General features: G+C 60.6%; 30 protein-coding genes and 4 pseudogenes (2 of these 34 running past the window's edge). 20 read left to right on the top strand and 14 right to left on the bottom strand.

Annotation, left to right across the window (positions count from 1 at the left end):
- A protein-coding gene (gene ppsA, locus ON753_RS00700) for a phosphoenolpyruvate synthase (RefSeq protein WP_265960625.1) crosses the window boundary here: on the bottom strand, window positions 1-1,066 show its 5' end (the start). It extends 1,313 nt beyond the left edge of the window; the window shows 1,066 of its 2,379 coding nt (coding positions 1-1,066); it begins with the start codon at window positions 1,064-1,066; the stop codon falls past the left edge of the window.
- A 333-nt stretch (window positions 1,067-1,399) separates the two neighbouring features.
- Here ppsA and ON753_RS00695 point away from each other — a divergent pair, with 333 nt between their 5' ends.
- The 4 genes from ON753_RS00695 (at window position 1,400) to ON753_RS00680 (ending at window position 6,581) form a co-directional block, all read left to right on the top strand.
- Window positions 1,400-1,759: an SHOCT domain-containing protein gene (locus ON753_RS00695; RefSeq protein ID WP_265960624.1), complete on the top strand. Its 360-nt coding sequence runs from the start codon at window positions 1,400-1,402 to the stop codon at window positions 1,757-1,759.
- Window positions 1,760-1,884: 125 nt separating this feature from the next.
- Window positions 1,885-2,586 (top strand): CBS domain-containing protein, encoded by a 702-nt coding sequence (locus tag ON753_RS00690; protein ID WP_265960622.1) that lies wholly within the window; start codon window positions 1,885-1,887, stop codon window positions 2,584-2,586.
- A gap of 207 nt (window positions 2,587-2,793) precedes the next feature.
- Window positions 2,794-4,110: an APC family permease gene (locus ON753_RS00685; RefSeq protein WP_265960621.1), complete on the top strand. Its 1,317-nt coding sequence runs from the start codon at window positions 2,794-2,796 to the stop codon at window positions 4,108-4,110.
- Between the two features lie 83 nt (window positions 4,111-4,193).
- Window positions 4,194-6,581, top strand: coding sequence for a copper-transporting P-type ATPase (locus ON753_RS00680; protein ID WP_265960620.1), 2,388 nt, complete (start codon window positions 4,194-4,196; stop codon window positions 6,579-6,581).
- Between the two features lie 58 nt (window positions 6,582-6,639).
- On the opposite strand, the gene ON753_RS00675 is transcribed toward ON753_RS00680, so the two are convergent.
- Both ON753_RS00675 and ON753_RS00670 read right to left on the bottom strand, forming a co-directional pair.
- The gene (locus ON753_RS00675) at window positions 6,640-7,320 is read right to left on the bottom strand and encodes an IS6 family transposase (RefSeq protein WP_265960619.1); all 681 of its coding nucleotides are present in this window, start codon (window positions 7,318-7,320) and stop codon (window positions 6,640-6,642) included.
- Between the two features lie 269 nt (window positions 7,321-7,589).
- Window positions 7,590-7,940, bottom strand: coding sequence for a DUF6880 family protein (locus tag ON753_RS00670; protein ID WP_323054661.1), 351 nt, complete (start codon window positions 7,938-7,940; stop codon window positions 7,590-7,592).
- A 391-nt stretch (window positions 7,941-8,331) separates the two neighbouring features.
- Between ON753_RS00670 and ON753_RS00665 the strand changes: the two genes are divergently transcribed.
- The 8 genes from ON753_RS00665 to ON753_RS00630 all read left to right on the top strand — a co-directional run bounded on the left by ON753_RS00665 (window position 8,332) and on the right by ON753_RS00630 (window position 41,093).
- Window positions 8,332-18,861 (top strand): LEPR-XLL domain-containing protein, encoded by a 10,530-nt coding sequence (locus ON753_RS00665; protein WP_265960617.1) that lies wholly within the window; start codon window positions 8,332-8,334, stop codon window positions 18,859-18,861.
- Window positions 18,858-32,984: a hypothetical protein gene (locus ON753_RS00660; RefSeq protein WP_265960616.1), complete on the top strand. Its 14,127-nt coding sequence runs from the start codon at window positions 18,858-18,860 to the stop codon at window positions 32,982-32,984. Before ON753_RS00665 ends, ON753_RS00660 begins: the two co-directional genes overlap by 4 nt.
- A gap of 45 nt (window positions 32,985-33,029) precedes the next feature.
- Complete coding sequence (locus tag ON753_RS00655; RefSeq protein ID WP_265960615.1) at window positions 33,030-34,619, top strand: GAF domain-containing protein; 1,590 nt, start codon at window positions 33,030-33,032, stop codon at window positions 34,617-34,619.
- Window positions 34,616-34,876, top strand: coding sequence for a hypothetical protein (locus ON753_RS00650; RefSeq protein WP_470424743.1), 261 nt, complete (start codon window positions 34,616-34,618; stop codon window positions 34,874-34,876). Before ON753_RS00655 ends, ON753_RS00650 begins: the two co-directional genes overlap by 4 nt.
- An 8-nt stretch (window positions 34,877-34,884) precedes the next feature.
- Window positions 34,885-37,035: a PqqD family peptide modification chaperone gene (locus tag ON753_RS00645; protein ID WP_265960614.1), complete on the top strand. Its 2,151-nt coding sequence runs from the start codon at window positions 34,885-34,887 to the stop codon at window positions 37,033-37,035.
- Window positions 37,028-39,028, top strand: coding sequence for a preprotein translocase subunit SecA (locus ON753_RS00640; RefSeq protein WP_265960613.1), 2,001 nt, complete (start codon window positions 37,028-37,030; stop codon window positions 39,026-39,028). The genes ON753_RS00645 and ON753_RS00640 overlap by 8 nt, the downstream gene beginning before the upstream one ends.
- 272 nt (window positions 39,029-39,300) lie before the next feature.
- The gene (locus ON753_RS00635) at window positions 39,301-40,134 is read left to right on the top strand and encodes a SapC family protein (RefSeq protein WP_265960612.1); all 834 of its coding nucleotides are present in this window, start codon (window positions 39,301-39,303) and stop codon (window positions 40,132-40,134) included.
- Window positions 40,131-41,093, top strand: coding sequence for an efflux RND transporter periplasmic adaptor subunit (locus tag ON753_RS00630; RefSeq protein WP_323054652.1), 963 nt, complete (start codon window positions 40,131-40,133; stop codon window positions 41,091-41,093). Before ON753_RS00635 ends, ON753_RS00630 begins: the two co-directional genes overlap by 4 nt.
- A 210-nt stretch (window positions 41,094-41,303) precedes the next feature.
- Here ON753_RS00630 and ON753_RS00625 read toward each other — a convergent pair whose 3' ends face one another.
- Window positions 41,304-41,711 (bottom strand): WGR domain-containing protein, encoded by a 408-nt coding sequence (locus ON753_RS00625; RefSeq protein ID WP_265960610.1) that lies wholly within the window; start codon window positions 41,709-41,711, stop codon window positions 41,304-41,306.
- 359 nt (window positions 41,712-42,070) lie between these two features.
- Here ON753_RS00625 and ON753_RS00620 point away from each other — a divergent pair, with 359 nt between their 5' ends.
- From ON753_RS00620 to ON753_RS00600, 5 genes are all read left to right on the top strand, one after another.
- Complete coding sequence (locus ON753_RS00620) at window positions 42,071-42,436, top strand: DUF2089 family protein (RefSeq protein WP_265960609.1); 366 nt, start codon at window positions 42,071-42,073, stop codon at window positions 42,434-42,436.
- A complete protein-coding gene (locus ON753_RS00615; protein ID WP_265960608.1) occupies window positions 42,426-43,346 on the top strand; it encodes a LemA family protein in 921 nt (306 codons plus the stop codon). Before ON753_RS00620 ends, ON753_RS00615 begins: the two co-directional genes overlap by 11 nt.
- On the top strand, window positions 43,321-44,358 hold the full coding sequence (locus ON753_RS00610) for a TPM domain-containing protein (protein WP_265960607.1): 1,038 nt from the start codon (window positions 43,321-43,323) through the stop codon (window positions 44,356-44,358). The genes ON753_RS00615 and ON753_RS00610 overlap by 26 nt, the downstream gene beginning before the upstream one ends.
- 173 nt (window positions 44,359-44,531) lie before the next feature.
- Entirely contained in the window at window positions 44,532-45,209 is a 678-nt protein-coding gene (locus ON753_RS00605; RefSeq protein ID WP_265960606.1) for a phytanoyl-CoA dioxygenase family protein, read from the top strand.
- Window positions 45,206-46,021 (top strand): class I SAM-dependent methyltransferase, encoded by an 816-nt coding sequence (locus ON753_RS00600; RefSeq protein ID WP_265960605.1) that lies wholly within the window; start codon window positions 45,206-45,208, stop codon window positions 46,019-46,021. Before ON753_RS00605 ends, ON753_RS00600 begins: the two co-directional genes overlap by 4 nt.
- Here the strand turns inward: ON753_RS00600 and ON753_RS00595 are convergent.
- A complete protein-coding gene (locus ON753_RS00595; protein ID WP_265960604.1) occupies window positions 46,002-47,045 on the bottom strand; it encodes a hypothetical protein in 1,044 nt (347 codons plus the stop codon). The genes ON753_RS00600 and ON753_RS00595 overlap by 20 nt on opposite strands.
- 30 nt (window positions 47,046-47,075) lie before the next feature.
- Window positions 47,076-48,362, bottom strand: coding sequence for a B12-binding domain-containing radical SAM protein (locus ON753_RS00590; protein WP_265960940.1), 1,287 nt, complete (start codon window positions 48,360-48,362; stop codon window positions 47,076-47,078).
- 340 nt (window positions 48,363-48,702) lie between these two features.
- On the opposite strand from ON753_RS00590, the pseudogene ON753_RS00585 reads away from it, so the two are divergent.
- A pseudogene (locus tag ON753_RS00585) lies at window positions 48,703-49,091 on the top strand (IS6 family transposase); the annotation flags it as partial.
- A 237-nt stretch (window positions 49,092-49,328) separates the two neighbouring features.
- Here ON753_RS00585 and ON753_RS00580 read toward each other — a convergent pair.
- Window positions 49,329-49,490: an SRPBCC family protein gene (locus ON753_RS00580; RefSeq protein ID WP_323054651.1), complete on the bottom strand. Its 162-nt coding sequence runs from the start codon at window positions 49,488-49,490 to the stop codon at window positions 49,329-49,331.
- Window positions 49,491-49,713: 223 nt separating this feature from the next.
- Here ON753_RS00580 and ON753_RS00575 point away from each other — a divergent pair.
- Window positions 49,714-49,797 (top strand): annotated as a pseudogene (locus ON753_RS00575) (dienelactone hydrolase family protein); the annotation flags it as partial.
- A 103-nt stretch (window positions 49,798-49,900) separates the two neighbouring features.
- On the opposite strand, the gene ON753_RS00570 reads toward ON753_RS00575, so the two are convergent.
- The 3 genes and pseudogenes from ON753_RS00570 to ON753_RS00560 all read right to left on the bottom strand — a co-directional run.
- Window positions 49,901-52,888 (bottom strand): hypothetical protein, encoded by a 2,988-nt coding sequence (locus tag ON753_RS00570; RefSeq protein ID WP_265960603.1) that lies wholly within the window; start codon window positions 52,886-52,888, stop codon window positions 49,901-49,903.
- A gap of 329 nt (window positions 52,889-53,217) precedes the next feature.
- Window positions 53,218-53,412: pseudogene (locus tag ON753_RS00565) on the bottom strand (oxidoreductase); the annotation flags it as partial.
- A 41-nt stretch (window positions 53,413-53,453) separates the two neighbouring features.
- Window positions 53,454-53,564: pseudogene (locus ON753_RS00560) on the bottom strand (DUF1857 domain-containing protein); the annotation flags it as partial.
- A 309-nt stretch (window positions 53,565-53,873) separates the two neighbouring features.
- On the opposite strand from ON753_RS00560, the gene ON753_RS00555 reads away from it, so the two are divergent.
- Window positions 53,874-54,752, top strand: coding sequence for a fumarylacetoacetate hydrolase family protein (locus ON753_RS00555; RefSeq protein ID WP_265960602.1), 879 nt, complete (start codon window positions 53,874-53,876; stop codon window positions 54,750-54,752).
- Window positions 54,753-55,036: 284 nt separating this feature from the next.
- Here the strand turns inward: ON753_RS00555 and ON753_RS00550 are convergent, their stop codons facing one another.
- The 4 genes from ON753_RS00550 to ON753_RS00535 all read right to left on the bottom strand — a co-directional run.
- The gene (locus ON753_RS00550; RefSeq protein WP_265960601.1) at window positions 55,037-55,714 is read right to left on the bottom strand and encodes a GntR family transcriptional regulator; all 678 of its coding nucleotides are present in this window, start codon (window positions 55,712-55,714) and stop codon (window positions 55,037-55,039) included.
- An 85-nt stretch (window positions 55,715-55,799) separates the two neighbouring features.
- Window positions 55,800-56,567 carry a glutathione S-transferase family protein gene (locus tag ON753_RS00545; protein ID WP_265960600.1) on the bottom strand — a complete coding sequence of 256 codons (768 nt, stop codon included), beginning with the start codon at window positions 56,565-56,567 and terminating at the stop codon, window positions 55,800-55,802.
- A 30-nt stretch (window positions 56,568-56,597) separates the two neighbouring features.
- On the bottom strand, window positions 56,598-57,353 hold the full coding sequence (locus ON753_RS00540; protein ID WP_265960599.1) for a sulfite exporter TauE/SafE family protein: 756 nt from the start codon (window positions 57,351-57,353) through the stop codon (window positions 56,598-56,600).
- Window positions 57,354-57,360: 7 nt separating this feature from the next.
- Window positions 57,361-57,671: the 3' portion of a cupin domain-containing protein gene (locus tag ON753_RS00535; RefSeq protein WP_265960598.1), read on the bottom strand. Its footprint extends 247 nt past the window's final position; 311 of the gene's 558 nt are visible here — the last part of the coding sequence; its start codon lies off the right edge, out of view; the stop codon is at window positions 57,361-57,363.

Raw genomic sequence — 57,671 nt, 5'->3', positions numbered from 1 at the left:
GGACAAGCGTCTTTCCCTTTTCGCCGATCGTGTACGACTTGAAGGTGGTGTCTTCCCGCTGCGACTGGACCGTCTCGGGCCGCGCCTGGACGATGAAGATCTCGCCGGTTTCACCATCCTTGGCCCACTCCATGTCCATGGGGCAGCCGTAGTGGACCTCGATGGCGGTTGCCCAACGGGCGAGCGTGAGGATTTCCGGTTCCGACAGCACAAACGCGGTGCGTTCGGCTTTCGAGGTCGGTACGTTTCGCGTGGGACTGTCTCCGGAGGCGTAGATCATCTTCTGCGCCTTCTCACCGAGTGTCTTGCCGATGACAGGCGTCAGGGAGCGGTCGGGAAGAAGTGGCTTGAAAACCTGATACTCGTCGGGGTCCACGGCACCCTGCACGACATTCTCGCCCAGCCCCCAGGCGGCGTCGATCACCACCATATCCTTGAAGCCGGTTTCCGTGTCGATGGAGAACATCACGCCCGCGCCGCCGAGATCGGAGCGCACCATCTGCTGCACGCCGATCGAGAGCGCAACGCTCATGTGGTCGAAGCCCTTGGCCATGCGATAGCTGATGGCACGGTCGGTGAACAGGGAAGCATAGCAGCGCCGGCAGGCTTCGAGCAGGGCCTTCCCGCCGCTGATGTTGAGATAGGTCTCCTGCTGGCCGGCGAAACTTGCGTCGGGAAGGTCCTCGGCAGTGGCGCTTGAGCGCACGGCCACGTCGACGTCTGCCTTTCCAGTGCGCTTGCACAGCACGCGGTAGGCGTCCGTAATCGCGCTGGCCGTCCTTTCCGGCCATTCGCCCTTCAGGATCAGTGTGCGGATCGCCTTTCCGGTTTCAGCGAGGGTTTCCTTGCCCGCCGCCATCCCCGCCAGCAATTCGTCGATGCGTCCGCTCAGGTCATTCGCCTCGATATAGTTCCAGTAGGCGTCAGCGGTAGTAGCGAAGCCGGGCGGGACCCGGACGCCCTCGGGCGCCAGCGTCTGCACCATTTCGCCGAGCGAGGCGTTCTTGCCACCGACCAGGCCGATGTCGCCGCGCTTCACTTCCTCGAACCAGATGATCGGCCGCAAGCAGAGGCTCTCACCATTGTCGCTCGCGGCCGCCTGCGGACGAGATCGTGCTGTTCATGACGTGCTCCCTCTGCCGTCCTCGACCTTGCAACGTAACAACGAATTGCCAGGGAATGATGCAACTATGTGGTTTCCCCCGCTTGCCCGCCTTGACCCACGTCAATGCCGGCCGGGACGATTGACTGATATGCTCACTGCATGTTGAAGGCGCTTCTGTCGTGCCGGATAACGGGTCCGTTCGGCCGCGTAGCTTGGCTTTTGGGCAGAAGTCCAAACCAGGCTGCTCGGCGCGTTTTCAGGCCTTTTGTTGCTTGGCCGGAAAGGAACAGAACAATGACCAGACTGCACAAATGGATCACATCCGCCGGTTTGCTCGCTGCGTGTCTGCCGGGGGCAGCATGGGCGCAGAACAATCCCGGCATTGACCGCTACCAATGGGGACCGCACATGATGGGATGGGGCGGAGGGTGGCTCGGCATGATCTTCGGACCGATATTCATGATCCTGATTCTCGCTTTGACCATCGCGGCGGCAGTGTTGCTGATCCGCTGGCTCAGCGGACCCTGGCATCCGACCGCGACGCACCAGCCGCCTTCGGGACGCCCGCCGCTCGACATTCTGAAGGAGCGCTTTGCCCGCGGCGAGATCGACCAGCAGGAATTCGAGGAGCGACGCCGCGTTCTTGGCGAATGAGTGCCTTTGCCGGGAATTCGATTTCGCCCTGGCGGAAGGTGACCCGACAGCTGACGAGGGAACGTGCCGATAGCCACTCCGTTACGTAGCAAGACAACGGTAACACCTGAGTGGAGGGAAATCCTATGCGCGCGAAAGACGTCATGACTGCATCCGTCGTCACGGTCGGCACCGATACGAGCGTGCGTGAAATTGCAGGAATACTGGCCGAACGGCGGATCAGCGCAGTTCCGGTGGTGTCCACGGATGGAAAAGTCGCCGGCATCGTCAGCGAAGGTGATCTGATCCGCCGTGCGGAGACGCAGACGGAACGCCGTCCCTCGTGGTGGCTCACTCTCCTGTCCGATCCGGCGGACAAGGCACTCGACTACATCAAGGCGCATGGCGGCACCGCAAAAGACGTGATGACCCGCAAAATCATCAGCGTTGGCGAGGACGCCACGCTCGAAGAGATCGCCGACACACTCGAGCGCAATCACATCAAGCGCGTTCTCGTCATGACCGACGGCAAGCTCGTCGGCATCGTGAGCCGCGCCGACCTTTTGCGCGGCCTGGCCTCGCGAAAGCCGGCAAGCGAGCAGGTCGCAAAGGATGACGAGGCACTCCGCAAGAACGTGGAAGAGGCTTTGAAACAGACCGGTGCAACCAGAACATTCGTTACCGTCATCGCGTCGGACGGCGTTGTTCATCTTTGGGGCGCTGTCGACACGCAGCAGGAAAAAGACGCCATTCGCGTGGCTGCGGAAAACACCGCTGGCGTCAAGAACGTCGACAATGGATTAAGTGTATTGCCACCGATGGTACGCGCCGCCATGTGGGCCGACTAGCCGCATTCCAGTGTCACACGCTTCAGCCAGCCTGCCAGCGGCCCGAAAAAGGCCCAAGGCAGAGACCGGGCAAACGGCCCTTGGTCGAGAGGCCGCTACCTGCGACACTTCAAACGAGGGGCGGAGCGTGTCGGCTTGACCGGTTCGCCCGAAACGTCCGCAATCGCGCGCGCAGCCTGAGCGGACACTCTCAAGGGTATTCCGACATTGGCTTCGCAATACACAAAGAACAGCATCACTCTTCCCGACGCAATCGCCATGGGTACCGGCGTCATGATCGGCGCCGGAATTCTGGCTCTTACCGGCCAGATCGCGGAGCTTGCCGGCCCTTTGTTTCCGTTCGTATTCATATCCGGTGCGTGCGTCACCGCCTTCAGCGCATACACTTACGTGAAGATGTCCAACGCATACCCGTCGGCGGGCGGCATCGGCATGATCCTGCAAAAGGCCTATGGTCCAACGACCGTTGCCGCAGGAGCTGCGCTGCTGATGGCCCTGTCGATGGTAATCAATGAAAGCCTGGTGGCACGCACTTTCGCGAACTATCTGCTGCGCGGATTCGGAACCGAGCCCCAAGGCTGGCCGGTCCCTGCCATCGGCGTCGGTGTGATCGTCTTCGCTTACCTTGTGAACGTCTCCGGCAACCGTTCGGTCGGGTTGGTCTCGATCGTCATGGCGATCCTCAAGGTCGGCGGCATCGCGTTGTTCGGGGCGGCCGCTCTGTGGGCAGGCGGCTTTTCCTTCCAGGTCGCCGGGGAAGGTGCCTCGACCGATGGCATCACCGGGTTCATTGCTGCCACGGCCCTGGCGATCCTTGCCTTCAAAGGGTTCACGACGATCACCAACAGCGGTGCTGAGATCACTAGCCCGCATCGCAATGTCGGTCGCGCGATCATCGCCGCAATCGGCATTTGCATTGTGGTCTATTTGCTGGTCGCGTTTGCAGTCAGTTCCAGCCTGCCGCTCGAACAGATCATTCGGGCGAAGGACTATGCACTCGCGGAAGCCGCAGAACCTGCACTCGGCAAGGTCGGGTTCTACCTCACCGTGGCGCTGGCGCTGGTGGCCACGGCCTCCGGTCTGATTGCCAGCATCTTCGCCGTTTCACGCATGCTGGCAATGCTCACGGAGATGAAACTCATCCCTCACAGCCATTTCGGCATGCCCGGTGTCATCCGCGACCATACGCTTGTCTATACCGTCGTCATTGCCGGATTTCTTACCGTCTTCTTCGACCTGAGCCAGATCGCATCGCTTGGCGCGTTTTTCTATCTGGTCATGGACATCATCATCCACTGGGGCGTCTTCCGGTATTTGCGGGTCAAGATCGGTGCAAGTGGATGGATCATGCTCACGGCGATCGGCCTGGATGTCATTGTCCTGGCGACCTTCGCCTGGCTGAAATGGCAGCACGACCCCGCAATAGTGCTCAGCGCCCTCTTCGGCATGGCGCTCGTCTTCCTGTGCGAGAAGGTTTTCCTGCACCTCAATCCACCGACCGAGCATCACCGTCACGCGCACTGAACTAGATACTTGAGATATCAGGCTGGAATGCGTTGCTCTCCAGCACACTGCGATCTGACCAGTTGAATCGAAGGATGTTGTGAATGTCAAACAATGGTCAACTCAACCCTCACGACCGGGCAGAACAGTCTGCGCACGACACCGTGAAAATCTACACCTGCCCGATGCACCGCGAGATACGGCAGGAAGACCCAGGTGATTGTCCCAAATGCGGAATGCACCTCGTGCCCGAGGGCGAGGCCGATGACAGTCACAAGCATCATGGCCACGACCACGAGGAAGGCGAGGGCAACGACGATGGCACGGCAGCGACAGCAGGCCGCTACGATACCGTGCCGGCAGGCTATGCCGGTCCGGTCTACACCTGCCCAATGCATCCGGAAGTGCGCCGGACGGAGCCGGGGTCCTGTCCGATCTGCGGTATGGGGCTGGAACCGGAAAGTACGGCGATGGCCGGCGACGAACCAAATCCCGAACTCGTGGACTTCACCCGCCGGTTCTGGGTCGGCGCCGTTCTCACCCTGCCTCTTCTCGTCTTGACGATGGGGCCTATGGTGGGCCTGTCCGGCGTTCGCGATGTCTTCGGCGAGCGCGCCACGCTCTGGATCGAGCTGGTACTTGGTACGCCCGTGGTGCTCTGGTGCGGATGGCCATTCCTGCTGCGTGGCTGGGATTCGTTCCGGACGTTCAACCTGAACATGTTCTCGCTGATCGCCATGGGCGTTATGGCGGCCTGGGTCTTCAGCATTGTCGCTGTTCTGGCTCCGGGTGTTTTCCCACAAGGGTTCCGCGACGCAGAGGGGCATGTCGGCGTCTATTTCGAGGCGGCCGCCGTGATCGTGGTGCTGGTGCTTCTCGGCCAGGTCATGGAACTGCGGGCCCGGGAGGGAACCGGCAAGGCGATCCGGGCGCTGCTGGACATGGCCGCGAAGACCGCACGGGTGATCCGCTCCGACGGCAATGAGGAAGAGATCCCGCTGGACGAGGTTCAGATCGGAGACCGGCTGCGCGTGCGTCCGGGCGACAAGATACCGGTCGACGGCGTTGTGACGGACGGCCGCTCGTCGGTGGATGAAAGCATGATCACGGGCGAGCCGGTGCCGGTCGAAAAGACCGAGGGAGATCCGGTGACCGGAGCGACGATCAACGGCACCGGCGGCCTGATCATGGAAGCGAGGCGGGTCGGGGCCGACACGGTGCTCAGCCAGATCGTCGAAATGGTCGCCAAAGCGCAGCGCAGCCGCGCTCCGATCCAGAAATACGCCGACAAGGTCGCCGGCTGGTTTGTGCCGGCGGTCATCGGCGTTGCGATCCTTGCCTTTGTCGGCTGGTCGATCTGGGGACCGGCGCCAGCGCTGGCCTATGCGCTCGTTGCTGCGGTGGCCGTACTCATCATCGCCTGCCCCTGCGCGCTCGGCCTTGCGACGCCGATGTCGATCATGACCGCCACGGGCCGCGGCGCGCAGACCGGCGTCCTGATCAAGAATGCGGAGGCGCTGGAGCGCTTCGAGAAGGTCGACACGCTCATCGTCGACAAGACCGGGACGCTGACCGTCGGAAAGCCGAGGCTGGTGGCGGTCCTGCCGGAGGACGGCCACGAGGAAACCGAAGTGCTGCGCCTTGCTGCGACGCTCGAGAGAGGTTCGGAGCACCCGCTGGCGGAAGCCATTGTCGCGGGCGCAGAGGAGCGCGGCATAAAGCTCGCGGAGGCGACGGATTTCGATGCGGTCACGGGCAAGGGCGTCAAGGGAACTGTTGACGGCAAGGCCGTGGCGCTTGGCAATCTCAAGCTGGTCGAAGACCTTGGGCTTCAGGCCTCTGCGCTGACCGACAAGGCCAATGCCCGCCGCGATGAGGGCGAAACCGTGATGTTCGTCATGCTCGAAGGCGCCGTTGCCGGACTTGTCAGTGTCGCCGATCCGGTGAAGGAGACGACCCCCGAGGCGCTGAAGGCGCTGCATGAGCTCGGTTTCCGGATCATCATGGCGACCGGCGACAACGAACGCACGGCGAAGGCGGTGGCTGCAAAGCTCGGCATCGATGAAATCCGCGCCGACGTCCTGCCCGAGGACAAGGCACGGATCATCAAGGAGCTGCAGGGCGAGGGCCGAAAGGTCGCCATGGCGGGCGACGGCGTGAACGATGCCCCTGCGCTGGCGCAGGCGGATGTCGGCATCGCCATGGGCACCGGGGCGGATGTTGCCATCGAGTCGGCCGGAATTACCCTGGTGAAAGGCAATCTCGACGGCATTGTTCGTGCGCGCCGGCTCGCCCATGCCACCATGCGCAACATCCGGCAGAACCTGTTCTTCGCGCTGATATACAATGCCTCCGGCGTACCGGTCGCCGCTGGGGTGCTGTATCCGGCGTTCGGAATCCTGATCAGTCCGATGTTCGCCGCCTTCGCCATGAGCGCCTCGTCGATCTCCGTGGTCCTCAACGCGCTGCGGCTGCGCCGGGCAAAGATCTGAGCTGCGGTTCTGTCGCAAAATATGCCTGCAGCGAGTAGCGAACATTGTATTTCCCAGATCAGGCGGCAAAGTTCACGAACTGCTGAAATGGACAGACTTCTTCCCTGAACTGTCCCTCGCGGATCATGCCGGCAACCTCAATGCCAGCCAGCGTTGAGACGGCTGCTACGAACGATTTGAAACCAAGCATGGGCCGGGTCCGGCGCTTGATGAAACGGTGATCTTGCTCAACGATGTTGTTGAGGTACTTGATGCGCACTATCTCGATCGGAATTGGGCAGCCGAAGCACCGCAACATTCGATTGATCTCGTCGATCCCGGCGGTATTGGCGCCGCTCTTGTCGATCACGATTTTTCGCGGCATTCCGTTCGCTTCAAGGGCACGAGCGAAGAACTTCGTGGCAGCCGCCTTGTTTCGACGTCTGGACAGCACGAAGTCCAGCGTTTTTCCGAACCTATCGACCGCTCGATAAGGATAGACCCATTTACCCTTCACGCGAATATTGATCTCGTCCATCCGCCAGGGTCGACCCACCGGGCGTTTGCGGCGACGGGCTTCGTCGGCCACCTGGCTGGCATATTTCGTGACCCGGTTGAGCGTCGCATGATCGACCGTCACGCCGCGTTCGGCGAGGATTTCCCCAAGGTCGCGATATGATACGCCGTAGCGGACGTAGAAGAAGACAGCGAAGAGGTTCACATCCTTGGGGAAATGAGCACCGTTAAAGGTAATTGCCATCGTCACGTCTAAACATCAACGGCAAATCCATACTCCACATCGGTTCACGAAAACTTTGCGACAGATCCGCTCGCCGGACCTTTGACGCCGCTAGGCGCGGGCGCGCGCCGCAAGCCGTTCCGTTGCCAGGTGAGAACCTTGTGTTCGGGCCGGGTCGGCAGGTTCGGTTCAGCTCCGTGAGGCACTTCTGCTTGAGGCAGCACAGGTCAGAGGCCGGCAGGTGCTGTGCTTCCTGCCGGTCGACGTGAGGGAAGGGGAGGGCGGGCTTTCTATTTACGCGTATAGCCGCGTTTCAGCTTCCGTTCGATCAAATGCTCTTTACGCTGGAAAACGGCGTGGGATCCCGACGCCAATCGGCGTTGTAAGCTTTTGAATTCACATCTGCGAGGGGGCACTCGGCAGCGCCGTATTACAGGTGACATGTCGCGTCGGCCTCGCTGGCCCGGTTTGCGCACCCAGTCAAGCGCCTCGGCCGCACGCCCGATCTCCAGCAACTGAGCAGCAATCCCCAGTGAATCCTGCATGTGCTGTCGCTTTTCCGCCTCCAGTGCGACGAGCAGGTCGAGATCGCCCCGCGCTGCAGCGATGCTCTGACGCATCCCGGCCCATTCTGAGGTCATGGAGTAGGACCAGCCATCCGATTTCCGCACCATTTCGTCGGCCTGTCGTTCAGCGATGGCGTGTTTAAAATCGCGTGGTCGACAATAGCTCGATGTTAGTGTTAACTTTACGTAACTTTTTCGGGGGACTTATGCTTATTAAGCGACACGGTCTTTTTAGCCGTGACTGCGGGAATTTGCGGTCCGTTAAAAATAACGAAAAAAAGAAGATTTCGCTGACATTCTTTCGGGTAAGGAGGATTTCCGGCAGTTCCTTGCTCCTGATTGGAAACTCCGGACTGCGGTGAGACCACCGGCGGCTAGCAAGTCCCCTAGAAATCCGTTCCTCAAATTTCTGCGGGGCGGACGGGATTTCGCCAAGCGCCGTGATCAGGCTGTTCCAGCGGCTAGGATGCCCCGTAAGGCGCTTGCCCTTGAGCCGCTTGAGCCCCGTATCCTCCTGAACGCCGACATACCCGGGCTAGATGTCGTGGTCGTCGATGACTTCGACGTGGATCAGCAGCTTCTCGTGCGGCTTGTCGAAGAAGCGGATCCCGACGGGACCGCGGGCCCGGAAGTTCACAAGCTTCAGGTCATCGATGAGGCTGATGGCGACAGGGTCCTGGTTTACAAGTCGCTGAACGAAATCAGGTCGCTCGAATTAAAACTGAACGGCGGCGACGATCGCGTCACGATCGATGCGGCGTCTTTCGACGGTTTTAGCATGCCAATCATCGTCGCGGACGGTGGTTCCGACAGCGACCAGTTCACGCTCTTGGCGAATGACGACTTCGACTGGGAGGTCGGGGCCGATGGCTCGACGTTCGTGACCAACGGATCGGCCCGCCTGGTTGCGACGGGCTTCTCGACGCTATCTGGCGGAGACCAGAACGATACCTTCAGAATCCTGAACGGTGGCCCGGTCACCACCATTGCCGGAAACGCCGGCAGCGACACGATTGCATATGAAGGTGACGAGGGGACTGTCTGGACCGTTGCCGGCGACGGCGAGGGCACTGCCGTCAACACGAGCATGACTGTTGCATTTTTCGGTTTCGAATACCTGCACGGAAGCGACGACGCGGACGACAGCTTCATTCTCCTGCAAACGGGCAACCTCGATGGCGGTATTGACGGCGGGGCGGGACATTTCGACGAACTGGATGTCCAGGGGACCTATTCGAATCCGACCGCATCCTTGAGCCTGGGCGGCGTGACCGTTCTCGACCTGGACGGAATGACCTTTGCCTATTCGGGGCTGGAACCGGTCCTGATCAACGGCACGAATACACAATTGATTATCGACGGCACCGACGGCGACGATCATGTCGTGCTCGAAAATGGGGCTGTGGACGGCCAGTTCCGGATCAGGAGCGAGAACAACACCTTCGATGCCCAGATCTTCACGAATTCGGTAAAGACGGTCGTACTGGGCCTTTCGACCGGCAACGACAGTTTCACGTCGACGCTCACCTCCGCGAATGCTTTTTCCGGAAACGTCATCATCGCGGAGACAGCTAACCTTACACTGAACGACGTCACAGGGCTCGAGGGTGGACTGTCAGTCACAACGTTCTCCACGATCAACGAAGCTCCTGTCGGCGAACTCGACTATGACGGCTCCTCGATCACCATTGTTGACAGTGCCAGCATAGAGATTGGCGGAAATCTGCTCTTAAGGGTTAATGCCCACGATGTGCTTGATGCTTCTAATATTCAGGAATGGATCAGTGCGCCGATCATCCGGGGTCTGATCTCCGTCGGCGACAACGCGGCGATTTCCGCCGGCGACGTCGCGATGGAAGTTATCGTGACGAACGAGCGAGAAGTCTATATCAGCGTCGACTCCCTCGCGCTGATGAACCTGGCGCTCGAAGATGCGGTCGTGGCGACGGCCTCGGATTGGGGCACGGCGACACTGACGGAATCGACGGATGCGCAAGGCAACCGCATCGGTATCCTGGAGCGCAAACCTCTGTCGCAAGGGGACCTCGGATTCACGGGCGAGGGCTTCGCGGCCGGTCAGGATCTCGGCATCGTCGGAACGGATGCGGACCTCAACGAAAGCTACCGCATCACCGATGTGACGGCGCGGAAGATCACCTTCGTGCTGGCTGACGGGCAGGATCTGCCGCCGGCCTCGATTTCCGAATTCAACACGCAGCTTCGCGGGTACGAGTTCACGCGTATCAGCGGCACAGATGCCATCGAATTCGCTATTACGGGCGAATATGACAGTGATGGCAATCTCATCCCGTCGACCGTGCGGTCCGTGATTGCGCGCACTGTGCCGACCGAAGGCGCGGATGCTTCCTTCGATATCGCCGTTTCCGGTGTCGATACCCTGACCTTCGGTACTAACCCGGACGGCGATGAAACCATCACCCGGAACAAGGGGAACTGGAAGGATGACGGCTTCGACGCCGGCCAGACGATCGTCCTGACCAATGCGGGTGCCAAGAACGGCCAGTATGTCGTCGCAAAGGTGGCCGGCGGCGTCATGACTCTCGCAGCCGGAGAGCAGCTTGCCGATCATGAGACGCTGGATGCAGGTTCCGGTGTGAAGATCTTCGGGCATGTGCTCGGCAGCTTCATCGATGACGGCTTCCTGGCCGGTGACCGCATCGTCGTCGAAAATTCCGCCGACAACGACGGCAACTATGTCATCGAGGAAGTGCGCGACAAGATTCTGATCCTCGGACCGAACGAAAAGATCTACGGTGAAACGGTCAACCGCGCGGCGCCCGACGCGCCGGATCTGGTAATCCAGAAAGTCAAGGAAGACACCGCCCTTGAAAATCTGCCTCTTGTGCTTCTGGACAGGAACGGCAATCCGATAGAAGCGGAAAACGGGCAGCCTCTAACGTTTACACAGGGCGAACTGGAAGCCGCCTATGCCAACCAGCAGTTCAGCGAGGGCGGCGGCTCCATCTCGGGCGAGGATATTGTCGCCTTTCTTGCCGACAATCCGATCCTCGATGTGCTGACCGGTTTCGGCTTGCGGATCATTGCAAGCGACGTATCGGGCAAGGTGGAGATCGGAACGGGGACGACGATCACCGCGACCGGTGATGTCACGCTCACTTCGCAGGTCTCCGCCAGCGTCGACGCGTCGACGCCGAGCGTGGTCGCCGGGGTCAGCATCGCGGTTTCCAAAGTCCTGTCCGAAGTCACCATTGCCAACGGTGTCGATATCGACGCAGGCGGCGAGGTGACCATCAGTGCAACTACGGAGCACAGCGCGACGGCAGGCGCAAGCGTCACGTCCGGCGCGATCGTCAATCCGGCGCAAAGGTTGTTGACGTCTGCCCTGGGCGACACCTACGACCGGCGAGTCGGGGGAGGCGACCCGACAAACGGAACCGCATTCGGCACCGTTCTCGGAAACCTTCCGCCGGTCACGGGATATATCCGAATTCCAGGTCCGGCATTTGCCGTAGCGGTCGGTGTCTTCGATACCGACGCGAAAGTCATGATCGGGAACGGATCGATCATCGGCGGCGGCATTTCGATCCTGGCTGAAAACAAGTCGAGTTACGACGTCAACGCCAGTGCGACCATCTTCCAGCCCGGGGGCAATCAGGGGTTCGGTATCGCAGTTGCGGTCAGTGTTTCCCAGTCAGACGCCTTCGCCGACATTGCTTCCGATCTCGTGACCCGCACCGGTAGCGGCGGCGACGTCTCGGTCGTGGCGAAGAGTATCACTAAGAAGAACTCGGTCAATTCCTCCGCCTGGGTCCGTGAAGTCATGCAACCGGGCGGCGAAGTCTTCAAATTCTTCTCCGCTTTCCCCGGCTTTTTCCGGGATACCGCGGGGTCTGTCCAGAACAACCTGCAACAGCAGACAGCCATCAACGATCTCACCAACTCCAACCCGGGCGAACTCGAGATTGCCGCGGGAATCTCCGTTCTTGTCAGCCGCAACGATGCGACCGTCATCATTCGCAGCGCGAAAGACGCGAATGGTGAGGGAGGGATCGATGCGGATGGAAGTGTGACAATCCACAGTGAGGCGGAAGAAAATCCGTTTGTCGGAGCCGCCGGTACTGCGGAGTCAGGTGGCGAAATAGCCATCGGTGGCGGCATTGCCTATGCCGAATACAACAATCACGCCAAGACCGAGGTTGTCGCGGGCGCTGACATTTCGGCCCCAGGCGCCGTCTCACTGACGTCAAAGGCGAACATTCCCGACCAGGTCACAATCGACGACACGTTCTACAACAACTTCATCGAAGCGAAGGACGACTATGACGACCGCATCGAGGAGATCGACGACGATCAGACCCTGACGGAGGAGGAGAAGGCAGAGCAGAGAGATCAGGCGCTTCTTGAGTACAATCAGACCATGGCGTCAGCTGTCGCGGATGCCGTGAAACTGCCCTTCAGCCTGGTTGCCAACCGGAGATGGACGGCCGGCGGCGTCGAAGGCCTCCTGTTGACGTCCTATGTCAATACGGGAGCGGGCGGAGCCTATTCAAGCAACAACCCCAACGACAGGGTTACCGTCCTCGACGACAACGGAAGGGCAACCTACAATTCCATCGGCCAGGTTCAGACACGGCCCGCCGATCAGGCGACACAGTCGGCCGAACTGGCGATTGCCGGCAATCTGAACATTCTGAACATCGATAATCATTCGAAAGTTCTGATCGGCAAGGACGTTACGGTGGACGCCGGAACGGATCTGACAGCCAAGAGCGAGGCGATCTTCAAGAGCGTCAACGTCACTGGACTCACAAGTCTCTGGGATATTTTCTGGTCTGCCGCTTCCCGCATCACCGACAGGTTCGATGACGGTGCTTCCGTTTCCGGGTCGGAAGGCGGGTTCGGTGGCAGCATCGGCATCAGGGTCTTCGACAGCCTCGCCCGCACGCGTGTCGACGCGGACGGTTCGCTGACGGCGACGACCGGATCCGTCAAACTCCTAGCCAACACGGAGGAGTTGCACGTCAACATCCAGGAAATCGGCTCCGATGGCGGTGACGTGGGTCTGTCGGGAAGTTTCTCGATCGATGTCGATACCGTCACGACCGAGGTACTGGTCGACGAGTCGGTCAGGATTACGGCGGGCGACGCCGTTGTCATAGATGCCACAAGCAAGCTGACCCAGGTCAACATCACCCTTGCTGGGAGCGAAACCTCGGGCGGCGTGGCCATCGGTGCGGCATTCGGCGCGACTGTCAATCTGTCGACTACAAAGGCAGAAATCTCCGATCTCGACGGATCGACCGGACTGGTCGATGGCGAAACCTATAATGCCGAAGCGGCGCTGGACGACACGAAGAGCAGGATCCAGGCGGGAGGCGCGGTCACCGTCGACGCGGACCGGGAAGAATACACCTACCAGTTCGCATTCGCGGGCTCCTCCAAGAAAGAGAGCGATTCCGACGAATCCTCACCGAACCCGATGGACAACACCCTGTCGAACAACTTTACAGGCAACTCCCCTGTGAACATGTTCAACGGGACCGGGAGCGGGGCAAACGCGCCGGCTACGCCGCCGAGCGGTGGATCGCCGAGTTCGGCTACCGACGCATCCCGCAGCGGAGATGGGTTTGCGGCGGCCGGTTCCGGACTGCTGGATTATTCCAAGGCAACGGTCAGCGCGCTGGTCGGCGTCGGAGCCTCCATCACAGCCGGCGGCGCTGTCAAGGAAAGAGCGGCATACAAGCGCAATCTTGCCATTGTGACAGGTGGCGGCGCGATCAATCTTTCCAGTGAGGAAGATTCCCTGACACTGGCGGGCGGGCTCTCCATCGGGATCGCCGAGCGGGACGTCGATGCGATCGTCAACGGAGCCGTGATCCACTCGGACGGCCTGGATATCAACGCGAAGCGCGAGGAAGTGGCGGTTGCCATTTCCGCCGGAGTTGGCGCGGCCGCGCGCTCGGACGTGGCGGTTGCCGGGTCCGTGGACGTCAATGTCTACACCGACAACATCCACGCCAAACTGTCCGACTCCTATGTCCGCTCGACAGGCGACGTGATCGTCGGTGCCAAATCGGACATGGTCCTCGTGAGCATTGCGGGGGCTGTCGGCGTATCGGCCGAAGGTACCGGCGCCGCCGCGTCCTTCGGGGTTTCGAGCACCGTTGATGAAATCCATGCCTACGTCGACAATTCCGACGTGCGGGCGGACGGGAATTTCCGTGTCGATGCGGTCGGAAACCACACCGTGGTTTCCGTGACGGCGAGTGTTGGCGTCGGGCTCCTTAAGAGCGCCGTCGCCGGTCAGTTTTCACTGCATCTGGTGAAGAAGGATGTCGACGCGCGCGTTGGCGACGGTTCACTTGTCGTTGCCGGCAATAACGCCGCCATCATCGCCGACGACCTGGTGACTCTCGTGACCGTGACCGGCGGTGCCGTCGTCGGCAACAACAACGCGGTCGGGGTCAGCGTATCGAGCACGAATATCTACGGGCGCACGGTCAAGGCGCACATCGACGACGGCGCCAGCGTGACGGCCCAGAGCCTCGGCGATGCGCTCGGCATCGATCTCGACGGTAACACCGACAACGGCGCCGAACTTTCCGTCAACGGTCTCGCGGTCCATGCCAAGGCGGATGATGACATCATCAACGTCGTCATGGGGGCGGCCGTCTCCGGAAAATTTGCCGGTCAGGGCTCGGTATTGATCGATACCAACAACACCACGGTCAAGGCGTCCGTAGGGTCTGCCTCCGGCACGTCCTCCAAGCTCGCTGTGGCGAATGCGCTGAACGGCGGCGACGTTTCCATCGGCGCAGATTACGATCTTGTCAATGTGGCGGTTGTCGGCGCGCTGTCCGCCTCGCTGTCATCCGCTGCCATCGGTGCATCCGTGCACGTTTCCGTCCACACCCGTGATGTGCGGGCGGAAATCGGCAATCATGCCGATGTTTTCGCCAGCGGCGATGTGATCGTATCAGCCACTTCGGATACGATCCTGAGGTCGATCGTCTTCGCGGGCGCGGGCACGGTCGGATCCACGGCCTTCGGCGGTGCAATCACGGTTCCGATCCAGACCGACAAGACGATCGCCGAAGTCATGGCCGACAGCTCGGTCAATGCCGGTGGCGACATCGTTGTCAGTGCCCGTCACAATCTTCGCACGACAATCCTGGATGCAGCCGTGGGCATCTCCGGTCAGGCTGCCGGCACAGCCTCCATCGCAATCATCGTCCAGACATCGGACGTCAAGGCGAAGATCGGCGAGAGGGCGCAACTGACCGCGACCGATACGGTGCTGATAGAGGCCGTCGGGACGGCACAGATGCAGTCGCTCGATGGCGGTGTGGCAGTCGGAAGCAGTGCGGGCGTCGGCGGCAGCGGATTCCTGCTCGTCAGGAACGATACGGTCAAGGCGCTGGTCGGCGCAGGCGCCGTGGTCACCGGCAAGGCCTCCGGCGGCGATGGCCGCAAGCGCACCAACCAGTGGGGAATGGAGGAAGAGGATCCCGTCAGCGGCGTCGCCATTCTGGCCGAATCCCGTGAAGCGCTGGTCGGCGTTGCGGTTCAGGGCAGCGTGAGCACCAGCAGTTTTGCCTTTGCCGGTTCGCTTCCGGTGACCGTGATCAACGAAACGACGGTCGCCAAGATCGACAAGGACGCGTCGATCAATACGGAAGGGGAAGAGGGAGATCCGCAGGACCTGCGCCTGCGCGCTGTCGATGACACTCTAATCGTCAATGTCGCCGGAAATCTGGCCGTCGGCAGCGGTGCCGCGGTTGGCATCGGGGCCGACATTGCTGCGATAACGAAAAAAACCAAGGCGATCATCAAAGACGCCTCCGTGGTCGCGCCGGACCCAGATACGGGCTTGAGGCCGGATGATGCACCCGGGATTTTCGCCAAGCGCAACATCATCATCGAGGCCGATGCCAACGACAAGCTCGTCTCGGTGGTCATCGGCGTTTCCGCGTCCGGCACGGCTGCGATCGGCATCAATGCGAATATTTATGTCCTGACGGCGACCACGAAGTCGGTAATCGGGGATAATGCCTACGTATTCGCCAACGGTTCCATCGTGGTGGATGCGGCCCATTATACCGATGCCGACCTGATCGTGCTTTCCGCCGCAGGCGGTGGCGCCGCTGCCGTAAATGGCGGCGTGGGCGTTGCGGTGTTCAACAAGACCGTGCGGGCGAAAATCGAGGAAGGCGCGATTGTGACCGCCCTCGGAGAGGGAGACGGGCTCAAGAACATTCGCAACGGTACCATCGAAAGCAGTCTCACGAGCGCCGACAGCATCTCTCAACCCGGACTTGGCAACGGCGGAATCAGTCCGGGATTCGGGCTGTCCGATGTGAGCGACGGCTCGATCGATTTCGGCCTGAAGGACATCAGCGACCTTGATACTGACGATCAGACCGAAGGCCGCAAGCTGTTCGAAGGCAAGGACTACGGGGCACGCCGTATCGGCGAGAACGAGGAATTCCACGGACTGTCGGTAACGGCGACGAACGTCGACGACATTACCGCGGTCGGCGGCGCCATCAGCGGCGGCGGCACAGCCGCGGTCGGGGGCAGCGTCGTTGTGACCGTCGTGACGTCCTCGGCGAAGGCACTCGTGAAAAGCGGCGCGCAGATCAACACGATCGACCGGGAAAACGCCGATGGCCGCCAGTCGGTACAAATCGCGGCGGGCAACGTCTTTGACAATCTCGGAATCGTTCTTGCCGGCGGCGGATCCGGTGGAGTCGCGATCATGCCGATCGCCCATTTTGCCTTCGCAAATCTGACGACAACGGCAAAAATCGACAGCGCACGCGTGAATGCGGAACGCAATATCGTCGTGCGGGCCGATGCCCGCGAGGACGTCCAGTCGCTCGAGCTGCTCATCGCGGGGTCTCCTTATGCTTCGGTTGCACCGGCCATCAGCGTCGTCGACGTTACCAGTGACACCCAGGCCAAGATCGTTGGAGCCTCTGTTGTAGACAGTGCCGGCAACGTCGAGGTGCGCGCGAACGACAGCACGGAAGTAGACACACTTGGCATTGCCCTTGCGGGCGGCGCCGGGGCCCTCGGTGCAGTCTTCACCGGCGCCAGCGTCGACAAGTCGACGGAGGCAATCATCGGGGATGGAGCGACCGTCTCCGCGCGTGCCAACGGCGAGGCGATGACGGTTCTTTCCGGGGAGGGCGTCGAGGCAAGCGACACGGAAGCCCAGAAGGGGCTGGCCGTGGAGGCCAGGAGTTCGGAAACGATGAACCTGGTTGCCTTCGGTGCCGCTGGCGGCGGACTGGCGATCGGCGGTTCGATGATGGTGCAATACATCGATTCCGACACGTTCGCGCGGATCGAGGATGGCGCGATCATCAATCCGAATGCCGCCCCCGGCCTCGAAGTCGGCGACGAGCAGAGCGTCAGCGTCAATGCGCGCAATGCCGTTGATCTGTTCGTGGTCGGCGGCGGTGTTGCCGTTGGCGGCGTCGCGGGCGCTGCCGGTGTGACGATCACCGACCTGCACAACGACACGACCGCAATGCTCGGCGGAAATGTTTCCGCGCGCGACAAGGTTTCGGTTGCAGCGCTGTCCGAGCAGGCCATCGAAGGTACGGTCTTCTCCGGTGCCGCCGGTGCGGGTGGGCTTGCGGCTGCCGTGGGTGTCTTCTCACTCGGAGGAGACCTTGAATTCTCCTATAGCTATACGCGTGAAGATCCGAACTCCTCATCCTCAGGGCGCCAGCAGCACACGTCCACGCCCTTTGCGCCGGGAACCGATCCCCAGAACGATACGCAGACCCTTGTCAACAACACGCTGGACGGCCTGTTGATCAATCTCGCAGGGTCCGGTGAGGGGACGCCTGGCGGAGAGGCCGTCGGAGACGCAAACGCCACCGTTTCGCAGAACAGCGGTGCCGGTGCACCTCCCCCGCCATCCGCAGAAACCGATACGGTCGCCGACGGGACAACGGCGCTGATAAGCGCAGGCTCCGTGGTAAAGGCCGGAGGGGCGATCGATATCGACGCCAGACAGGACGTCGATTTCAATGTGATCGCCGGCGGAACGGCAGTCGGTCTCATCGGCGCCAGCGGCGGCATTGCCGTCGTCAGCGTCGACAATGATGTCACCGCCCGCATCGGCGACGTTAGTATCCTGAGCGCTGGTGGCGATATCTCGCTGACAGCGGTAAGCGACCAGACGTTCGAATTGACGAGTTTCGCCGGGTCAGGCGCCTTGCTTGCAGCCCTGTCAGCAGGCGTCGCCCACGTAACCGATACGAGCTCGACCCGCGCACTCATCGACGACGGTGTTCATATCCTGACCGCCAACGAAATTTTCGTCACGGCGGACAGCAAGATCAGCCTTTACGGAGAATCCATCGGTATTTCTCTGGCCGCTGGTGTCGCCGGTTCGGCTGCGGTGACCCATCTGAAGTCGAGCGGAGAAACGGAGGCTTCGGCCGGAGAAAATGTCATCATCGGAACGAAGGCGGCCGAACTAGCGGAAGGTGAAGCGGCCTCCGTTGGAAGCCTTGTGCTGAAGGCAAAGTCGCAGCTCTTCATCAACGATCCGCTGAACGGCGGCACGGGCGCGGGCACCGGCGTCATGGCGATCGGCGGATCCGTCGGCATTCTGGCCGGGACGGCCGGCGTCGCGGAAGCGTACGACCTTCGCTCTACCGAGGCGTTCATCGGCGCAGGAAGCTACGTGACCGTTCGCGAGAAAGTCGAGGTCGTGGCGGACTCCAGTTCCGACATCTCCGTGCGGGCTCAGGGCGGTGCGGGTGGTCTTGTGGCCGTCGGCGTCATGATCGGCAAGGCGGTCGTGGAAAGCAGCACGTCTGCGGAAATACGCGGGTCCAAACTCAAACGCACCCGTATCGCGGCCCTGGGCACGGAGGACGTCGCCGGGACGGTCAAGGTTTCGTCCACCGCGAAAGCCAACGTCTTTGCCGAAACGATTACCGGAAGCGTCGGAATTCTGGGGGGCGCGGGTCGTCCTCGGAAGCCTATGTGACGGCAAAAAGTCACGCGGGGATCGACGAAAATACGGGTATCTATGCGGGCGGCGAGATTATCGTCAAAGGTGCGGGCACGTCGGAGGCCGACACCCTGGCCAAGGCAGGCGGTCTCGGGCTCGTCGATGTCGGCTATACATATGCGATCACCCGGATCAATCCGGATCCCGCGTTTTCTTTCGACTTTTCGGATTTCGATGTCGAGACCGATCAGATCACGTCGGAAGGGCACGAATTCCAGACCGGCACGGAAGTCGAATTCACGCCATTCGGGAAGCCGGAGAAAACCTACTTCATCATTCGCGTGGATGACGACACGTTCAAGCTCGCCGCAACGAAAGACGATGCCCTCAATGATGTCGCGATTGACTTCGTGCATCCGAGCACTGACTCCGTCCTGATTGCGGTTGCCGGAGACACGGACAATTCCTTCGGACTTGTCACGCTCTCGCCGGCGGAAACTCCGCTGGTCACCGCCACCGTCGGATCCGGGTCGGATCTTACGGCAGGCGAGAACATCGAGATCGGCACGGTTCTCAGCAACACAGCTCAACCCTACGATCCGTCAATCGCGGAAGTGAATACCAATACCGATACTATCCGTCTCAATCAGCAGACGGGCCTGAGCACGGGAGACGCGGTTTCCTTCAAGGAAGTCGAGGGACTGATTGGCGTCGACACTGCTCGCAATTACAACGTCATCTCGACCGGCAACGACACGCTGCAACTCGGTAAGTCTTTCAATACCGGCTTTGTCGACATCAGGGCGCAGGAACAGGCCATCATCGACGCCGAGCTGACCGGCGGAACCGCCGGATCGACGGCAGGGATCGACCCCGTGCTCGACCTGATCGATTTCGGTGGCGACCACGGCTTCCAGACCGGCGACAAGGTTCGCTTCATCGGCGAAACCGGCCAGACCAAGTCTTTCACTCTTCTTCGGCCGGAGATCGCCGAACTGGCATTCTCGGCATCGGACATCGATGTGGATGCCGAGACGATCACCATCACCGGGCACGGGCTTGAAACCGGAAAGCTGGTTCGCTTTACCCCAGACGGCAGCACGGAGAGCGACTTCTACACGATCTGGATCGACGCCAATACAATCGCACTTGCGGCATCACGGATCGATGCCTGGAATGGGACCAGGGTCGGTTTCGAAGTAGCTGTACTTGGCGAGGATGCGGTCAGGGTCGAGGGCACGAAAGGCGATGGGGCAACGGCTTTCCAGCTTGTGCATGTCGTTCAGTATATTGCGGATACTGTTTTCGAGATCGCCAACCACGGTCTGGAAACGGGCGACCAGATCAGCTGGCGTCTGGCGGAAGACGGTGCGCCCCGGCAATTGCTTTACGTCGGCAAGGTCGATGACAACCACATCAGCCTCTACAACACCAGGGAAGCAGCTGAAACCGGCGATTCCAGCGAGTTGGTGACGCTCGATATCGAGCGCACCTTCGAACTCTCGACGCCGGAACCGCAGAGGGTGACCGTTGCGGCGTCCGCGTTTGACATCAACAGCGAAACGATCACGATATTCGACCCTGGCCTGCAGACCGGTCAGAAGGTGCTGTTCGAAGCAGACGGCGGTCCGGTAACAACACTGTTCGTGATCCGGGTAGGTGACAACACCATCGCGCTTGCTTCCTCCGTCGAGAACGCGGAAAACGATGTCAGGATTGGTTTCCGTCACCCGCCTGTGCCGGGTGGGACCGACGACAATGTCGACAACTCCCTGATCAAGATTGACGGCAGCCCGATGGAGGGGGCGTCAACGTTCTTCATCACCCGCGTTGCGCCCGAAGTTCCCACAACGGTAACGGTGAACGCAGACGATTTCGAAAACGGCCACATCACGATCACAGACCACAATCTTTTCCAGGGCGATGCCCTGTTGTGGAGGCTCGAGGGCGAGACGTCTGCAAATCTCTATTTCGTCAACGTGATCGATGCCGATACCATTTCGTTGTCGCAAACCGCGGACGGCCGGACGCCGGCGTCGCTGTTCGCCGGAGAAAAGTTCGCCTACGAATACAATCTGTCGCCGAATTCAGCTCTGGATCCGAGCATCGTCTACACCGTTGAAGTCATTGATTCCCAACGCATCAAGCTTCGCACCGATGATATCGTCAAGCTGGAACAGTCCTTCCAGTCCGTGGACGCCGTTTCCGGCGGGGCGATCAACATAGACGGCCATGGTTTCGAGGATGGTGATGCCGTCACCTACATCGGGCCGGAGAGCTACCAGGTTTCGCGCGATGCCGTGGACCTCTGGTTTGAATTTGAAGACGGCGAGATTGTCCTGGCCGAAAATCCCATCGGCAATCTTATCGCCCTGGCCTCCGAGACGTCTCTGAATGGTACTCGACTGACCTACCTGGCAAGCAGCACGTCTACCGTCGAGTTCGACTCGAACCAGGTGCTGGCGGTGGAAGAAGACAACCCGTTCATTGTTACCGACTCCATCAACGAGGACATTATCCAGATTACCGGGCACGGCTTCATTACCGGGACGGCACTCACATATCATGCTGGCACCACGCCGATCGGCGGACTTGTAGATGGCGAAACCTATTACGTTGTGGTCGCCACGCAGGATAAATTCTGGCTGGCAGCTTCCCGCGAAGATGCGTTTGAGTATGTGAACACGGTAGCTTTATTTCGCGATGCCAGGCTGACTCTTGATCTGGCGGACCCGGGCGAGGGGACGCACAGCTTCACCTACGCAAACACCATATCCGGCCTTCTGGATGGCGCTACCTATACGGTTTCGAGTAGCCCGGTCGACATCGACACGGATGCCGGTACAAAGGAAATCGAACTCTATCAGCTTAAACTCAACGGCCAGACCGTGGAAATCAGCCGCGACGGGATGATCGACAGTGAGTTCCACAACTTCTACCGGGACGGTGACTTCCCGATCCGTGAACTCGAGAACGGCCGGACTTATTATGTCCAGAAGGTCGATGACGACAGCTTCCGGCTCCTGGAAGCACCGGACGCCACGGATTACATCCACCTGTCCGACCCCGAATACGACGGATCGCAAACCATTGCGCGTCTCGGCATCGACTTCCAGAGCACAGGCTCGAGCATCGGTAAACTCGTCATCGATCTGAGCGTCGATCCAAACAACACCGACCTGCCGACGCTGCATGGAACCTACCTGCCCCCGAATATCTATGTTCCCCTGGAAGACATCGCCAGCTTTGCCGGCGATGGCCAGAGTTCGGCGGAGACGCAGGGCTTCGGCCTCTCTGTGGCAGGCAGCAATGCCAACAGATCCGACCTTCTCTTTAACTCGACGGTCATCACATCCATCGCGGATGCGTCGCTGACCACAACCGGTCCGGGACATATCAAGCTTTACAGTGACGTGAGCACCGCCGGCTTCACCTACAGCTCAACCTTTGCGATCAACCTTCTGGGAGGCAGCAAGGAATCCAAGTCCTATGTCGATGTCAACGGCACAACGCGCGTGGAGGTCGGCGAGGGGGCGGTGATCACCGCCGGTGGCGACATCCTGCTTGAGACACACAGCAAGCATGACTGGCACGCGAACGGGCGTTCCGAGGGTGGCGGCTTCATCGACTTTGCCTTCACCTACAGCCAGTCCTTCGTGGACGAGGAGAACCTCATCGCGATCGGCGCGGACGCAAAACTCGTTGCTGACGGCACGATCGCGACGGATGCCGTCAGTACCGGTGTCGGCAAGGCGGAAGCCTTTGTCAGTAATGGCGGATTCGGCGCCGGAGCTTCGTCCCAGCGCGGTGGAGGCGAAGGGGAAGACGGCGCCCGCTATACGCTCGATACGCGCGTTACCATCGGTGAAAATGCAGTTCTGGACGCAAATGTACTTGATCTTCAGGCTGCCGTGGAAAACGTGGAACTGACCGCGGATTCCACTGTGATCACCGGCGGTGCTGCAACGGACGGCGACGTGAATGCCCATGCCATTCTCAAGGCTACAACGGTTATCGAAATCGCGGCCAACGCCGTGCTCACCGGCAATTATGGCGTGCTGATCCGTGCGGAAAACCGCGACAACAAGGCGACGGCCATTGCAAGGGGAACGAACCGGGCCCTCTTCGGTGATACGGATATTGCCGCGAATGCGACGCTCAACCTCCAGGCTAATGTGACCGGTGCAGAAGGCGCCATCATAATTGCAGGCCCCGGAACAGATACGTTCGGTCCGGCGGGAGAATATGCGCTCCTCGTGGAAGCCAACAGCTATGGCGGGGAGACGTCAGCCACCCCGCACGCGGCACGCGGTGCCATCGACTGGGGCGAAAACTACATCGCCAGTGTCCGCAATTACACAGACACCATCAGCTGGGATTCCGACGTCTTTGTTCACGCCGGAGCAACGCCGCTTCTGATCATCGACGAAAACGGCAATATCGAGCAAGCCGTGAATGTCACGGCCGATATCGACGACGACGAAATCATCGTGCACGATATCGCGCCCGACCAGTACGGCCGTGTGCGCTTCGATACCTTTGCGCAGACGGATGCGACGATCGATACACAGTCCATCGGCGGGAGCAACGGCACGTTCTACCTGCTCGACACCTTCTCCTCGGTCATCATCGAGAACCGGTCGGCAAAAGACATCGTCATCCGCAACATCGACGTCCAGGCCGATTTTGAGAAAAAGGAACCTGATGTCATCATTGACACCACTTTCGGCTCCAACACGCTCCAATTCGCGGTAGGGGAAGCCTCCCTGCCGACCTACGTGCAGATCAGCAACACGCAGGACACAGCGATCACGTTCGAAGGCACGATCAACAATGCCCGTGGTGAAACGCGTATCTTCAACGCACTCGGCGATATCCTTTCGGCGGGCAAGCGCGGATCGACGACAAGCACCTTCGATCCGATCGGCGAAAACGGCGCCCTTTTAGAGGTTGTCCGCACACCGCTGATCATCACGAACGAACTGGATATGGACGCACCGGCCGGGCGGATCGGGGCCGATGGGGCCGCGATCAATGTCGACCTTGTCAGTCTGGTCAACCTCGACCCGAATGACCCTGTGAACCCGGCATCGGCAGCCTACGATCCGGCGGAAATCACAGTTGATGGCGCGGAAGATGTCTTCCTGGACCTGAAGGCCCGAGACAGGATCTTTACGCCCGAAAGCCTCGCGACATCTCCCCTGACACAGGTGATCGATCATATCCACGCAGGTGGAGACGTCGATCTGGTCCTGCAAGTGGCAGAGCGGGAGCGGTTCAAGCCGGCAAGCGGATTTGTCCTTGTACGCGCGGAGGATGAAGGAACCAAGGACGCCGCGCTTAGTGGCTACGTGGAGGCCCATTACCGGGACGATCTGATGCTTACCAAGCCGGACGGCATCGTCTACGGCGACACGTTCGACAGCAAAAACAAGGTCACGACCACTTATCGTATCGAGGAGGATGCTGGTTCCGGACTGCCCGGCATCGTTTCTGGCGGAAACGTCAGAATTTTCGAAGATGAACCGCTCGGATCTGCGTCAGCTGCCCGAGTGAACGTCTACGGTGCTATCGATGCCGGTGCAGATGGCGTGCTGGATGCCCTGGCAAGCGGCTACGTCAGACTTGTCGAATTCCAGGAAGACATGAACATCGGCCGGGTCGAATCCCGATACAACAACGTCCTCCTTGGAGCAATCAACGGCGACATCCTGGATGCTTTCGAGGACGAGGAAGCAGACGTTCTCGGCGCCTTCGTCCAGCTCAATGCTCTCCAGGGACAGATCGGGAATGCGGGCGAGAGCGATGGAGCGTGGCGTTCGGTCGATGTGAATTCCACTCTCAATGGAACGGGAGGCCTGACGGCGGGCGCGCTCGGCGACATTTTCCTCATCGAAACCACGGGTGACATGAATGTCGTGGAAATCGTTTCGGACGCAGGCAATGTACGCCTCGAAGCTTATGACGGCGGCATTCTCGACACATTCGACGAAGACGAGTTCGAAACCGACGTTATCGGCAGAAGCATCGATCTGATCGCCGTCGAAGGCGCCATCGGCGTTTCCGGAAACGACCTCGAAATCGACTCCGCGAAGGAACCTGACGGCCGGCTATTCGCCAGCTCCGGCGGCGATATCTATCTGCTTGAGACGTCGGACAGCCTGCATTTGCTGCGTGCGGCGTCAAGCGGCGGCGATGTCCGGCTCAGGACCTTCGATACCGCCTTTGCTCCGGCGATGGAAGGTCAGTTCCCGTATCTCGAAAACATCGGCGAGAGCCTCATTTTCCTCGAAAACGGCACAACGCTGATCGGCGACGCCTACGACCGCGCGGTCGTATCGGCTGCGGGCGCCGTGACACTGGAAATCGGTGACGATGTCACGATGCGGTCGAACAGCCTTATCGAGGCGGGAAGCTCCGTTGTCATTCGCGGCGATTTCTTCCGGATCGGAGAAAATATCCGCGATGCCGATTCGGACTACGGCACGCGCATGTGGCTCACCGGCGAGATCAGGCCCATCGGCGACTATCAGGGATATTCGGCCAGAATTTACGGTGGCGGCGATGCCGACAGCTTTACGCTGACCGATCTTTTCCTGGGCGGCTCCACTCATGTCTACGGCGGCGGAAACGAGGACGCCTTCCTTGTGACCGGTCTCCACTCGATGAGTGATCCGCTCAAGAGCAATCCGGATGGCACGGAAACCGGCTATGCATTGACGATGGATGGTGAAGCCGGATCGGATGCCTATGTCATCCGCACGTCCGGATCGCAGGCAATGGATGGCAACGGCGGCTATCGCGACTACGTCATTAACGTTCTCGACACCGGGACAGAAGACAGCGGCAGCGACACGCTCGACATCTTCGGCAGCAACCCGTCGATCGATCATTCGGGCGACGACATCTTCCTGATGCGCAAGCTGAACCATATCCCGGGTGAGCCGGGAGCGGTCGATCCGGGAATGGTCGCGCTGCTCCACGGTACGCTCGAGCAAGCCCGCACGGCCAGCAGCGACCTGGCGGACCGTCCGCAGGAAGTCGAACGCATCAACTATGACAGCAACATAAACGGACGGCTGTCCGTTTTCGGTCTCGGTGGCAACGACTACTTCGCCAGCGACGACACCTCCGCCATCATGACGCTCGACGGCGGCGAAGGAAACGACGGATTCCAGATCGGGCAGCTCTTCGGCTCCAAACGCACGACCCTTGGGGCCAATCTCGGGCCGGCGGACATCTTCGCCACGCTGTCGACGACGGCCGGTGAACTCAGCCGCGGTATCAGCCTCCCGATGGTCGCCGTCGGCGGGTCCGGCAACGACAGCTTCACCGTCTACGGAAATCAGGCCGCGCTACGCCTCGAGGGCAGTTCGGGCAACGACATCTTCACGGTCCGCGGCTTCGCACTTGCCGGCGGCTCGGAAGAATTCAGCACGGCGGCGGCCTCCGAGTTGCTGGCCGGGGCAGGAGACGACCTGGTCAGCTACAATGTCAACGCACCGCTTTCGATCGACGGCGGTGAAGGATTCGACAAGGTCGTGGTTCTCGGCACCGAATTCGACGATGCCTTCACCATCACCAAAGAGGGCATTTTCGGCGTCGGACTCAACGTCGCCCTGAGCGGAAACGAAGAAGTACGGGAGATCGACGGTCTCGAGGGCGACGATACTTTCTTCGTGCTGTCGACACCCCATGGCATCAACACGAGGATTATCGGCGGTCTCGGCAACGACACCATCAATGTGGGATCCGACGTGACCGAATCGGTTGTCTCACGCGATCTGAACGGCGTCAGCGGTATCATCGCCCATGAAGTGGAAAATGCGGAAGGGACCAATTACGAGTCCGCGCTGCTTGCCGGCCTGTCTCCCGTTATCGCGGCTTCCGGCGGCGATCAGTCTCCGGTTCTCATCGAACAGAGTTCCGGCGAAACCATTGTCGGCGAAGATGGCACCCTCGACAGCTACACGGTCCGCTTGGCCAGGGCTCCGGAGCCCGGTGAGATCGTCTATGTCCGCATTTCGGCCGCCCGTGCCTATCAGGACGAGGAAGGCAGCGAAACGATCTGGCTCTCCGATGGCGGGGCAGGGTTCGAGCGTACGGTCGATGTCGATGGTATCAGCATGCTTCGGCCGAACCGCGATCTCGTTCTGGCATTCGACGCCACCAACTGGGACGAGGCACGCACCATTCGCGTGATGGGCGTCGACGACGACGCCGAGGAAGGCAACCGCGTCGTCATGATCAGCCATTCCGTCGTCGGCGTCGATGCGTATTTCAACGGAGCTGATGTCGACAATGTGGCTGTCACGATCGTTGACAATGACCGGGCCGATCTGGTCGTCACTGAACTGGGAGCGGATGGACAGGCGGACGGCGAGACCCGTGTCCTCGAAGGTTCCACTGATACCGCAGTGACGGACACCTATGCTCTGGCACTCAGCAAGGCTCCGGATGCAGGTGAGACCGTGAAGGTATACCTGAATCACGACGGTGAAATCTCGCTGGCTTCGGACAGGCTTCTTTCCGATGTGGACGGTACTTATGTGAGCTTTACTGCAGCCAACTGGCAGGAACAGGTCCTGATAACCGTGACGGCGACAGACGATTATGCCGTCGACGGCACGCTCCATTCGATCGTCTCCCATGATGTGGTCTCCGACGGAACGGCCTTCGCGGATGTGGAAGGGGCCGAGATCAATGTCACCGTCGTTGACAACGAGACGCCAGGTGTCTTCATCATGGAAACCGATGGTAACACGCGCGTCGTAAAGGACGGCCTCGATGCCTTGGGTAATCCGGACGGCACAGGCACTACAGATACCTACGATTTGCGGCTGACCGCCAGGCCCGACGGACCAGTGACGATCAATCTGCGCTCCGACGGACAGACAGATTTCGTCATTGGCGGCCGGGTCTTCCTGCATGAAACGGGCAGCCCTGAAAGTGGCGGCTATTATTCCGGTCTGGCGGACTTCGCCAATGGCGAGATCGCATCTGCGTCCGCAGACTGGGCTGCGCTCGGCTTTGCAGCCGGCCAGCTTATCCGGGTCGAGGGCGGGTCGAATGCCGGTGACTACAAGATCCAGTCCGTCGACGGATCCACCCTGGTCCTGACAGGTGCCGCCAGCCTTGGCGTGTCCTCCGGGGAAGCCGTGACGATCACGCGCCTTTCGGCGGCCATTACCTTCACCCCGGACAATTACGCCGATCCGGTGTCGGTTACCGTCGCGGCGGATCCCTACTTTGTACGGCCCGAAGAAGCCCGCAATTTCAAAATCTTCGGACCGGGGCCACACGATCTTGGTGTCATGCAGGGTCCCATCGAGGTGATCGGCGGCGCGTCCGAAGAACGCGGTCTGGTTACGGCGGTCATTCTCCCGGGCGAGTTGAACCCGGACCTGCCCGCCATCCCGGGCCAAGGGGATGGCTCGGATCTTTCCAGCATCGATACGCTCAACATCTACGACGACGGCGTGCTGGCGAACCGCGATGGCGTGCTGACATCGACGAACCTGTCGGGCTTTGGGATGTCGGCCGGCATTACCTACGATGAAACGGCCTTTGGCGAGCCCTCGCAAGTCGCGGGCGGCATCACCTATGGCAATACGGCAACCGGTACGTCCACGATGGAGGTCTTCAACCTCTTCATGGGAGAGGGCAACGACGACCTGCTGATCGAATCCACGCTTCTGACTGAAGCGGAGCATGGCGGTATCACCGTCATTCACGGCGGCGGCAACCGCGAGCTGGCGGTGACCGGTGAATTTGTCCTTGCCGACAACGGCCAGACGGCATCGCTAGAGCGGACCGATGGCGGCGATTGGGCGGAAGCCGGATTTGCCGCCGGCCAGCTGATCGACACGGGCCTCACCTTCTACGAAATTCTCGGCATCGACGGAGCGGTCCTTAATCTTGCCACCAGTGGCACGGCCGGAAACGCACTGGTGTCCGGACGGGTTGCCGTTGTCGATCCTGACGACACATCTTCCGTCCTCATCGGCGGAGACCGCATCGTGGCAACGGGAGGCGGCGGTCCGCTCTCGCCCCTGGTCATCTTCGGCGACACCTCCTCAGACGGTGTATTCTATTCGCGCGAATGGCAGAGCAATCTTACCGCTGAATTCCGTTCCGGCGAAGCCGTCTTCGCATGGCCGCTTGCGAACCCGTTCAGGTTCGAGGGCAACGACATCATCGACGCTTCCGCCCTGTTTGCCGCTCCGGAACTTGCCGGTTCGTCAGATGCCGGTGTCTCCATCCACGGCGGAGGCGGAAACGATGTGATCCTCGGCACCCAGATCGGCGATCACCTGACCGGCGGCAGCGGCGACGACCGCATCATAGCCGGGGACGGGCCGGACCATGTCTATGGCGACTCCGGCCTCGACATCGATCCGGTGACCCGGCTCCTGAGCATTCCGACGTCGGCCATCGCGGGCAGTGACGAGATCGACGGCGACGGCGGCGCGGACATCATCTTCGGCGATCATGGCATCATCACGCAGGCGGCGGGCACGGTCAGGATTCTGACGACCGGCAATGTCGTATCCGCGGAAACCGTGGAACCGGCAAACGGAGCGCCGGACGTGATCCGGGCCGGCGCGCAGGACGACTGGGTCTTCGGCGGCAATGCCTCCGACAATGCCGACGGCGGCAGCGGCAACGACATCCTCTTTGGTGATCACGGCTATATCGATGCCATCCTCATCGAAAGCACTGATCTTGCCGAGGGCGGTTCCGATATCGTGACGGGCGGCAGCGAGGAAGACATCGTCATCGGCGGCACGCTCGGCGACAGGCTCGACGGGCAGGCAGGCGACGATCTCATCTTCGGCGATGCTGTTCGCCTTGACTGGTCTGGCGATCCGGTCAATCCGCGGTTCCGGACCCTTCAGGACGGTCGTCTTTTCGACGACAACGGCGATGCCCTCGTCGACAGGACCCGCAGCTTCGTCAATCCGGATAATGTATCGGTTTGGGCTGACTGGGAGGTCACCGATCTCCACCATTCGGCAGCGCTTCAGGCCGCAGGTGGACCGGCTTGCGGGAACGACTACATCGCGGGCGGTGCGGACGACGACATAATCTTCGGTCAACTTGGCGACGATGTCATTCAGGGTGACGGCTCGATTGATGCCAGCCTGACCGGCGGGGCGGATGTCGGCGCAGTGCGGTCAGCGTCCGGCCTTCTGGTGTACGTGCCGTCCTTCGATGCTAGCGGTGACGGCGGCGACTACATTGAGGGCAACGGCGGCAACGACACGATCTTCGGTAACTTCGGCCAGGACGATATCGTCGGCGGCAGCTCGGAGCTGTTCTCGCTGACGAGTGCCGAACAGCGTCCCGATGGCGAGGACATCATCTTCGGCGGTTCCGGCACAAGAATCGGCCGCAACGAGATTGGCGACACGACGGCCAACGGGCACGCGAGCGATGCCGACGTCATTCTCGCCGACAACGGCAACATCTACCGGATCGTCGGCGAAGACGGCAGCTACCTGACTTTCAACTACGATACCTACAGTGACGAGCTGCCGGAGGGCGAGGGGCTGAAGATCGTTCCGCGCGCCATTGACCTCGTCGACTACACCATCGGCGGCGCGGCGAGCGATATCGGCGGCAGCGATCTTGTCTTTGGCGGCACGGGCGACGACATCATCCACGGCATGACCGGAAACGACGTCCTCTACGGGGATGGCCGTGACGACGATCTTTACGGCGGCACAGGTCACGACAGGCTCTTCGGCGGCAGCGGCGAGGACGGAATGCTCGGTGACGACGGTTTGATCCGTACCGAGCGCAACGGCACAGACGAGCCGCTTTACGATCTTTATGCCGACGGCCAGAAAAGCATCGGCCTGCACAACAAATTCACCGGCGCCGTCGTTGATATCGAGGGCCGGATCAAGAAGACCGCCGTCATTCTGGATCCGGCCACCATCGACATCGACCGCCTTGACGGCGTCGATATCGATGCCACGCCCGCCGAAATCCGCGGATACCATGATATCCTCTATGGTGGTCTCGGCGACGACTGGATGCACGGCGGTTATGGCGACGATGCCATGTCGGGCGCAGAAGCTCTGGCGAACTTCTATCTCGACACCCGGGCTCAGACGGAGGTGCCGCCGATCGCCTATGACAGCGAAACCGGCAAGCTCTCCTTCTATGACGCGGAAAACCCGCGCCAGAAGATCCCCGGGTTCTTCCTGAACTTCCATGCGGTGGACGCCAACGGCGACATCATCGAGGACGGCAAGGACCGCATGTTCGGAGATACCGGCAACGACTGGATCGTTGGCGGAACGGGGCACGACCGCCTCTTCGGCGGTGCGGGCGACGACCTGCTGCAGGCGGACGACTATCTCGAAACCGACGGCGGGGCGAACGACTCGCCCGATCACAGCGCCTGGGGCGACTTCGCCTATGGCGGCGCCGGACGGGACGTTCTGATTGCCAACACCGGGTTCGACCGCCTGTTCGACTGGACGGGCGAGTTCAACACCTTCGTCGTTCCCTTCAAGCGCTTCGGCCAGCCGACCATCAATCGCTCGCCGGCGCCACAAGTCGTCAAGTTCCTGATGGAGCTCGGAGAGGCAAGTGGCGCGGATACGCGGTTGACGGAGCCCAGCGGGGAATTGGGTCTCGTCCTGCAGCGTGACCCGCAATGGCAGGATCAGACCGGAGCCCCGCGCGACCCGCAGCCGGGTAACGGTCCGGGCAAATACGACAATTCCGGCGGCAAGGAAGACGATACCGACAAGGTGCCGACGCCTGACGGCAGCACACCCGGAGGACGTCCGCCGCTGTTCGTCATCACGGAAGTCGAGGGCGACGACATCGTTGTCTATGAACAGGATCTCGACACTTCAGCCACCGGACTGGGTGCTGTCCAGTTCCTGGCAGGTGAGGGGGTCGAGTCTATCCGCTTTGCCCAGGATACGGGCACCATAACGATCGAAGGACTCGACGAGACCGCCTCCCTGACGTGGCGGATCGAGGAAGATGGCCGGGTCCTGATCGGCTCGCTCTCTAGTGGACCGGACGTGCTCCGGCTTCAGCTCGCCGGTGCAACGTCGATCCCGGCTGAGCAGACGGCAAGTGTGGCGGTTGAAGTGACACTGTTGGCAGCGCTGCCGCACCAGGACGACCTGAACGTCGATGTCCTGCGCATCGCGGGTATTTTCGTGGTCGCCGACGATATCGGCGCTGGTGAACTCATGGCGCCGGTCGCCATTTCCGTCATTGACGACCGCCCTGCGGTTTCCATCGGACCGGCTGTTGCGGACAACACCCCCTGGTTCGATGGCCTTGCTCCCGGCGAAACGGTTTCCGGTCGGTGGACTTCGGATGAAGGGGCTGACACGGCCGTGTTCTCGGTGCGCATCGGAGAGATAAGCTACGCCCTCGATACTGAGATCGAGGTCACCGATGGCGGGACGCTGCTCGGCTATCTGCTTGTCGGAAGCGACGGCACCTGGACCTTTGCCGCCAACAATGCCCTGGAGGGGGCAGTGCAGGTGAACTTCACCTTCAGCGTGCAGGCGCTGGACGGGGATGGCGACGCTGCCATTGCCAGCCATGACATCGGCGTCGGCAATGAGATCATTCCGACGCCCGATCCGGATCCCGATCCGGATCCCGACCCGGATCCCGATCCGGATCCCGACCCGGATCCAGATCCGAACCCGGGGAACGGAGACGGAAAAGCCAATAACGGTGTCGGCAATGGTGTCGATCCGCAGCCACCGGGGAACCCACCCATCAACGACGACATTCCCGACATGCCTGGCGATCCGGGCAACAAGGGTGGGCCGAGCGAATGGGATCCGGTCATTCAGACCTTCGACAACGAGGGCGATACCGGTGCGGTTGTCTTGTCCGCTGGAAGCAGCACGCTTTCGGCAACGCTGGAAACGTCTCAGGCCGAAACGGCACCGGCAGGCAGTGATGACAGGAAGACTGCGCCGGATATCAGGACCGTCCATGTTTACGATGATGTTACGGGGAGTTTGACGAAGAGGGGCAGCACCGGCCAGGATCAACAAGGCTCCCTCATTGAGGAGAACGCGGGATTGGCCTCCAGCGTGGGCTGGAAAATCAAGCATGGGGTACCGTCGGGCAAACCGGCACACACGCGTCCGGTTGCCCATTGAAGGCTTGTGCATGAAATTCGACTCGCTGCCGGACACTAGAATGAAATGAACATTGCACAGGACGTGAAAGAAGCGGCTTCTGCGCCCCAGGATGATTGGGGCCGCCTCGTCACGGCAATCGAGTTCGCGCAGGCACGAGCACCCTGGCTTGCAACCGCCGGCATGATGGTTCCGCGCGCGGATGCAGCTGTGCTTGTGGACCGGATCGGGGACGGCGATCATCGCCTGACCGCGGCCTGGCCAGTCACGGAGCCGGGTCAGGCCGATCTGGAAAAGCTTGCGCGCGAAGCGATCGAGGAGCGCAGAGGACTTGTCTCGTTCGCTGAGGACGAAGAACCGGGGCTGGAGGCCGGCGCAGGCCATTCCCATCTTGCCTACCCCATCATACTCGGCGACACAGTGCCGGGAGCGGCGGCGTTTTCGATTTCCTCCAGGGACCCAGTCGACATCAATGCCGCGATGCGGTCGATCCAGTGGTCCCTCGCCTGGATCCGGGACGTACTGCAGCAGTCCGGCACCACCGGTACTGGCCCCACTATTGAGGTTCTGGAAATCCTCGCAGACTTGTTGGGGCCGACCGATTTTCAGGCTGCCTCCCATGCGTTTGTCATCCGACTGTGTTCCCGGTTCGGCCTGGAGCGCGCCAGCCTGGGTTTCCGGAAAAGAAAGTCGACCGTCGTCTCGACAATCTCAAACAGCGCGAGTTTCGGCCGCCGGATGAACCTCGTCCGCCTGACGGAGCAGGCGATGGACGAGGCAATCGACCAGGAACGGGCCATTCTGTTTCCCGCCCGGGACAAGGATAGCGGCGTGATCCGGCGATGCCACGAAAGGCTTTCGCAGGAACAGGACGGGACGGGAATACTCACTCTTCCGCTTGTCGACGATGGCGAAATCCTGGGGGCGCTGCTCCTGGAAAGTGCGAGCGACAGGCTGCCCTCGCAGCACGACATTGACATGATGGGGGCAATCGCGGCATTCGCCGGTCCTTTGCTCGTTCTGAGGCGGGAAGAGAGTCGCAATCTCCTGAACAAGAACCTGCGTGCACTAGCTGCGTTGCCGTGGCTGGTGTTGGGCAGGCGCTATGGGCGGACCAAACTGGTTGTCCTGGCGCTCGCGGCGTCGGCGCTTGCTCTCGCACTGGTTCCGGCGGACTACCAGATAAACGCCGACGCTTCCATAGAGGCAAAGACCAGACGAGCGATCGTCGCCCCCTACGACGGGTTCATCATGGAAGCACCGAGGCGCGCCGGTGATACGGTGCGAGCAGGGGATCTCGTTGTTGCCCTGGACGACCGGGACATGGCCCTGGAAGCGCTCAACTGGGAATCGGAACGACAGGCGCGCGCGCTCGAATACGGAAGGGCCTTGAGTGAGAGGAACCTGAGGGAGCTCAACGTTTTCAAGGCCCGAGTTCAGCAGGCGGAAGTGCGACTCAAGCAGGTCAACGCCAGGATCGAACGGGCGAAGCTCCAAGCGCCAATCGACGGTGTCGTGGCGTCCGGAGACTTGAGTCAGTCGATCGGGGGGCCGTTCAGCGCGGCGAGGTCCTGCTGGAGATCGCCCCCCTGGATGCCTTCAGGCTCACGCTCGAGGTCGACGAGAGCCAGATCGATGAGGTCAGGCCGGGAATGAAGGGCCGTTTCCTATCCACATCCCTGCCGGGAGAGCTGTTTCCGTTCGAGGTCACCAAGCTCATTCCGGTTGCGCGACCGAAGGATGGACGAACGGTCTTCCGCGTCGAGGCGTCGATAGAGGAGGACGCCGACGACCTCAGCCCAGGAATGCGGGGTGTGGCAAAAATTAACGGCGGCGAAAAGTCGCTCCTGTGGATCTGGACTCGTTCGTTCCGGAACTGGGCGCGTATGATCATCTGGACATGGTTGCGGTGAGATAGACGGTGGCTGGTTCCTACTTCAGCGAAAACTGGCACAGGATCAAAAATCTCAGGCCCAGGCTGAGGCGTCATGTCACCGCGCACCGGCATGTGGTACGTGGGCGGGTCTGGCATGTCCTGCAGGACGATCAGTCCGGGAATTTCTTTCGTGTCAGCCCGGCCGGCTATGACTTCCTGAACGGTCTGGACGGCACCCGTACGGTCAACGAGCTCTGGGAGGACGTCGGACGACGTGCAGGCAGCGACCTGCCGACGCAGGACGAAATCATCACCTTTCTGGCGCAGCTCCACCGCTCCGACATGCTGGTTGCCAACGGCTTTCCCGACCTTGGCGAGCTGCTCGACCGGTCTCGCTCCAAATCGCGGCGCTCGATCCTGAACCGCATCCGGAATCCGCTCGCGGTTCGCATCCCTTTGTGGGATCCCGACGCCTTTCTGGACCGTTGGATAGTTCTGTTCCGGCCGATCTTCACGGTCTGGGGATTTCTTTTCTGGGTTGGCCTGCTTGTTTGGGGCGGAACCTTGGCGGCGATTCACTGGGAGGAGCTGACACATAATATTTTCGACCGTGTCGCCAGCCTGAACACGGTGGCCTTCATTCTCGTCCTTTATCCGCTCATCAAGGCGATCCACGAGATGGGGCACGGCTTTGCCGTCAAGGCCTGGGGCGGCCAGGTTCACGAAATGGGCATCATGTTTCTCGTTTTCCTGCCCGTGCCTTATGTCGATGCATCCGCGGCGTCTGCCTTCAGCCGGGCTGGCCGGCGCGCCGTGGTCGGCGGTGTCGGGATCATGGTTGAGGCAGCGCTGGCGGCGATCGCCATGATTTTCTGGAGCAAGGCCGAACCCGGTCTGGCAAGGGCCGCCGCATTCTACGTAATGCTCATCGGCGGTGTTTCCACGCTGCTTTTCAACGGAAACCCTCTGTTGCGCTACGACGGCTATTATGTTCTTCAGGATCTGTTCCAGCTTCCGAACCTGGGAACGAGATCGAACCGCTATATCCGCTATCTGGTGGAGCGGTATCTCTTCCGGAACTTCAATCTCGAGAGCCCCGTCACGGCACCGGGCGAGCGGATTTGGTTCTTCGCCTACGGGGTGCTATCGTTCGTCTACCGAACGGCCATCATGATATCGATAAGCCTGTTCATTGCGACAAAGCTGTTTTTTGTCGGAATTGTCCTGGCGCTAATGTCGATTGCCATGACGATCGTGCTTCCCATCTACCGGGGGCTTGTCTACGTGTACCGAACCAACCGTCTCGGCGAGAAACAGCGATACGCGCGCCGCGCCACAACATTGGCGATCCTTGGTATCTTCGTGGCCCTCTTCGTCGTCAACGTGCCTTATGCCACCGTTGGGGAGGGTGTTGTCTGGCCTTCCTCGGGAGGCAGGGTCGTCGCCGGAAAGATCGGGGTTGTCGAAGAGGTTCTTGCTGAACCCGGCAGCCAGGTGGAAAACGGCCAGCCTCTGTTGCGCCTTGCTGATCGCCTTATTGACGACGAGATCGAGCTTCTGGAGGCCGAGGAGAGCCAGTACGAGGCGGAATTCGAAAGTGTGAGTGCACTCAACCCCTCACAGGCACAGATTTTCGCCAAACGGCTAGCCCGGACGAGGGCGTCGCTGGAATTCTGGCGCGGACGTCAGGCGCTCAATGTGGTCAGGGCCCGTCAGGCCGGCGAATTCGTCCTCATCGGGGACAGCAGGCTTCAGGGCCGCTTCGTGAACGAAGGTGACCTTTTGGGCTACGTTCTGCCCGATACACCGCGTGTCGTGCGTGTCTTGATCCCGCAGGAAAGGATCAATGACGTCCGGCGTGATACGCGCTCCGTGGACGTCAGGTTCGCCAGCGCGTTGAATGTGGATCTGGGTGCGGACGTCGTGCGCGCGAAGCCGTCGGCAATCACCGGGCTGCCGAGTGCGGTCCTGTCCCCTGACGGTGGTGGTTCGGTGCTGGTCGATCCGTCTCAGCCCGGTGAAGAGCAACGTCCCTTGCGCAAGTACTACGAAGTGGAAGTGCATGTTGCCGAGCCGCATGGCTCGTGGCGCGCGGAGGAGCGGGCATACGTGAGGTTCCGACACGAGCCTGTACCACTGGGCTATCAGATGCTCCGTTCGATCCGTGAAGTCTTTCTCCGCCAGTTCAATGTCTGAGACCACAAACAGCCCGCTTCATTTGCCGCCGGTTCACGGCTTCTCCGAGAAGCGGCTGCAGCAGCATCATCATTCATTCGATCGCGCGGTCCATGACCTGCAGGGACGGCTGAAACGCCTCGTCGCTCGGAAGGTTGCCGTGAAGCGGAACCCGTTGATCGTGGCAGCTTCCCGGGAGGAAAAGCGTCTTGCCTCGCTTTCTGACCTGAGACTGTCGCAGGAAGTCGCCGGACTGCGGCAACGTCTGAAGCGGGACCGTTCCATGGGGCAGCAGGCCATGGGCGCCGGACTGGCTGTGTTGCGCGAGGTCGGCCGGCGGACCATCGGCATCCGGGCGCATGACGTTCAGCTGATCGGTGCACAAATCGTGACGAACGGCAAGATCGCCGAAATGGCCACTGGCGAAGGCAAGACCCTTGTCGCAGCGATCGCCGCCGGGTGGCAGGCACTGACCGGAATGCGGGTCCATGTCGTGACGGTCAATGACTATCTCGCCGCGCGGGACGCCGAGAAACTTGCTCCCTTCTTCAAATTTATCGGGTTCGAAGTCGGTCTCGTGACCGGTGACACGGAACGGGCGGATCGGGCCCGGCAATACCAGCGGTCCATATGCTACTGCACGAACAAGGAACTGGCGTTCGATTACCTGCGCCAGCGCGTGCGGATGGGCCAGCAGGTGACGGACCTGCATTCAAGGGTCGGCGCTTTCGTCGAGGGGGAGCGCGGCAGGACGCGGCAGACCATTCCCGGCCTGCAGTTTGCGATCATTGATGAAGCGGACAGTATTCTGGTCGATGAAGCCCGTACGCCGCTTTTGCTGTCCGAAGGAAAAGAGGACTACCTGACGGCGGATGTCATCGCGAACATTATGGCGTTCGCCTCGGGCCTCGAGGTTGGGCGGGACGCTGTTCCCGATCCGCGTGCCTGGACCGTTCGCATCAGCAATTCCGTGAATAGCCGCCTTGAGGAAAAGTTCCGGAAGATTTCGCGCGGGCCCCTGTCGATACCCCTGCTGCGCGAAGACCTTCTGAACCAGGCGCTGATGGCCCTGCACCTTTATCACCTGGGGGAACATTATCTGGTCCAGGACGGAAAGGTCGCAATCGTCGACGAATATACGGGCCGAGTCCTGCCGGACCGCAGCTGGCGCTCCGGACTTCACCAGATGGTCGAATACAAGGAAGGATGCGAACTGACCCGTGCCCGTGTCACAGCGGCTAGTATGACGTATCAGAGGTTTTTCCGGCGCTACAAAAAGCTTTCCGGTATGACCGGTACCGCCAGCGAAGTGGCGCGTGAGCTGTGGAACGTCTATTCGCTGGAAGTCGAGGTCGTTCCCACCAACCGCCCCATCAGACGGCGCAGGGTGGCAGACAGGATCTTTCTGACCGACGAGAAGAAATGGAGGGCGGTGACCAAAATCGTCCGCCAACTGCATGAAAAGGGCGTGCCTGTTCTCATCGGCTGCCGAACGGTCGCCGATTCAATGGCAGCCAGCAGCTGTCTTGCCGAAGCTGGCCTGCGACATTCCCTGCTCAATGCCGAGGAATCTGAAAACGAAGCCGGGATCGTGGCTGTGGCCGGTAGGTTGGGACAGATCACCGTTGCGACCAACATGGCTGGTCGGGGAACGGATATTTTGCTCGGTGACAAAGTGCCGGAACTGGGCGGGTTGCATGTGATAATGACAGAACGGCATGACGCTCGGCGGATCGATCGGCAGTTGGAGGGACGCTGCGGCCGCCAAGGCGATCCGGGGTGTTTCATGGCACTCATGTCGCTTGAGGACCGCCTTCTTCATCAGATACGTCCTGCACCGCTGCGGTGGAGCTGCCGCGCGCTGGCAAGGCTCGTGCCGAATACTTTCGGAAAACATCTCATTCGATTAGGACAGTCAGGACTGGAAAGGGAGCACGCTCGCATTCGCACGCAGCTTCTGAAGACGGATCAAGGGCGGAACGATCTGCTCGCTTTTGCCGGGCTGCCGGAATAGACATGATCGGTGAAACGGTCCAAGCAGGTGCGGAGCCATCGTTTGGTCGGCTGTGACTTTGTTGCGATTGAACGGTTGTGTGCCTTTGCTCTGCAGCGTGTGCCACCACTTGCGGGATTGATTTGCGCGTCGGCAGCGGATCTTCCAACTTCACCTTACGTAATTCATGGCTTGCATGGCGTGTCCGGCACGTCCATGCTCCTGCCCTTGTAAAGCACGTTGCACCAGGGTGAAGTCCTTCAAGTATCTGAGATGTTCCGGAAAGGTCCAATATGGCAAGTCAGCTTTTGTTTTATGAAAATGCCACTCCCGTCACGACCAAGGCACACGGGGACCTGTGCGTACGCAGTGGCGAAACATTTGCATTTGCCAGAAACGTCAATTCCGTCCCCTTGACGGCAATCGAGTTTGCCGCGGCGGCGGCGCACTATCCGATCGTGTTCGCGGGAACCGAGGAAAAGGTCATGCCCGCGGTAATCCTCGGTGTGAAGGACGCTGAAAACTTCTTCGTTGATGGAGAAGGTCATTGGAAGGCAGGGACCTACATTCCGGCGTTCGTCCGCCGTTATCCGTTCGTGTTTTCGATCGATGGCGACAACAAGAACTTCATTCTGAATATCGACGAAGACTACCAGGGATGTAACCGGGAAGGGCGTGGAGAACGACTTTTCGATTCCGAAGGCAATCAGACCGTATACCTGCAGAATATCTTGCGGTTTCTCCAGGACTACCAGGGTCATTTCCGCCGGACCGAGGAGTACTGCAAACGCCTGGTGGACTGGGAATTGCTTCAGCCTATGCAGGCCCAGTTCAGCATCGCGGACGGAGAAAGGCGTTCCCTTTCGGGTTTCATGGCGGTCGACCGAGAAAAGCTCAAGAAGATAGGTGAGGCTCAACTGCGCCAGATGTTCGAAAACGATGAACTTGAATGCACGTTTTTGCATCTGTTTTCGATGCGACATTTTCAGGTGATGTTGTCTCAGTTCAGCGTGGCGGAACCGGAATCCACCGCACCGGGAGCTAAGCACACGTCAGTCGAGAATGCAGAGGATACTGATACGAAAGAGCCGCGACCCAAAGCAAGCAAAGCGAGCAAGAATCGGTGACAAACATAATCCCGAGTTGTTGCGAGGAAACGGAATGCGATTGCTCTTTTTCAACTGTCAAGCTGCGGAGGCGCAAAGGAGAGGAAGCTGATAGTGCGACACGATCAGAGGACAAGCGGACCAGTGTACACTGGCAGTGGACGCTGGTGGTGAGCCTCGCTTTATTGGTTTTGTCTCACTCGGTCCCACCGCTCGGAGCCGCAAACGCGGAAGACTTTGATTGCCTTATGAACCCGGATGAAGTGATTGAGGTTGGAAGTCCTGTTGTGGGCCTTCTTGATGAAGTCCTTGTTGATCGCGGTGACACAGTCAGGAAGGGCCAAATTATAGCACGTCTGGAATCTTCCGCCGAGCAAAGCACGATAGCGTTGCTCGAGACTCAGGCCAATTCGGTGGCCGTGATCGAAGCTCAGACCAAGCAGGTGGCGACGGCGGACAAGCGATATCAACGCGTCGAGTCGCTGCGTGATCGTGGAATCGCGACGGAAGAAGCGCTCGACAAGGCATTTGCCGAGCTTGTTGCAGCTCAGAGCATCTTGATCCAGGTTAAACTGAAACACGAAGTTGCGGTGAAAGAGCTTGAGCGTGCCAAAGTGGCACTCGAACAGCGTTCAATTCAGAGCCCCGCGGACGGAGTGATCACGGAGCGCTCCCTCGTTGCCGGCGAACGCGTTTCCAGCGAGGACCATATCGTGCAGATCGTTCGGCTCGATCCGCTCAAGATAGAGACATTTCTTCCTGTTTCCATTTACGGAAAAATCGCGATAGGCGATGAGGTAACGGTGGTGCCCGTTTCTCCGTTGTCGGGCGAGTACACCGCGACTGTTACCGTCGTTGACCGGGTTTTCGACGCTGCGAGTGGTACCTTTGCGGTGGTCTTGGAGCTCCCAAATCCGAATGGCGTATTGCCGGCAGGAAATCGATGCATCATGCGGTTAATTTCACCAGGGGCCAAATAATCGAGGCGAAATGACGTCTAGACGGCAGACATGTCACCATTTTAGGTCTTGCCGCAAACCTTTCCGTTGCCAGGCCTGAACCTTCTATTCCGGCCGGGGTGGCAGGTTCGGACTGGCTCCGTGAGACACTTCTGGATGCGGCGGCACAGGTCGGAGGGGACGCCGGTGCTGTGCTTCCTGCCGGTCGACGCGAGGGAAGGGGTGGGCTTTCTATTTGCGCGTATAGCCGCGTTTCAGCTTCCGTTCTGTCAACTGCTCTTTGCGTGCCTGGGCCGCGCTGAAATCCAAACAATAATCCAGACGCGACTGCCCCCACGTGCCGAGACGTCCCCACGACCGATGGACAACAAAGCCGCCGAAAAACGTCGGCTCGATCGACAGCGAATAGAACCGCGCCATGTTGCGGCGCGGTTCTATTCGCGTCAGAAGAGTGAGATGACCGTGGGTCTCCATGCCAACATTGTGCCGGTGCGCGCGGCGATGGTCCAATGAAGGATTTGAATCGAAAACCGTCCCGCGATTCAGAACAATGATGGGTTCAGCGTAAACCGGCGAGGTGTCCCGACGCCGATCGGCGTCGCTTGTCGTTGAGTTTGCGTGTCTCGTGAAAACCTCCATTTGGGTCAGAGACCAACTACCAAGGAATTATTTCAACGAGGCGGCGGAGCCTCGCCGGATAGTTGCCGGGCAATCGAGGGATGTCTTGGAGGTTCGGTTTCTAAGACAACGACCCGGAACTCCCAGACAGTTGGACGACGGGCAACCTAGTTAGATTTCTGCCGAGTTAGGCAGCAGCTGCCGCGGGCGCAATCCCACACACTTCCTAATGCGTTCTTGCCAACAGAGGATCGTCAAGTTCCGGCCCTAAGCCCGAAAAGCCAGCCAGTCCCATACTAAATAAATTGGTTATATTTCGCGAATATGTTGCGAATTATGTAAAATCATGTCAGAATTTAGTGTCAAAATGAAAGGCTGCCATGTCTAGCTTCGCATGCACCCAATGCGGGTCTTCATTGGCTATCACCCAGCTGTGCTGCCCGCGCTGCGAGATAACCTATTCGGGTGTGTTCGCACTACCCCGGTTGATGCGGCTGGAGGGAGACGACCAGCGGCTTGTCGAACGGATCATCCTGTCCGGATGCAATCTGAAGGACGTGGCCGCCTCGATGGAGATCAGCTATCCGACGCTGCGCAAGCGGCTGGATGCGCTGATCGACCGGCTCAACTCCCTCAGGGAGCAAGACGAGGAGCGGACCAATGCGATCCTCGACGATGTCAAAGCGGGCAAGACGATGCCGGAAGCGGCGGCTCGCCAGATCAGGGAAATGAACGGTGGGACCTAGCGAACGCATCACAAGAATGGTGGCGGAGGGGCTCATCACTGAAGCCCAGGCGGCAATGCTGCATGAGAGCGTGGGCAAATCCGCCGGCGGCAAGGCCGAGCGGACCTGGCCTTTCGACCCGGCTGTGGTGGCAGTCATCCTCGTCCTGATCGGCGTTGCAGCCGGTGCCTTCTGGATCGCCACCGGAGGCGGCGAACCCACTGCCATTCAGGACGTGTCGGAAACCATCAATCAACCCGGAGAACACGGCGAAATGAACAGATCGATCTCATGGCTGCTCGGTATTGCACTTCTGCTCGTCTTGCCCCTGTTGATCTGGGTCTGGCTGCACAACTCGCTGGTGTCGAGGGAAGAGCAAGTGTTCAACAACTGGGCGCAGGTGGAAAGCAACTTTCAGCGGCGCAACGATCTTGTTCCGGCGCTTGTGGAAGTGGTCAACCGCTATCTCAAGCATGAGCGCGAAACGCTGAGCGATGTCACCAGCAAGCGCGCCGAAGCGGCAAACCAGATGGCAGCCGCGGTCGACAGGCTGATCGAGGCGCAAGGGGCGACGGGCGAACTGCTTAGCCGCGAGAGCAAGGGACTGATCGAGAACGGCGAAGCCTTCCAGGAACTCGTCCGCTCGCAACGGGGGCTGACGGGCAACATAGGCCAGATCGTCGCCATTGCGGAGAACTACCCTGAGCTGAAATCATCCGACCAGTTCCTGGAGTTGCAGGCGCAGCTCGAGGGGACCGAAAACCGCATCAATGTGGCGCGCATGCGTTTCAACGACGCGGTCGGCGCCTTCAACGAGAAGATGCGCATGCTGCCATGGAGCGTGGTGGCGTCAGCCGGCAATTTCCAGCGCAAGGCCTATTTCCGCTCTGACGAGGAAGCCAAGGATGCACCCGGGCTCAACCTCAACTAGCTGGCTGGTCGCCGGTGCGATCGCCGCTGCAGCCCTCGTGGCGGTCCTGGCGATTGTCTACCTTCGCGCGCTGCCTTCGGCGACACTGGTCGAAGACGACGCGTCGGTGCTGACAGCCGATCAAAGCGAGCGCATCTCCGAATTCCATGAATTCCTGCTCCGCGACCACGGGATCGATTACCGGGTTTTCACGACCCGCGAGCCCGGCGACATCAACATCGCGGCCGTGGAGAAGTTCGCGGTTCTGGCCGGCAGCATGCGCAGCGACAGCGGCCGCGCGCTTCTGCTCGTAATCAATGTCGATCAGGACCTGGTTCGGATGGAGGTCAGCCATTCGCTCGAACCCGTCTACACGGATGCCTTCACCAAATATGTGGAGACCCGCCAGATGGTGCCGTTCTTCCAGACGGGCCGGGTTGCGGATGGAATTCTCGCCACAACGGAACTGATCGTCGCCGAGGCCCAGGACGCCGAACGCCTCAATTCGCTTGATGACAATGAACATGCCGCGAAAAGCGGCGGCGGCGGAGCGACCTCTACGGCGCTCATCGGCAAGGAGGGCGCCCGCACCCGAAAACGGCAGGCCGACGTCAGTCCCGGCAACTCGCCGGCCGAGACCTTGCAGCGCTATCTGGCGGCGATGGCAGAGCGCAATGGCGCACCCGACCTTTCTCTCTATACGCCTGCCACGCGCACCATGCTGGCGGGCTGGACAATCACTCCGGCGCAGATGGACATGGTGGTGAAGAGCTACCGCGAATGCACGGCCGAGCCAGCGCGGGTCGAGGGACGATTGGCGGTCATTCGCTTTCCGGTTGGGCAGCGAGGGTGCGCACCGTTCTTCTTCAACCAATCGGCCTCTGGCTGGCAGCTCGACCTCACTATGATGCAAAGAGCGATCCGGTTCGGGCGGTCAAACGCCTGGCGCATGGATCTGTCGGTGCGTCATCCCTACGAGTTCGCCTTTTCCGACTGGTCCTACGACCAACACGGGTTTCCAAGAGCAAAGTAGCGACCGGAGGTAGAACCCGGTCGATTTCTTGCTGACTAGTGCTTCTGGTTGTAACTGAGGTTTCTCTACCCTTAAGTAAGTAAGCGGGAAAGGGACGCCCTTACGGATAACGTGGCCGACGGGCGAAAATGTGCTATTTACTGATTTTATTGAAGAATCCGGGTGAGTTGCCGATGCCCGATCTGGTTATGCTAAATCGCTTGGCTGCCTCGCGCCTGTTGAGGCGGGTTCTTGATCGTGACCTTGTGCTGGCCGTGGCGGCACGGGTCCGGCAATCGGCGTGCCGGCGCGGCTGGCTCAAGGAAGACGGCCGGGTTTCCGCCCGGATGCACGGCACGCGGCTGGCCGCAGACGATCCCGACTATGTGGCGTTTCTTGCCGAAATCCTGTCGTTGCCGGAAGTCGATGCCTTGCGTTCCGACCGCAGCTTGCGCTCCGCCGTCGCAGAAGCCAGCGGGCAGTCATTGGAGCCTCTCAGGGCAGACATCTGCCGGATAACATTTCCGGGTGAACCGGGTGGCACCCCGGCACATCAGGATGCTTGGTATTGCAAGGTGCCGCGGCTCTGGATTGCCTGGATCCCGCTGGTTGCCTGCTCCAGACGGCTGGGAACACTGGAGATCGCGGACCGGGAGCTGCCGCTTGCCGCGCATGATGAAAACGGATTGGCGGGCGATCTGCGGACAACTTGGTGCCCCGCGTCCTGCGGACCGGGCGATGTCTTGCTTTTCTCCGGATTGACTCCGCACAGGAGCCTACCCAACCGAAGTGCTGAGCGGCCGAGATTGTCACTGGACCTGCGCTTCGGTGAAGCAACGTCTCAAGGCGAGAGCGGAGTGACGGCAGCATGAGCCTGGCGCTCTGGAACCATCCGGTTACCGCGGACCGCTACCGCCACTTCACCGGGCGCCATGACCGTTACCGCAGGGCGGCCAGGGCTCTCGTTGAAGCGGCTGCCATTGCACCGGGGCACAGGGTTCTGGATTTCGCGGCCGGGATAGGCTGCACCGCGCTGGCAAGTCTTGAACAGCTGGGACAGTCCGACGTGGTGACGGCAGTGGAAGCGGCCGAAGCCATGCGCCTTGCCGGAGCGGTCCGCACAAGGGACTTGCCGGTCAACTGGTGCCCTGCAACACCTGCCGGACAGCACTACGACAGGGTCATCTGCGGGGCGGCGATCTGGGCACTGGGACCTGTGGCCGACGTTGTTGCAGACCTCGCCGGGCATGTGGCGCCGGGGGGTGCGCTGGCAGTGTCATTGCCTGCAGCTTATCTGGGGGAGCCGGACGTGCCAGGCGGTGGCTCTGATCCGTGGCTCGGCAGGCTGCCGGAGGTGCTTGCGGGGATGAAGCTGGGCAAAGCCCCAATCGACCCCTTGCCGCCCCTGAATGATTTGGCGTTGACGCAGGCATTTGCCGATAGCGGGTTTTCGGTGATCCGGACAACCCTTCGCCAACGCCTTAGCCAGACAGCCTATTGCGACTGGATGACCCTGCCGCCAGTCAACGACACCCTGCTTGGGCAGCTACCGCCGGAGGATCGGATAGCCGTCGTTGGTCGGGCTGCGAGCAGCCTCGATACGGCCTCCTGGCGGTGGGAGGCCTGGGCGCTTTACACGGGTGTGCGGCAGGAGGTTCAGCCTCTCAGAATATCAACGGATTGAACTGAGGCGCTGTTGCAAGGTGGCCCGGGGCGGCAATGTTTGTGCCATTGATAACCGGGCCGACCGGCACGTAGGGAGGCGCGAAGGAGGGAACCGGCCCGAACCCCATAACAAGCATGACCTGGGCCGAGGCCAGCCAGGTGGTAGCGCTGATGGCCAGTCCTCCAGCAACCCGGTTTATGAAGTCTGTCTTGCTGCTCAGGGAGGCTGGCAGTGCCTGTGTGATCGTACTGGCCAGTTCCGAGGGAAGCACGAGTTTGGACGACTTGCTCGAGACACAGGTAACAAGCGGCGCGGGGACATTCGGCATGGGTGGTGCAGCAGGTCCCGGGTACGCGGCAAAAGCGGGATACCAGGGCAATCCCGGCACAGTGACGGCATCCTGCCACAGATAGAAACTGTCGGAGAAAGCCTCTGCAATGCCGTTGGCCATCTCTCGTGCAGGACCAGTCAAAGCCTGGATTTTCGCGTGGCTGCGGATATGCGGTTCAAGCGACATACCATCGAGGCAGCCGGGCGTTCCAATCGCGCTGACCGCCATGATTTTCAGGTCCGTGAAATGCGCGGTCGACTTCCAAAGGTCGACTGCGGACTTTATTGCGGGTTTGATGGCCTCGATCACAGCGGTTTCGTCCGCAGCCGTGAACGCGGGCTGGCTGCTGCCGCCGCCACCTGCCAAGCTGCTCATGAGTTCAACTGCCATCCAGTTTTCGGCCTGGGCCGCACCGACACTGCTCTTTTTGCCCGTCCCGCCTGCCTTGCCGATAGTCTTGGCGATGTCGTTGTTCCAGGCCGGTGTCAATGGGGAGCCTGGGCCTCCGGCCGTTTTCGCCGCCCCGCCTGCCTTGGACGCAGCGCCCCCTGCTTTTTCAAATGCGTTGGAGGCTGCGCTTGCCACTTTCGTCGCCATGGATGCGGCGCCACTGCTTTGTTGTGCGGCTTGCTTGGCGATTGATTTCGAGGCAGCTCCGGCAAATTCAGCAGCATGTTTTGAAATTCTGGTAGGGCGCAGGTTTGGCTTCATGATCCAGATCTCCTTGTCTTGCGTGTTTTGCTAGCCGCTATTGGCCTGACGGCTTGCCCAGGCTGCATTGTGCCGCGCCTTCCATCCGACAAGGTCGGCGATCAATGCCCGCAGATGCGGCTTGTAAGCGAAAAAGTCCTTTTCCAGGGCCGGGTCGCTTTCAAGATCGTAGCCCTGGTTTTGCTGAGATGATTGCGGGATGCGCCCGGGGTCGAGCCACCATCCGGTAAAGCCGTATTCCGCGTGGTAGCGGTCGTAGATTTGCGTGCCGGGAAATGGGACGAGAACGCCGAAATTGTTGAAGAAATCGGTGATCGGTGCGAGCCGACTCATCAAGGCCCGCGTGTTGGCGAGTTCAGCTTCGCCTTCGCCGGGGAACCCGAACATGAAATTCACGATCGTGATCATTCCCGCTGCCTTGGCGGCTTCAACGGAGGCGATAAGCCGGTCGGGTGTCTGGCCTTTCTTGATCGCGCGCAGAATGGTGGCGTCGCCGCTCTCGATGCCGAAATTGATCGCCACGCAACCCGCGTGTCGCATCCTGTCCAGATCGCGCGGAAGCACCATGTTGCCCGGCGTGATGCACGTCCAGGTCACGCCTGCAAGGTCTGGCTCGCTCGCAATGGCGTCACACAGGGCTTCGAGCCTGGAACGGCGTGCGGTGAACGCATCATCCCAGAACGGCACGTGAGAGAGCCCGAATTCGCGCCGCAAGGTTCGCATTTCGGCAACAACATTTTCCGGGCTGCGCCAGCGATAGGTTCGGCCGGTGACATAATTGGCGCAAAAGGTGCACCTGGCCGGGCACCCACGGCTGCTGACGATGCCTCCGGCCACTGTGCCGTCTCCCGTCGACCCGGCGGCCAGATGCGGATAAGGCAAAGCGTCGAGGTCTTCGATGGCATGGTAGGGCGGGCCGTGACCGTTCGGGGTGTAAAGGCCGGGTATCGAGGCAAAGTCACCGCTTGATTGCAGGCATTTGGCAACAGCAACAATTGCATGCTCGCCTTCGCCTGCAAGCGACAGATCAAAACCGTGGGAAAGGGGTTCTTCTGGCACGACAGTTGGATGCGGTCCGCCGGCAATCAGCAGCGCGCCGGTCCCGGACAGAACTTCAGTCAACCGGTAACCGGCCAGGGCGTTGTATGTGAAAAGCGTCATGCCGACGAGGTCCGGCCGAAACCTGCGTGCTTCTTCCGCCAGACAAGTCCGGGCCTCGGCTTGGCTGCAGTTCGCAAGATCGAGGCATCGCACCGTGTGGCCCGCCGACAGCAAGGCGGCCGCAACATATTGCTGCCCGAGGTAGGGCGAATTCATGGGTTGCGGCAACGGAGGCAGGGCCAGAAGGGCGCGAACCACGTCAGGGATCTCCAGGTTTCAGGTTGGGCGTTTGATGCCCAACCAGTATTTGGCGACGCGACCTTACGTCAAGTCAAGCGGTTTACCTGTCATGGTTGCGTCTGTCGAATTTGCTCGTGCATTTGCTAGTCCAGCGTTACCGCCTCGATCCGGCCTTCCAGCATATGCGGCAGGTTGAGAAGGAACTATCGCAAAGTTTTCGTGAACCGATGTGGAGTATGGATTTGCCTTTGATGTGGAGACGTGACGATGGCAATTTCCTTTAAGGGCGCTCATTTCCCCAAGGATGTGATCCTCTTCGCTGGACTTCATGCTGTCCAGACGTCGAAACAAGGCGGCTGCCACGAAGTTCTTCGCTCGTGCCCTTGAAGCGAACGGAATGCCGCGAAAAATCGTGGTCGACAAGAGCGGCGCCAATACCGCCGGGATCGACGAGATCAATCGAATGTTGCGGAGCTTCGGCTGCCCAATTCCGATCGAGACAGTGCGCGCATCAAGCACCTCAACAACATCGTTGAGCAAGATCACCGTTTCATCAAGCGCCGGACCCGGCCCATGCTTGGTTTCAAATCGTTCGAGGCAGCCGCCTCAACGCTGGCTGGCATTGAGGTTGCCGGCATGATCCGCAAGGGACAGTTCAGGGAAGAAGTCTGTCCATTTCAGCAGTTCGCGAACTTTGCCGCCTGATCTGGGGAACACAGTGTTCGCTACTCGCTGCAGGCATATTTTGCGACAGAACCGTGGCGCCGTCCGGCACATTGGTGCCGGACGGTCTTTCCTTTCGAAACTAGTGAGATCCAACCGCCATGCTGCCAATCTTCGAAAACCATAGCCGTCCCGGCGCTGTCGGTTCCGCAATGGTATTGCTGGACGGACCAGATTATGACAGTGCCTAGAGATAATGAGGCGCCCTACGAGCATCCGTCACCCCGCATGGGCGTCGGCGTACCTTTGGACGTACAGCGGCCAGCCCTGATCGCCAGCAACACCGTTGCGCACGCTTTCCCAGCCCTGGCCGTGACGCTCCAGGTTTCGGTGTTCGAGCTCGACGCAGGTCCGCTCGGCCGTCTCGGCGGTGAAGCGCACCTCCCATTCACTGGCCTTACCGGGTCAGTTCTCGGTGAAAATCAACAGTGGCCGCCACCGGTGTCGCTGAGGTTACTCCTAAAACGTGTGCGCATTCTTCCCGGTGAGGCGATGACGCTGTAGAGTGGCTGAATATGCCCCCAACCGTCCCGCCCGGAGGCTCCGTATGACCGAGGTCTTGCTGTTCCACCACGCACAGGGGCTGACCCCGGGTGCGCGCGCGTTCGCCGACACCTCGCTTCCATCATATGACGCGGATGCAACCGCCCTACTTACCATACGAGTCCTTGAGTTCCTGGATCGCGTTTGGTCCATGCTGACGTCTTGGCTTGAGCGGCCCGACAGGTGGTCCCACAACAGCGCTCCTTTGCGCGCCCGTTCCACCTGTCCCAGGCTCGACACCTGTCGACCTATTGCAGCGCCCCCGACGCCGAGGCAGTCTTGAGCTTCCAGTCTTCAATCAGCGTGCCTTCCGTCTTGAGCCTGCTCGCAAGGTAATAAAGACGCCGGGTGGCCGGACCATCCGGCGCGAGCTCGAAACGCTGTTTCAGGTAATAGGGTGGAATGGCCTGCGAATAGAGTGTCGCGGTTACCGTGACCTTGGCCGGATCGATCCCTGCGGGCAGCGCTATCCGGTATTCCAGACTGTCGGAGCCGGCTACAAAGTCGGGATCCCGCGCGGCGGCGCCCTCGGGCACCGTGGCCTTCATGAAGGCCTCCGTAACTTTGCTGTCGCCGAACCTGGCCTGGAACTCGGGAGTGCCCGGGCTCAGGAACCCGTGCGGTGTGAGCCGGTTGTCCTTGGGGTGAGAGACACGGTGCACGAAACTCGTCGTGAATTCGCCAGCTGCGTTCAGGGTCAGTTCCTCGTAGATCTGGACCTGTTTCTGATCGGTGATGACACTGTGGTGCGGTTGAAAGAGCGCCGTGTCGGCACGCGCAGTCACGACATCCAGGAACTCTGTCTTGAGCGGCGTTCCCGTTCCATCCACGATGACACCGGCACCGTTGGTGCAGCCGGAACACCAGAGCACCGTGCCGTCGGTATCGGTCGCGCGGACTTCCAGGAACGCGCGGCGAAAGCCCACGCCCGAGGGCAGACGGTGACCGGTCTTGTTGCTAACGCGCACCCTGGCGACGAGCCCGTCATAGCCTTTGGCCAGATCAAGGGTGACGTCCGCCGTTTCTTCTGCCGCCTGCAGCGCCATCGTGTCGATGGCCAGCTGCGCGCCGTTGGTGGCATAGGTCATCGGGTCAGTCTTGCTCATGCCCATCTCGGCGCTGAACTGGCGCAGCATTTCCACCAGGAAGACATTCAGGCCAACATAATTGTGCCGCCGGTAATCCTCCCGGAATGGCACGTCGAGATCCTCTGAAGGCAGACGGTTGGCGACATCGGGCAGCGTGTTGTCCTGGATGGACGCGATCTGGGTGGTGATCGACGGTACGTTCAGGCTGCCGTCGACGCTCTTGAAGTCCGACTTCATGTGACAGTTCTGGCAGGTCCGGCCCGTTGCCTTGGCGCTGAAGCTGCTGTTCTGCCATTCAAGATAGGTTGCCTGCTCGACCGAGTGCTGGAATTTCGTCAGCGACTCGGAATAGGTAACGCCATACTCGGACTTCAGATAGGCGGCCGCATTGCTTGCGGCCTGATTGAAGACCTCCTGGTCCGCGGCCGTATAGCCTTCGAGCGGCACTTTCAGATTGGCATCCACATTGGGCAGGTTGATCGTGTGGCAGGTGCCGCACATTTCGCTGTCCTTGATGTAGTCGTCGTGGACAGGCGTGATGCCCATGGAATTCTGCATCGGGACCTTGCGTACGTCCTTATAGGGTCCGACCAGCTTGTCGGCCTCGTTGAGGCGGAAAACACCCGTCGTCCCGTTCATCAGGAATGTGTCGAGCGTGTTGTAGTCAGGCTGGCCCTCGGCACGCTGAGGCGGCGCTATATGGTGGCAGACGGCGCAGGAAATGCCCTCGCGGGCAAGGTTGCCATAGGTGTGGTAGGGATAGGTGCCGTCTGCGGTCTGCTGTTTCTTCTCCGCCTCGGTAAGGGGAGCGTGCAGAAGGGTGTACTCCACCTTGAATTCGTTGGCATTGAGCCCCGCGTCCGGTTTGGCTTGGGCATCGATCTGGAGCTGTCGCTGGCCCATGGCACCGTGGCAGGACAGGCAGGTTGTGCCGAGATCGCCGCTGAGGTCGCCCGCGCCGGCTTTTTCAAGAAGCGCGAATTCGCTCTCGAGCTGGGCGAAGAAGATCGGGTCACGACCCGCCAGCCCCATGGGTGACCAGCGCCATTCGCCATATTCGGAGATGTTGTAGCCGTCGCCATAATTCGGGCCTGTCTGAAGGAACATGGTGTTGCCCGAGGGCGGGCCGCCCAGGCCGCCATGACAGCCGACGCAATTGTCGGACGTCAGGAAATGCTGCGGCCCGTCCGGCCGGGACGGAACGTGGTCCAGCCACTGGCTGGGCAGTGTCTGGACCTTGTCCGCCTGGACCGCGATGCCGTCCACAGGGGGAAAGGTCCTTGCAAAATCCGGATTGATCGCCGTCGGCGAGGGGGCTGCAGTCGCGTTGGAACGCTCCAGGGCATCGTCGTTGTGAAAGAAGTCTTCGACCAGCGTGGCCTCGCTTGCACCCGCTGCGGGCCGCTGCACGGCAGGCAGGTTGAACGGACCGGGGGGAAAGCTCTTCATGTCGCGCCAGCTTTCGTCGACGCGAAAGATGAGCGGTTCGCCGTCATAGCCCTCGATGTTGTCGAGGGAGGAGAAGGTCAGCTGGTTTTCCGCGGAGGCGTGGCAGCGCATGCACGTGCCGATGCCGGCCTGACCCGATGCAGGCGAAAATGGCGGCTCGAAGGAATCGATTTCCGCCGACGGTTCGACCGAGGCAAAGAACCAGCCACCATGGGAGACGGAGCTGTCCTTGACCATCACCGTCCAGTTGAGCCCGCCGATCGTGTAGAGGAAGGCAAGCAGTTCACTTTCCACCTTCGCAGGATCCTCCGGATGCAGAACTTCCAGCATGCTCTGGTATTCCACGTAGCGGGCAGCCGGCGGGCTGACCATTTCCTTGACGATCATCGCGCCGTCGGGAACCTTGCCTTTGCGCCCCCCTTCCAGCCAGTCGATCAGCCCCGGCGAATAGTAGATCCGCACGGCCGGGTGCGTGCCATAATTAGTGTCGAGCAGGAAGGGGCCCGTGTCACGCCAGCGCTTGTCGCGCTTCCAGCCTTCCTTTGCAAAGGTTCGCTTTGCGACAAAGGGATAGAGCTTGGCCTCATAATCAAGCAGCGGCAGTTCGGAAGGAAGCGGGAGGTCCGAGGTTCCGGACGGTGCACTGACAGCGTTCACGGAGAACAGGATGAGGAACGCGGCGGCGCAGGAACGGAACATCGGCGGGATCTCCGGTAATTTGTATTCCGGGAAGTCTGCCTGTTTGGGTTGTGCCTGACAAGGCGCGCAACGTTTGCATCCTTGAGCTTTGTACAGCCTGGTTAATCCGCCGTTAGACGGAAACCTCGAAATTCGCGGGTGGTTGCGCATCCCGGACGGGGCTGGCCTGTGTTAATTCCAGTTAGACCATTAACCAGGGCGACCCGATAGGGTCCTCGCGTTTCTCATACTGAATAATGCTTTCGCCACCTTCGGCGGGCACGCAGCCCTTTGGAATGAAGGTGCCGGCATCTGCCGACTGTGCTGAAGCAAGGCGGCAATAACGGTTAGCCCGGCCCGTCCGCGGACGGCTGGGTCCCTTCGGTGATCAGCAGGCCCATCGCAGCGCGCTGTAAATAGTATTCGGGGGCGAGGTCGCCGGGGGTGCCATCGGGCTTGGCCCTGCTGCGGGTCATCGGCGCCATGGCCAGGCGATGCGGCAGACGTAGATTGCCGATCGCAATCGGGGACCAGAGATCGGTCATGGGAGTTCTCCTGAGTTCGTGGATGCGGTGGGGCGCGAGGATCAGAGCTCGCCTTCGGCGAGCATCTCGCGGGTGCGCTTCAGCGTGGACAGCAGGGCAGCCTTGTAGCCCTTGTCGCTGTCGAACTGCTTCTGCTCGGCCTGTTCCTCTGGACGGCACGCGTGACACGCCGAAGACGGTTGCGCAGGGCATTTCGGGGTGTTCCAGGCCGATCAGGACAAGTTGGGCATGCTCCCGCGCATTGACCCCCATATTGAGAGCTCTTGCATCCGAAGGGCGATCTCCGGCATTCCCGAGGCGGGTGTTCAGCGTGCGGATTCCGAACTGGCGAAGTATTGGTCAGCCTCCAGCTCCATCGATTATATTCATTAAATTTCGGTTCTATCTCAAAAAATCGACTTTATGTTGACAAATCTTTTTTTATGGGATAGCGTGGTATATCCAAGTCAAGGGAGAAATCTATGAAGCTGTTGACCGGAACCCGTGCAGGGGATGCAACGCCATCCGTTTTCAGTGTTTCGGGTGACACTGCAACCTTGCTGAGCGAGAATGCGGGCGACCTGTCCGCTCTGATCGCGGATATTGCGGAGGGCGGCGCGCTGCCCCAGCCCGCGGCCGGTGCCGTCACTGTGCCAGTAGCGGATATTACGCCCGCCTTGCCCGTGGCGCGGCCGGGCAAGATCGTTTGCCTTGGATTGAACTATGCCGAACATGCCCGCGAAGGCGGGTATGAGGTGCCCGACTATCCCGCCATGTTCCTGCGCGCGGCCACATCCATGATCCCGGCAAACGCCCCGATGATCCTGCCGCTGGCCTCGCAGACCTTCGACTATGAGACCGAGCTGATGGTTGTCATCGGTAAGGGCGGGCGCCATATTTCAGAAGCGGAAGCGCTGAACCACGTCTTTGGCTATACCACCTTCAATGACGGGTCGGTGCGCGAATACCAGCGCAAGACCCATCAATGGACGGCAGGCAAGAACTTTGACGGCACCGGCGCACTGGGTCCCGTTGTCGTCACACCTGACGAAGTGCCTGCCGGCGCGCATGGGCTGGCCATCAGCACCCGCCTGAACGGTCGGGTTTTGCAGAACAGCAATACCTCGGACATGATCTTCCCTGTGGCGCGCACGATTGCGATCGTTTCGGAAATCATGACGCTGGAACCCGGCGACATGATCGCTTTTGGTACGCCTCCCGGCGTGGGCCATGCCCGCAAGCCGCAAGTGTGGATGAAGGCGGGCGATGTGGTCGAGGTCGAGATCGAAAGCATCGGCATTTGCCGCAATCCCATTATCGCCGAGGCCGATCTTGGTGCCCAGGGGGCGGCCGCAGAATGACCGGCGCTGCACTGCGCAGAGGGAGATTTCTGTCCTGCTCGCCCGGACCGGAGGGTCGGGCCAAGCCGGGCCGGGTCTGATCCTGACCGATGCGCGGTCGCGTTTTGCAAGGCAAGCACTCGGCGAGCCTGGCGCGAGCGATTGGGCTGTCGTTTCGCGCGCTACTCATGCACATGGGCGCGGCCCGCACATTCTGGCGCACGACCGCCTGCGCGATGATTTCACCAAGATCGATTTCCACTTAGTGCCGTCAAAGACCTAAGGCCCCACGGCGCCGTGGGCGATCAACCCGCCGAATGCGCGGTGGCGGGGCGTTCCCGGTTTGACAGCGTCTGATACACGAATTGGCCTGTTGTGCGATAATGATCGGCCAGCAACGCTACCGCCTTTTCGGAATCACGGGCCAAGGCCGCCGCCGATATGGCGGCATGTTCATCCGTGATCTGGCGTTTGGGATACGCCGCCAACTTCGCCACATTGCGATAGCGCACCGCCAGATCGTAAAGCTGGGAACAGAAGTTCAGCATATAGACAGACGGACAGGCCGCAATCAGCGCCGTGTGAAACTCGCGATGCGCAATCTCCCATCCCTTTGCGTCGGCCTGACGGTCCAATGCGCCCAAGCGATATTGCAGCAAGACGATCCGTTCTTCCCACGCGGGACCGCCATGGGCAATGGCATCGGCAAAGGCCATGGTTTCGATCCGACAGCGGGTATCCAGCAACACCGCGAAATCCTCGGCGCTGATTTCGGGGGCCCAGAACCCGCGCTGTTCGTTGCGGATGACCAGTTGTTCGGACGACAGAATGCTCAACGCCTCGCGCACCGGGCTGGCCCCCATGTCGAGCTTCTTGCGCAAGGCATCGATCTGGATGCGGGTTCCGGGCATCAATTCACCCGACAGCACCATTTCGCGGATTTTGTAATGAGCTAAAGAAGTTAGCGAGCGGTGGGCGTCCATAAGAATGCTCCTTCGGGCCATTTTTAACCGGCACATCGGCCAAGCGCAATAAAAATCGATTTTCGCGCCTGGCAAGAAGGCCTGCTCAGCCGGGGGTGGCCTGGCGGCGCAGGGGACCGATGGGTAGAAACTCGGACAGGCGCGATTTCGGATAGAACGCGGTTGCATAGGCGGGGCGACTCCTCAGGCGGTCGAACCAGCCGGTCACGCGCGGCGACCCGTCTTGCCACATCGCAGCAAAGCCCAGATCGTCCAGCCGGTCCATCAACGGAGCAGCGATCAGATCGGCCAGCCCGATGCTCGCACCCGACAGCCAGGGCTTGTCGGCCAGGCCCGCTTCCATACGCTTGATGGCCGCGCCAAGCCGTTCCATGGCGTTGTCGACCTCTTGATCATCAAATCCCTTGCGGCCCATCTTTTCATAAAAGTGCTTTCGCAAGGGGCGGATGTCTGCTTGTTCCTTCTGAAAGGCCGCGTCGTCCAGCCCGTCAAACCGGGGCAGAAAGGCCATGTTGAATGAAGGCACGCGCACGGCGGCTGTCGGCACTTCGTCCAGAAAGCGTATCCAGGCGCGCACTCGGGCCCGCTCGACAGGGTCGGCGGGCAGCAGGGGCGGTGTGGGAAAAACCTCGTCCAGGTATTCGCAAATTACACCCGAATCCATGATGATGCGGCCGTCATGCACCAGGGTTGGCACCACTCCGTTGGGGTTTATGGCCAGATATTCGGGCTGCAGGTGTTCATTGGTGGCCAGATTGACCAGCCGCCCGTCCCATTCCAGGCCCTTTTCGGCCAGGCAAAGGCGCACCTTCTGGCTGCAGGTCGAATGGTTGGCATGGTACAGTGTCAGCATGAATGCTGCTCTCCAAGGTTGCAGCGCGGGCTAGGCCCCGGCCAAGGCACGTAGGCCATTGATGATGGGTAGGACGGCGGTGATACCTAGCACCACCAGAACCGCACGCGAAAAGGTTTGCGACTGCATGCGCGTTCCGGCCTTGCCGCCAATCCACAGGCCGAGGAAGGCCATGGGCAGAACGAGCATGCTGATCCCCAGTGCCTGTGGCTGCAACAGCCCCAATGCGCCCAGAACCGGCGCTTGCATCAGGGAGAACAGGGCGAACATTGATCCGGCGGCAAAGACAAATGCCGGGCGCGGCAGGTGAAGCGAATGCATGTAGGGCGGCCCCACCAGCCCGGACAGGCCCGTGGCCCCATGCACCAGCCCGGCCAGGAACCCGAAGCCAGGCGCGAGGTCAGGACGGGCCACCGCGGCGATGCGTTTCGAGCGCAGGCGGGTGGCCAGGTAGCTTAGCACCATCGCCCCCAAGGCGATTTCCACATAAGCGTCGTTGATGCGTGACAGTGCCACCGCGCCCAGGCAAAGCCCGACCGCGCCAAAGCTCAGAAACCCGCGCAAAAACGGCTGGTCCCGATGCTGTCGGAAGGACCAAAGCTGCGCGATATTGGTAACCATCGTGGGCAGGATGGCCACCGACAAGGCCATGGGCAACGAATGGGTGACTGTCATCACCGGAATACCCAGAATGGGCAGGCCGAACCCCATTGCGCCCTTGAGGATGCCGCCCACGAAATATGCGGCAACCGCAATCAACAGCACCGGTTCGGCCAGATCCCACATGCGCCGGTCAGCTCTGCTTGTTCCAGCGCTCGACGCTCCCTTTGCCGTCGATCAGCACGAAGGCCATGATACAGGTTTCGTCAAAACGGTTGGACCATGCATGGTTATTGCCGCGCTGCACCAGCGTGTCACCCTCACGCAGCTCCAGTTCGGTGTCGTCCAGAAGCATCATGATCCGCCCTTTCAGCACCACTGCGAAATCCACGCTGTCGGTGCGGTGCATGAAGGGGTGGCGCGCGCCTTCGATGATGTTGTTCCCAGCCCCCATGGCGCTGAAAGCGGCTTTGCCGTCCAGCGTGGCCAGCACTTCGGGGTTTT

This window comes from Roseibium salinum, assembly GCF_026240905.1.
In the GTDB taxonomy this organism is placed as follows: Bacteria; Pseudomonadota; Alphaproteobacteria; order Rhizobiales; family Stappiaceae; genus Roseibium; species Roseibium salinum.
This window is presented reverse-complemented; position numbering and strand designations above follow the sequence as displayed.

What these genes read in the sequence shown, in the direction of transcription:
- ON753_RS00695 (WP_265960624.1), top strand. Translation starts at nt 1,400, where the DNA reads ATGACCAGACTGCACAAATGGATCACATCCGCCGGTTTGCTCGCTGCG.
- ON753_RS00690 (WP_265960622.1), top strand. Translation starts at nt 1,885, where the DNA reads ATGCGCGCGAAAGACGTCATGACTGCATCCGTCGTCACGGTCGGCACC.
- ON753_RS00680 (WP_265960620.1), top strand. Translation starts at nt 4,194, where the DNA reads ATGTCAAACAATGGTCAACTCAACCCTCACGACCGGGCAGAACAGTCT.
- ON753_RS00675 (WP_265960619.1), bottom strand. Translation starts at nt 7,320, where the DNA reads ATGGCAATTACCTTTAACGGTGCTCATTTCCCCAAGGATGTGAACCTC.
- ON753_RS00670 (WP_323054661.1), bottom strand. Translation starts at nt 7,940, where the DNA reads ATGACCTCAGAATGGGCCGGGATGCGTCAGAGCATCGCTGCAGCGCGG.
- ON753_RS00665 (WP_265960617.1), top strand. Translation starts at nt 8,332, where the DNA reads ATGCCCCGTAAGGCGCTTGCCCTTGAGCCGCTTGAGCCCCGTATCCTC.
- ON753_RS00655 (WP_265960615.1), top strand. Translation starts at nt 33,030, where the DNA reads ATGAACATTGCACAGGACGTGAAAGAAGCGGCTTCTGCGCCCCAGGAT.
- ON753_RS00650 (WP_470424743.1), top strand. Translation starts at nt 34,616, where the DNA reads ATGAAGGGCCGTTTCCTATCCACATCCCTGCCGGGAGAGCTGTTTCCG.
- ON753_RS00640 (WP_265960613.1), top strand. Translation starts at nt 37,028, where the DNA reads ATGTCTGAGACCACAAACAGCCCGCTTCATTTGCCGCCGGTTCACGGC.
- ON753_RS00635 (WP_265960612.1), top strand. Translation starts at nt 39,301, where the DNA reads ATGGCAAGTCAGCTTTTGTTTTATGAAAATGCCACTCCCGTCACGACC.
- ON753_RS00625 (WP_265960610.1), bottom strand. Translation starts at nt 41,711, where the DNA reads ATGGAGGTTTTCACGAGACACGCAAACTCAACGACAAGCGACGCCGAT.
- ON753_RS00620 (WP_265960609.1), top strand. Translation starts at nt 42,071, where the DNA reads ATGTCTAGCTTCGCATGCACCCAATGCGGGTCTTCATTGGCTATCACC.
- ON753_RS00610 (WP_265960607.1), top strand. Translation starts at nt 43,321, where the DNA reads ATGCACCCGGGCTCAACCTCAACTAGCTGGCTGGTCGCCGGTGCGATC.
- ON753_RS00605 (WP_265960606.1), top strand. Translation starts at nt 44,532, where the DNA reads ATGCCCGATCTGGTTATGCTAAATCGCTTGGCTGCCTCGCGCCTGTTG.
- ON753_RS00600 (WP_265960605.1), top strand. Translation starts at nt 45,206, where the DNA reads ATGAGCCTGGCGCTCTGGAACCATCCGGTTACCGCGGACCGCTACCGC.
- ON753_RS00595 (WP_265960604.1), bottom strand. Translation starts at nt 47,045, where the DNA reads ATGAAGCCAAACCTGCGCCCTACCAGAATTTCAAAACATGCTGCTGAA.
- ON753_RS00590 (WP_265960940.1), bottom strand. Translation starts at nt 48,362, where the DNA reads ATGAATTCGCCCTACCTCGGGCAGCAATATGTTGCGGCCGCCTTGCTG.
- ON753_RS00570 (WP_265960603.1), bottom strand. Translation starts at nt 52,888, where the DNA reads ATGTTCCGTTCCTGCGCCGCCGCGTTCCTCATCCTGTTCTCCGTGAAC.
- ON753_RS00555 (WP_265960602.1), top strand. Translation starts at nt 53,874, where the DNA reads ATGAAGCTGTTGACCGGAACCCGTGCAGGGGATGCAACGCCATCCGTT.
- ON753_RS00550 (WP_265960601.1), bottom strand. Translation starts at nt 55,714, where the DNA reads ATGGACGCCCACCGCTCGCTAACTTCTTTAGCTCATTACAAAATCCGC.
- ON753_RS00545 (WP_265960600.1), bottom strand. Translation starts at nt 56,567, where the DNA reads ATGCTGACACTGTACCATGCCAACCATTCGACCTGCAGCCAGAAGGTG.
- ON753_RS00540 (WP_265960599.1), bottom strand. Translation starts at nt 57,353, where the DNA reads ATGTGGGATCTGGCCGAACCGGTGCTGTTGATTGCGGTTGCCGCATAT.